The organism is Mesonia phycicola (assembly GCF_900141885.1).
Taxonomy (GTDB): domain Bacteria; phylum Bacteroidota; class Bacteroidia; order Flavobacteriales; family Flavobacteriaceae; genus Mesonia; species Mesonia phycicola.
Genome location: NZ_FQYY01000006.1, coordinates 57,672 through 115,342 on the forward strand (window position 1 = coordinate 57,672; position 57,671 = coordinate 115,342).

A 57,671-nucleotide genomic window follows, 5' to 3' on the forward strand; every position below is an offset into this window, starting at 1 on the left:
ATTATCTACCCCATTTGCGTTGGGTAATATGCTACGTATTTTTGGTAGACAAAAATTTTACTTAAAAAATGCAAATATAATAGAGAAATTAGCAAGTGTAGATACCCTTATTTTTGATAAGACAGGTACTATTACTACCAATAAAAAAAGTACTATTGCTTATGAAGGTTTAAGCCTTTCTGAAGATGAAGAAGCTTTACTTAAAAATACATTGCGCTCATCTAACCACCCATTAAGCCGTGCTTTATACAATTTTTTAGCAGAGCAAGATATTCAAACTTTAGATGATTTTGAAGAGGTTACAGGGAAAGGAATGCACGCCAAAAAAGCAGACAACTCTATAGAGGTTGGTTCTGCTAAATTTGTAGGAAATGATACTGAAACAGACACACTAGCAACTACAGTTCATATAAAAACCAACGATATTTATAAAGGAAAATATATTTTTCACAACCAATATCGTGAAGGAGTAAAAGAATTATTTCAGCAATTAAAAAAAGATTTTCATTTAATTATTCTCTCGGGAGATAATCATGGAGAAAAGAAATTTTTGCAACAACTACTCCCACAGAGAACAGATATGTTGTTTCACCAAAAACCAGAAGACAAACTTAATTACATTAAAACTTTACAGAAGGAAGGACGAAATGTAATGATGGTGGGCGATGGTTTAAATGATGCCGGAGCTTTAGCGCAAAGCAACGTGGGTATTTCTATTGCAGAAAACGTAAATGTATTTTCTCCCGCTTGTGATGCTATTTTAGAAGCTAGTCAATTTCAAAAAATAGCAGCATTTATTAAAGCAGCAAAAAAAACTGTAAGCATTATTAAATGGAGTATTACCTTATCTTTTATCTACAATGTAATAGGTTTATATTTTGCAGTTACAGGGCAGTTATCTCCTATTATAGCAGCTATTTTAATGCCTTTGAGTTCTATTACTGTATTAATTTTTGTGACTGTTCTCACTAATTTAAAAGGGGAAAAACTGTTTAAAAATTCTAGAAATGAAGCAAGAGCATAACCCAATTCAAGAATTTCAAGAATGGTTTTTTGAGGTAGAAAAATCTCACCAAATCTCAGAGGTAAATGCTATGCTACTTACAACCATAGGAGAAGATGCTTGCCCAAAAAGCAGAATGGTTTTACTAAAGCGTTTTACTTGGGAAGGTTTTTTATTTTTCACTAATTATAAAAGTGAAAAGGGAAGAGCAATAGCTAAAAACCCCAAAGTTAGTTTGCAGTTTAATTGGCAAGCAGCCGGGAAAGAAATATTTATTCAAGGTACAGCAGAAAAACTACCAAGATCAATTTCAGAAAATTATTTTGAACAACGTCCTGCAGGTAGTAAAATAGGAGCCTGGGCTTCACCACAAGGAGAAAAATTAACTTCTCGAGCATCTTTAGAAAAAAGTCTTCATTATTTTGAAGAAAAATTTAAAGGAAAAACAATTCCTATGCCTAAAAATTGGGGTGGCTATTTAGTAAAACCTCAACACCTAGATTTTATACAATATTCTTCTGTAGGTATAATAAAAAGTATGCGTTACAATTTAAAGAAAGACTTTTCTTGGAGTAAAAAAGTATGGCATTACTTTGATTTATCTATCTAATTCTATTTAGAATCTGTCTTAATATGTGTTTTTATAGATAAAATGCATTTAAAGTGCTGTTTATTAGTAGTTTATTATTGGCAGGTCTCTTCTCTTTCATCTAGCCTAGCATCTAATCTTTAAAACTGACAAATGTCATTTTTTAAGAAAGCCTTCACATCTACTTTTGATATATAATTAGAAGACCTATGAGTGTCATTTACGTTTTATTAGCTATAAGTATCACTGTTGCCATCGTGTTTTTTGTGGCATTTATTCTCTCTGTAAAAAGTGGGCAATATGATGATATGTATACCCCATCTGTAAGAATGCTTTTTGAAGATGAGCTAGTAAAAAAATCTACCAACAAGAATAATCAAGAACAAGTAATAACTAAAGACAAACAATCATAAAAATGGAAATGGATCAGTTTTATTACGACAATAAGATCGTAAAAAAATTCTTGTACGCTACAATTTTTTGGGGAATTATAGGAATGTCCGTCGGGCTCCTACTAGCGTTTATGTTTTTGTTTCCCAACGTAACAGATGGGATATCTTGGCTAAGTTTTGGAAGGTTAAGACCTTTGCACACCAATGCCGTAATTTTTGCCTTTGTAGGTAACGCTATCTTTGCAGGAGTGTATTACTCTTTACAGCGTTTGTTGAAAACCAGAATGGCGAGCGATGCGTTAAGTAACTTTAATTTTTGGGGTTGGCAACTTATTATTGTAGCTGCAGCAATTACTCTTCCGTTAGGTTATACTTCTTCTAAAGAGTATGCAGAATTAGAGTGGCCAATAGATATAGCAATTGCTATTGTTTGGGTGGCATTTGGTGTTAATATGATTTGGACAATCTTTAAAAGAAGACAACGCCATTTATATGTAGCAATTTGGTTTTACTTAGCAACGTTCGTTACCGTAGCAGTACTTCATATTTTTAATAATATAGAATTACCGGTAAGTGCTTTAAAAAGTTATTCTGTATATGCGGGGGTGCAAGATGCATTGGTACAATGGTGGTACGGGCATAATGCGGTGGCATTCTTTTTAACAACTCCATTTTTAGGTTTAATGTATTATTTTGTACCTAAAGCTGCTAACCGTCCAGTTTATTCTTACAGACTTTCTATTGTTCACTTTTGGTCGTTAATATTTATTTATATCTGGGCAGGTCCACACCATTTATTGTATTCTGCATTACCAGAATGGGCACAAAATTTAGGAGTAGCTTTTTCAATTATGTTACTAGCTCCATCTTGGGGAGGTATGATTAATGGGTTATTAACCTTACGTGGTGCTTGGGATAAAGTAAGAACAGATCCTGTTCTTAAATTTATGGTAGTAGCAATTACAGGTTACGGGATGGCAACTTTTGAAGGTCCAATGCTTTCTCTAAAAAATATAAATGCTATTGCTCACTTTAGTGATTGGATTATAGCGCATGTTCACGTAGGAGCATTAGCTTGGAACGGTTTCTTAACCTTCGGAATGATTTATTGGTTAATACCACGATTAGTAAAAACTAATTTATGGTCTACCAAGTTAGCAAATGTTCACTTTTGGGTAGGTACTTTAGGTATTATCATGTACACTTTACCTATGTATGTAGCCGGATTTACACAAGCTTCTATGTGGAAGCAATTTAATCCTGACGGAAGTTTAGTATACGGTAACTTTTTAGAAACGGTACAAGAAATTATACCAATGTATTGGATGCGTGCTATTGGTGGTAGTTTATACATTGTTGGAGCAATAGTAATGCTTTATAATGTGGTAAGAACTATAAAAGCAGGAAGCGCAGTAACAGATGAGTTAGCACAAGCAGCTCCGTTAACAAAAGTTTCTAGCAAACGTGTAGCAGGAGAGGGTTACCATACTTGGTTAGAAAGAAAACCAGTAAAACTTACCATTTATGCAACGATAGCTATTTTAATTGGTGGCGCAGTACAAATTGTACCAACTTTAATGATAGAGTCTAACATCCCAACTATATCTAGTGTTAAACCATATACGCCATTAGAGTTAGAAGGTAGAGATTTATACATCCGTGAGAGTTGTGTTTCTTGTCACTCACAAATGATTAGACCTTTCCGTAGTGAAGTAGAGCGTTATGGAGAATATTCTAAAGCAGGAGAATATGTGTACGATCATCCATTTTTATGGGGAAGCAAACGTACCGGTCCAGATTTATTTAGAGTAGGAGGTAAGTACTCAGACAATTGGCACTTTAATCACTTCTACGATCCACAAACCACTTCTTCTGGTTCTATTATGCCAAGTTACAAATGGTTAATTAAAAATGAACACGACCGTTCACAAACAGAAGATAAAATGCGAGCTATGGTAACCTTGGGGGTTCCTTATACCGATGAAGAAATTGCTAACGCTCAAAAATGGATGGAAGAGCAAGCAGCGCAAATAGAGCAAAACTTGTACTCAGACCCTGACTTTGCAGAAAGCTATGAAGCCGATAAAAAATATGCAAAAGAAAACGGACTTGATTTTGTAGAAATGAAAGATAGAGAAGTAATTGCACTTATCGCTTACATACAACGATTAGGAACCGATATTAAAATTAAAGATGCTAACCAAGAAGTAAGTTCTAAATAAAAACCAGAAACCATGTTGAAATTTATAAAAGGACATATGGAAACCATAGATGGGGTAGAAGTATACCCACTAATTTCTTTACTCATATTCTTTCTCTTTTTTGTTGCCTTGTTTTGGTGGGTATTTACCTCAAAAAAAGAATACATACAAGAAGTAAGTAATATTCCATTAGAAACCGAAAAAGACGCTGCCTTATGAAGAATATAGTATCATACATTAGAGTATTCCTTTTCTTACTAATTGGGTACTTATTAATAGAATATACGGTAGAGGTAAAAGATGGTTCGGTGTTTACTACTTACCCATTAGCTTGGTTAGTTTTAGGGATTGCAGGGTTATTTGCAGTAGCGGTAGAACTTTGTGTAGGAGCGTTGCAAAGTGTACTTTATAAATCGCTAGATGAAGAGGCTAAACAACGTTATTTAGCGGCAGAGAAAGAAAGTGAAGCTAAACGTTATGTATGGTTTAAAAAAACTTACAAAAAACTGGTAGATACCAAACCAATAGAACAAGAGGGAGAAATTATACTAGATCACGATTACGATGGTATTAGAGAATTAGATAATAACTTACCACCTTGGTGGATATATGGATTCTATGCTTCTATTGTATTTGCTGCGGTTTATTTATTACGTTTTCATGTGTTTAATGACTATAATCAGATTCAAGAATATGAAGCAGAAGTTGTAGAAGCTAAAATTGCAATTGCAGAATATAAAAAAACAGCTAAAAATCTAGTAGATATTAACACGGTAGAGTTACTTACAGAACCAGGAGATTTAGCAGCAGGTAAAAATATTTTCCAAACCAATTGCGCGGCTTGCCATAAAGCTGATGGAGGTGGTGGTATTGGTCCTAACCTAACAGATAAATATTGGCTTTTAGGTGGCGGTATTAAAAATGTATTTAGAACCGTAACCGAAGGTGGTCGTTCTGGTAAAGGAATGGTTGCTTGGGAGCAAACTCTAAAACCTGTAGAAAGAGCACAAGTAGCAAGTTATGTGCTATCTCTACAAGGTACCACACCAGCAGAACCTAAAGAACCGCAAGGAGAACTTTGGGTAGAAGAGGGTGACGCTCCAGAAGCTGAAAATACAGAAAGAGCAGAAAACACAACTTCTGTAGATACTATTCAAGTTACAGATGAAATATAATTAAGTAACCTCAAGCGGAGTCGAAAGGTCTCAACTCCGCTTTTTTTAAATTTTTTTCAATCCTTGCTTTGGTAAGAAGCAATTTCAAATTTTAGTCATGCTAAACTTGATTAACTACGTTGAATCTATGATTTCAGCATCTCATCCTGATTGATTTTGCTAACAGCAAGAAAAATTTTTCAAAATAAATTTAAAACAATAACCTAATACCTAAAAAACGTGGAAGCTCCAGGCAACGAGAAATTTAGAGATTCTATAGGGACTGTTAATCAAGAAGGGAAACGTTCTTGGGTATATCCTAAGAAACCTGAAGGTAAATTTTACAAATACAGAACTTGGGTAAGTTACGGTTTGTTGCTGTTTCTTTTTGCCGCACCTTTTATAAAAATAAATGGCAATCAGTTTTTAATGTTTAATGTCTTAGAGCGTCGTTTTAATATATTCGGGTTTCCGTTTTGGCCACAAGATTTTCACCTGTTTGTAATTTCAATGATTATAGGGGTGGTATTTATTATTCTGTTTACTGTTGCTTTTGGTAGAATTTTCTGCGGATGGATTTGCCCACAAACTATTTTTTTAGAAATGGTTTTTCGCAGAATAGAATATTGGATTGATGGAGATAGAGGTAAACAAATACGTTTAGCAAAACAAGTCTGGAATGCCGAAAAAATTAGAAAAAGAGCTTTAAAATGGATTATATTTTTCATGATAAGTTTTCTTATTGCTAACATTTTTCTAGCTTATTTAATAGGAAGCGATGAGCTGTTAAGATATATTACAGAAGGCCCCAAAACTCACACAAGCACACTTATATCTCTTTTGATATTTACCGGGGTCTTCTATTTTATTTTTGCTTGGTTTAGAGAGCAGGTATGCATTATTGCTTGTCCTTACGGGCGTTTACAAGGAGCTTTATTAGATAAAAAATCTATAGTGGTTGCTTACGATTATAAGCGAGGAGAAAAAGAAGCAGGAAGAGCAAAATTCAGAAAAAATGAAGACAGAGAAACAACTGGTAAAGGAGACTGTATAGATTGTGCGCAATGTGTACAAGTATGCCCAACCAATATTGATATTAGAAATGGCACGCAGTTAGAGTGTGTAAACTGTACCGCTTGCATTGATGCCTGTGATGCCATGATGAAAAAAGTGAATTTACCAACAGGTTTAATACGTTATGCTAGCGAAGAAAATATTGCCGAAAAGAAAAAATTCACATTCAATCCACGTTTAAAAGCATATAGTGCAGTACTATTTATTTTGATGGGTGTTTTAGTAGGTATGCTTTTTTTACGTAATGATGTAGAAGCTACCGTGTTGAGGTTACCAGGACAACTGTATGAAAAGAAAGCAGATAATGTAATAAGAAATGTTTATACGTTTAAACTAGTAAATAAAACAGTAGAACCTATTGAAGATGTTCATTTTAAATTGATTTCGCATAGCGGAAAAATTGAATTGGTAACACACGAAAATTTTGAAGTTCCTAAGCAAGGTTTATCTGAAGGGACGTTATTTATAGATATTAATCAAGCTGCTTTAGAAAGTGACAAAGAACGATTGAAAATAGGTGTGTATAGTGGAGATAAATTAATAGAAACTACGGTAGCATCATTTTTAGGGCCACGTAGTTTTAGGTAGAATGCGTCATTTTATGCTGGATATGTAATTTCTTCTTGAATTTAAAAACAGAAATAGGAAAGAGGAAACCCTGAAATTGAAGGTTTAACCCAGTAAAATAAGTTTGGGTTGACAATAGACATATAATAATTATTTAAACATATAAATATGAAAAAAATAAATTGGGGAGTAGGTATTGTAATAGCTATAGCATGTTTTATGAGCTTTATAATTTTTTTAGGGGTAAAAATGAGTACCGATAAAAAATTTGATCACGATCTGGTAACCGAAGAGTATTATCAACAAGAATTAGCTTACCAAGGAGAGTTAGATGCACAACAAAATTCTGCAAGTTTAACTAAAAATATACAAGTAGAACTTTCTGCGGAAGGAATTCAAATTGTATTTCCTTCAGAAAAGAGAAACATAGAAGGAGAAGTTAATTTATACAGACCTTCTAACAAAAAGTTAGATATAGAAGTTCCAATTTCTTTAGAAAATCAACAAATGTTTATTCCTTCAGAAAAATTAGTAGAAGGGAAATACAAACTTTCTATTAATTGGAAATCTAACGGAACCACTTATTTGTACAAAAAAGATTTACAGATTAGAAATTAAATATTTTGTTTCATTGCAGACTTAATCTGACATGGATAAGAAGTGTCATTCCGGACTTGATCCGGAATCACATTCTAAAAAAAAATATTAGAGATGAGACCCTGAATCGAGTTCAGGCTGACGCAAAATCTAAGTGAATTTGTACCTCGAGTAAAGTCAAAAGTTTTTGAGCTTTTGTAGAGTTTCAAGATCTCGACTCCGCTCGATCTGACATGGATAAGGAGCGTCATTCTGTACTTGATCCGAAATCACATTCTAAACGAAAGATTTGGGTGATGAGACCCTGAATCGAGTTCAGGGTGACGATACTCGAAATAATTTATAAAAACGTTCAAAAGTTAATGAATTTGTCCCCTCGAGTAAAGTCGAAAGTTTTTGAGCTTTTGTAGAGTTTCAAGATCTCGACTCCGCTCGATCTGACATGGATAAGAAGCGTCATTCCGGACTTGATCCGGAATCACATTCTAAACGAAAGATTTGGGCGATGAGACCCTGAATCGAGTTCAGGGTGACGCAAAATCTAAGTGAATTTGTACCTCGAGTAAAGTCGAAAATTTTTGAGCTTTTGCAGAGTCTCAAGATCTCGACTCCGCTCGATCTGACATGGATAAGAAGCGTCATTCCAGACTTGATCCGGAATCACATAAGAGTAAGTAATTTAATAAGTTTTAACCATAAATAGAATTATGCTTTATTCAGCTTTTATATTAGGTTTACTGGGGAGTTTTCACTGCGTGGGAATGTGTGGGCCAATTGCATTTATGCTACCGCTGGATCGTAAAAGCAAGTTTAAAAAAATATTACAGTTAAGTCTTTACCATTTTGGTAGGTTAACTACATACAGCTTTATTGGTTTTTTATTTGGTCTTTTAGGTAAAGGCTTATTTCTGTTTGGTATTCAGCAGAAAATATCTATTGCAATAGGTGGGCTTATGATTTTGGTGGTAATTATTCCGCATGAAACTTTTAGCAAGTATAATTTTTCACGTCCTATTTATAAACTTATTTCTAAAGTGAAATCTGCTTTAGGTAAAGAGTTACAAAAGAAAACACCAGATACGTTTTTAACCATTGGCTTTTTAAATGGGTTTTTACCTTGTGGACTTTTATATATGGCCATTTTTGGATCTTTTGCTTACGAAAGTATAGCGATGAGTTCTTTATATATGATTGTTTTTGGTTTGGGAACTATCCCATTAATGACAATAATGGTATTGGCTGGTAACTTTTTAAGTACCGCATTTAGACAAAAAATACAAAAAGCCATTCCGGTTTTTGTGGTTATTGTAGGTTTATTATTTGTACTAAGAGGTTTAGGTTTAGGTATTCCGTATGTATCTCCCAAAGCAATTTATACTACAGAAAAAGTTTCTTCTCAAATAGACTGTCACGTTCCGCGCAAGGGATAGTAGTGGCATCCTTTTTTGCTTTTGAAGACTTCTCAACTCTGCTCGAAGTGACCAGCAAAAAAGATATAACGAATAGCCCGACCCTTGTGGTTGCGCCCAATAAATTTTAATGGAAACTTATTTTTTATAGAAGTATGCCAAATGTCATATTTTAAACTAGGTAGAGGTAATAGTTTTGTAAGAGAAATAGAAAATAAGAACACTTATGTTAACTTTTATATCAGAAGAAGAGGCGGTATCTAATGTACAATCTGGCAATCGAGTATTTTTTCAAGGTGCAGCAATGACGCCCAAAGTAATTATTAAAGCTTTATGTGAACGCTACCAAGAATTAAAAGATGTAGAGTTGGTGCAAATGCATACAGAAGGAGATGCTTTATATGCGCAAGAGCCTTACAACCAAAGTTTTCATGTAAATAGTTGTTTTGTGGGAGGTAATGTGCGTAGAACGGTAAACTCTGAACACGGAGATTATATTCCTATTTTTTTAAGCGAAATGCACTTATTGTTTAAACGTGGTATTTTACCTCTTGATGTTGCATTTATACAAGTTTCACCTCCCGACAAACACGGGTATTGCTCATTAGGAACCTCTATAGATGTAACTTTAACAGCAATACAATGTGCAAAAAAAGTAATTGCTCAAGTAAATCCGCAAGTGCCAAGAACACACGGAGATGGTATTATACATATGAATAAAATTGATGCGGCGGTAATGGTAAATGAGCCTATACATGAAGTATTTACCGTAGAACCCTCTGAGGTTGAAAAGCAAATTGGTTATCATGTGGCGCAATTAGTAGAAGATGGAGCAACTTTACAAATGGGAATAGGCGGAATACCTAACGTGGTTTTAAATAACTTACACAACCATAAAAACTTAGGAATACATACCGAAATGTTTTCTGATGGAGTGCTGCCTTTGATTGAAAAAGGAATTATTACCGGAGAAAATAAAATGGTGAAAAACGGAAAAATAGTAACTTGTTTTGCTATTGGCTCTCCTAAATTATATGATTTTTTAGATGACAACCCGTTAGTACATTTTAAAGAAGCAGCTTATACCAATGATACTTCTATTATTAGGCGAAACCCAAAAGTAACTGCAATTAATAGCGCTATTGAAATTGATTTAACCGGACAGGTTTGCGCAGATACTATTGGGAAAATGCAATACTCTGGAGTGGGAGGACAAATGGATTTTATACGTGGAGCCTCACTTTCTGAAGGAGGAAAAGCAATTATTGCAATGCCTTCTATAACTGCTAAAGGAATTTCTAAAATTGTACCTTGTTTAAAAGAAGGTGCAGGAGTAACTACTACTCGTGCGCACGTACATTATATTGCTACAGAAAATGGCGTGGTAAATTTATACGGAAAAAGTTTAAAGCAGCGTGCTAATGCTCTAATATCTATAGCGCATCCTAATCATCAAGAGAGTTTAGAGAAAGCGATGTACGAACGTTTTAAATAAAATGAATGTCACCTTGAGCGGAGTCGAAAGGTTTTTAACATCAATTTTTAGTATGAATTGAGTTCTCGACTCCGCTCGAACTGACCAAACAAAAAAAATCCCTAGCTAAAAAACTAGGGTTTTTTTATTGATCTATTTTTCGTCATTCTGGACTTGATCCGGAATCTCATCTGGATGAGTAGAAGAGTTTGATGTGATTCTGAAATAAATTCAGAATGACGAAAAGTTATATTTTAAAAACTTATTTTCTATTTCCTAAAATACGTAGTAAGAATAAGAAAAGATTGATAAAGTCTAAGTATAAAGTTAAGGCTCCAATAATAGAAAGTTTTTGACCAGTTTCTGAGTTTTCGTTTCCTTCTACCGCAATTCTTTTTAATTTTTGGGTATCCCAAGCAGTTAAACCTACAAAAATTAATACTCCTGCATAGGTAACAATCCAATATAGTATTTCATTCTGAAGAAAAATATTTACGATAGAGGCTATTACAATACCAATAAGTGCCATAAAACATAAATTACCTATTTTGGTTAAATCTTGTTTAGTAAAATAACCATAAGCACTCATTGCGGCAAAAGTTGCAGCAGTAACAAAAAATGTAGAGGCAATAGAACCAGATGTGTATGCTAAAAACACAAAAGATAACGTTAAACCGTTAAAAGCAGCATAGGCAATAAATAATGCAATAGCGGTACTTGCAGACATATTTTTAATGGCAGAGGTTAAATAAGCAACCAAAGCAAATTCTCCAATAATAAGTCCGAAGAAAATAATTTTATTTCCAAACACTGCATTTAAAAGAGAAGGGGTAGAGACGGTAATAATTGCTACCAAACCAGTAATTACTAATGCTAAAGTCATCCAGCTATAGACTTTGGTAATAAAGCCAGCTTGCGCTTTTTTAATTTCGTCTTGTGTTAATACAGGAGCTTCATAAGTAGAAGCCTCAGAAAAATTAGAATTCATGAAAATTGGTTTTTAAGTAAAAATATAAGTTTTATTTAAAAATGAATTAATTAAGTTGTAAATTATTTAAATTAATCCTTTGTGTAAGGTAAATCGTATCGAAATAGGGTTTAAAATAATGAAATTTAAACTATAGTATAAGGTTAAAAATTTATATTTTTTGACCTAACAAAATGGTATTAGTACCTTTTACGTGTTCTATCTTTTTAAATAAAAATATTTTTTTAGTTTGCTGAAGAAGGTTTTCAATTTCTTTGATGTGTTGCTGCCCAATACCAGCATTAAAAATAACAGTAGCTTTTGTAGAAAGAAGCTTTGATAAGTTTTGCCAAAATACTAATTGAAAAAATGCTTCTGGTACTTTAATATCTATAAAAATATCTACAATTACGGTTTCATATTTATGAGGATGTTGCTGAACAAATTGTGAGGCATCTTCACAAATTACTTCTATAGGAGCGTATTGTTGAATGTTAAATTCTGAATTTGCTACTTTAATAATAGCTTTATCTATCTCTACTGCAGTAATTTTTCCGTAAAAATTATATTTTTCTCTTAGAAGCTGTAAAATACTACCGCCACCTAGGCCTAACACCAAAACCTGTCCGCTTCTGTCTGCATTAGTTTTTTCTAGAGCAATATCTAAAATTTCGTGTAAGGCTCCGTATGAGTAATTTGCGTTTTTAGTGTCCAGTATTTTTTTTCCATTAAGCCAAGTCACTTCTAAATCTCCGCTATAATCAGATTTTATTTTTTTAGTAAGTGGCCAAATATAGCTTAAGGTTTTTTTCATATATATTAATAATTTTAGTGAAATAGGTTTTGTGAAAACAAATCTAAATATATTAATTATTGGCTTGTTCTAATATCCATTGTGTAATATCTTGTAAAACTTGTGGAGCTGTGGTTTGCTCAATATCTCCATATTCTTGTACACTTCCAGTGGTTGCTTCTTGAAACAAATGATTTAAATTAGGATATGTTTTAGTAGTGATTGGGGCGCCAGACTGTTTTACACTTTTTGTAATAGCATCTAAGTTTTCTTTTGCTAATACTTGTATATCTTTTTCTCCATTTAGAGCCAATACAGGGCAGCTCACCTTTGTAAGAAATTGAGTAGGATCTAACCTAATAAACTCTTTCATCCAATTAGAGTTTATTTGATTATTTATTTGCTCAAGTTCTGTATTACTAACCATAGCACCCCAGTGTTTTTTAAAAATATTTAAGGTTTTGGTTTTAGTCTCATTACTAGTTAAAGTAGTATCTAAAATTTCTTGGTATACCTCTTGAAATATAGCTTGACGTTGAGCGGTAGCCAGTGCATTTATACCTTGTATTTCTTCTAATTTTTTACGCTGCTGATTTAAAATTTTATCTCCTCTTAATCCAGGGCCAGCAAGTAAAACTATATAATCTACTTTGTTTTTGCTAGCAAGGGCAGGAGCAATAATACCACCTTCACTATGGCCAATTGCACCAATTTTTTGAGAATTAATTTCTGGTCGGGTTTTTAAGTAATTTACTGCAGCTTGCGCATCATCTATAAAGTTGTAAGTAGTAGCTGTGCTAAAATTTCCTTCAGAAGCAGCAGTACCACGGTCATCATAACGTAAAACAGCAATGCCATTATTGGTTAAGTAATCTGCTAACACCCAAAAAGGCTGATGGCCCAATATTTCTTCATTTCTATTTTGGGGTCCGCTACCAGAAATAAGCACCACTGCAGGAAATTTTTCTTTCCCTTTTGGTAAAGTTAAAGTCCCGTACAGGTTAATGTTATCTATTTTATTTGTGAAATGTACTTCTTCAGAAGAGTATAAAAACGGTGCTTCTGGAGTTTGCGGCCTTTTGGGAGCTTCTGTAACAACTACTTTTTTACTTAAAGTTAACGGGATGCTGTAACCTCTTTGTTTAAAAGTACCTACAAGTGTAGTATCTGGTTGTAATTCTGCTTCATAAATTATCTGAATAGATTTTTGCGTAATAGTTAATTTATTTTGAATAAAAGATACGCTATCTAGCGGAATACCATAAGCATTTTGACTAGGGCTATCCATCGTAGCACTAAAATCAGTATCTATTTTATTTATATGAAATACGGTAGGTAGTTTTGTATTCTGTATGCTTAGCTCACCGTACCAATCTCCTTCTATAGTTTGCGCAATACATAAATTGGTAACCAAAAATAATAGTAGTAGTATCTTTTTCATAATTAATAATTTAATGTGTAAATACTAAGTTTAGAAGAAACTTCAGCAAGAAGAATTGCTATAATAAAAAATACTATAGGTTTAGCTCCTTTTGCATTGGTTGCAATTTTGTATCCTTTAAAAAGTAAATAGAAATAATAAACCAATAGCACTATAGAAAAGAGAGCAAAAATAACGATGTATAAAACATCTATAACACCTATAGAAATTGCTTGTGTGTTTTTTAATGTAATGTTTACTAATTGCTGTGTAATATCTAATAAGTAGTTATTAATGTTACCAAAACTTAGTAAGTAATATGGTAGTCTAGCAAGTATACAAGTTGCTAAAATATCTATAATTCTCGTTTTTTTATAGGTAAGAATGGCTGCTATAAAAAGAAAAATAGTAAGAAAAATAATGTTTATAAAGTTGTCTGTAAACGGAGCGTAAAAATGTAACTCATTTACAAAATGTAGATCTAAAACCCCATCAAACCTAGCATGAAAAGCAAAAGCGATAAGAGAACCTAATAATGTACCTGCTAGCCCAATACTAATTAGTTTGGTTTCAGAATAATTTTCAAAAGGCTGAAAGAATATTTTTTTCATTTTTATTTTGAATTTAGTTGAGCTATAATATCATCTAATTTATTTCTTACAGTAGGGTAGCTCTTTTCTAATTGCGCTGCCATTTTTTTTAAACTTCCGCCAGTTAAAACAAACTGAAGAATAAAATTTTGATCTTCTACAGATAATTGCATTAAAGCTGGTAAAGCATATTTACCAGAAATTACAGTTGCGCAATTATTACAAGAAAGCTGACTTACCTCTAAGGTGTTTTCACAACTAGGGCATTTTACAGGAAGTTGAGCCATTTTTAAATTTATTAAACTTAATTTTAAATAAAATTAAACATAAAATGAATAAAATTAAAATTTTCATAGTTTTTTAGAGATAATTTTTTTTTTTGAAACCTGATAAATGTCATTTTATAAACACTGCTTCGGTAGTAATTTTATACTATAATTTAAAAACAATATAAGATGTCAGTTTATCAAAAATATTACGGAGAGTTTAAAGAAATGTATTACGGTAGTGCTGCTATAGGTATAATTGCTTCTAGTTGTTTAGGTGCTATTGCAGCAATGTTTATTTTAATGACAGGTCACGGATTTTTACAAATGATTCAATTATTTGCAGTAGTAATGATCTCTATGGGCTATAATACGGCAGTACTTTCTAATTTACCGTCTAAACAAGTTTTTAATTCGTTAGTAGCAAGTATATCTGTAAATTTATTATTTATTTTGTACCACGGATTAATGATGTTGTTGTAATAAAATATGAAACAAATAGAAAATAGAGACGATGTACAGTTACTTGTACATCGGTTTTACGATAAAGTAAGAGCCAATCCCGAGATTGGCTCTTTTTTTAATGAAACCATAACAGATTGGAGCCACCACCTAGAAAAGTTGACCGATTTTTGGGAGAGTAATTTACTTTATGCAGGTAGCTATAGAGGCAGACCAGGTAGAGCACACATAGAAGTAGATTATAAATATAACCACCAAATAGAAGCAAAGCATTTTGGAGTTTGGTTAAACCTTTGGGTAAATACCTTAGATGAGTATTTTGAAGGAGAATTGGCAGAAAGAGCAAAATTTAATGCTAGAAATATGGCAACCAATTTTCAAATGAAAATTTTTATGGCAAGACCGAAGTAATAGAGGTTTATCTAAAAAAGAAAAGCATCTCTTTCAGAATTTATTTATAAACTCTAGAGATGCTTTTTCTAACCTACTAACTTAACTCAACCTACTTTCATTTTTACTTTTAAACCGTCATAGAAAATAATCTGGTTTCTGGTTTATTTCGTTGCAGGCGCAAATCAAACGCCATGCATATATTTCTTACAAAAGGTCTCCCTTTTTCTGTTATTTGTAACGTGTTATTGGTAATAGATAGAAGCCCATCATTTTTCATTTCTGTAAGGCGTTCTAATACTTCTGGCAGTTCTGTAAAATGCAAATCATTTTCTTGCCATTCTGTTTGTAAATGGCACATTAAATTTAAAATATGCTTTCTAAGTATTAAATCTTCTTGGTTTAATAAATGTCCTCTAAAAACTGGTAAAATACCATTGTTTACTAGCTCTTGGTATTCTTCAATACTCTTAGTGTTTTGAGCAAAACCATACCAACTATCACTAATAGAAGAAACCCCTAAACCAATCATTAATTTTGTTTTAGAAGCGGTATACCCCATAAAATTTCGGTGTAATTGTTTTGCCTCTAAAGATTGGTAAAGTAAATCTGTTTTTAGCGCAAAATGATCCATACCTATTTCTACATACCCCATTTCTTCTAACAGCTCTTTGCCTAATTGGTATTGTGCTCTTTTGGTTTCTGCAGAAGGTAAATCGGCTTCATGATAACCACGTTGCCCGTTTCCTTTAATCCAAGGTACGTGTGCATAGCTGTAAAAAGCAATGCGGTCTGGCATTAATTCTTTAGTTTTTAAAATAGTATTTTTAACAGCATCAATACTTTGAAAAGGTAAGCCAAATATAATATCATGACTTACAGAAGTATAACCAATCTCGCGAGCCAATTTGGTAGCCTCTTTTACTTTATTAAAAGGCTGTATTCTGTTTATTGCTTTTTGTACCGCTGCATCATAATCTTGCACGCCATAACTTACTCTGGTAAAACCTACTTCTTGCAAAGCTTCTAAATGTGCTTTGGTAGTATTATTTGGATGACCTTCAAAACTAAATTGATATGCTTCTGCCAAATTTACTTTTCTTAGAAGTTCTTTAATTAAGAACTTTAAATTCTCAGGAGAAAAAAAAGTTGGTGTGCCGCCACCTAAATGAATTTCTTTTACTTTCACCTTTTTAGGTAAAATATCTAAGTAAAGCTCCCATTCTTTTAAAACCGAAGTTAAATACGGTAACTCTACCTCGTGGCGCTTAGTAATACGTTTATTACAACCACAAAATGTGCACATACTTTCACAGTATGGTAAATGTATGTAAAGGCTAATGCCTTCTGTTTCATTACTTTCTGTGAAAGAAGTGGTTACCGATTGTTTCCAATCTTTTAAAGAAAAGCTAGAATTATCCCAATAAGGTACGGTTGGGTAACTGGTATATCTAGGACCAGGAATATTATATTTTTGAACAAGTGGTTGGCACATATAGTTTGTAAATTATTCGTGTAAAACTAAAAACGGAATCTCTTTATGATAGCTTATTTTTTTTGCCAAAGGGTGAAACAAAATGTGCTGAAAAAAGTTTAAATTTTTAGCCATCATAGTAATCATTTGTGTTTCGTGAGAAGTAACAAAAGACTGTACCGCTTCTTCTAGCGTGTTGTTTTGTGTAAAATGGAAACTATGTTCTAGCTCCATTAATTGCTCTTTCAAGTAGTTTTTATTACTCTCTTGAGATTCAGATAAATCTTCTTCTTTTTTAGATAAATACAAAACACTTAATGCCGACTCATTAAAATGGCAAACCTGTTTTAAGGTATGAATTACTTTGTTTTTATAAGAAATATTAAAATCTGTAGGAAAGGTGATGCGTTTAGGTTCTGTATATCTAGCATCTTCTGGTATTACTAAAACCGGGCATTTAACTCTAGTAATAACATCTGTAGAGTGACTACCTACCGTTGCTTCTTTGTAACCACTAGCACCTTGCGTACCCATTACAATAAAATCTACCTCTTTATTTGTAACCTGCTCGCGTATAGCTTCTATAAAATTACCAGACTCTGTAGCCGTAAAAAACTGGTGTTTGTTATTTTTTTTCTCTTTAGCCAAACGTGTTAATAAAACCTGAAAAGACTGCTGGGTGTTGGTAGCAGTGCTTTGTGCAACCTTAACATCTGTCTCTTCCCAATCATTAGTTTCAATATTTAAAAAATAAAAATTGGTATATACATTCTGAAAAAACGATAACGCATAGCTAATAGCATTCCAAGAATTTTCAGAAAAATCTGTAGGCATTAAAATATTCATCTTCCTCTACTTTTATGATAAAGCAAATGTAGAAGAAGAGAAGAGGGTGAAAAATGATAAAAATCAGTTTTCTATAAATTAGTAAAATAATATGGGCGTTACCTTTTAGGTCGGGCTATGCGTTACAATTCCTCACAAGTTTGCACTCACGTTACAACTTGCTGCGGGATTTTCACTACTATCCCTAACGCAAAAAATGAAGTGATAGCATTACTCCATTACTTCTAACCCTTCTACATCAAGAATTTTAATATTTCTTCCTTCAATTTCTATAAGTCCATCTTTTTTAAAAGCAGAGAGTGTTCTTATTAAGCTTTCTGTAGCAATACCTGCTACACTTGCTAAATCTCCACGAGAAATTTTAATATTTTCAGAAGGATTTTTATCTAATACTTTAACAAACTGCAAAATGGTTTGTGCTGTTTTTCTTTTTACAGAGCTATAAGCCATTTGTAGTAATTGTTGTTTTATTTCAGATAAATTATCTGCAAGCACATTCATTAATTCTAAAGAAACTTTTTTGTTACTCTCTAAAATATCTTTTAATGTTTGTTTAGAAATACCTGCAAGTTCTGTTTTTTCTACTGCAGTAGCAGATTCTTGATAAGGAATGTTATCTTCAAAAGAAGTAAAGCCTAAAAACTCATCAGGTTTAAAAAGAGCGGTAATAAGTTCTTTTCCGTTTTCATCCATTTGGTGTGTTTTTACTACACCTTCTAAAATTAAATATACAAAATTAGAGTGATCTCCTTCTGTATAAATAGATTCTCCTTTTTTGTAAGTAGTTATTTCCCCTTCATCATCAAACAAATTTTTAAGCTCATTTAAATTTCTAACACTATCTTCTTTTTCAACTTCAACAGTAATTGGTTTAATAATATTTTCAGCTAAAATTTTTGCTTTAGCTAACCTACTTTCTATGGCACTAATTAGTTCTTCTTCATCAAAAGGTTTGGTTAAATAATCATCTGCTCCCATATTCATGCCTTTGCGTATTTCTTTATGCTCTGTTTTAGCAGAAAGAAATATAAACGGAATATGTTGTGTAGAAGCATTTTTGGCTAAGGCAGCTAATACACCATAACCATCTACTTCTGGCATCATAATATCACAAACAATAATATCTGGTGTTAGTTGTAAGGCTTTATCTATTCCTATTCTTCCGTTAGGTGCGGTGGTAACTTGGTAATTAGAAAGTTCTAAGAGTTCTGCAGTATTTTCACGTAAAGCAGTATCATCTTCAATAAGAAGAATAGTTTTCATAATAGATTATTGATTTGAAGTTAGCGGAATTGTAACGGTAAATGTACTTCCTTTGTTAATTTCACTGGTAAAATTAATACTTCCGTTAAGGTTTTCCAAATGGCTTTTAATAATGTTTAAACCAATACCAGTACCTTGGTTTAGCAGTGCGTTTTCTGCTCTAAAGTACCTTTTAAATATAAATTTTTGTTCTTTTTCAGGAATACCAATACCTTCATCTTTTATAGTGATATAAAGAAGGTTATTTTTAGTAAATGCTTCAATATCTATGGTAGTATTTTCTAGAGAATATTTTATAGCATTATTAATTAAATTGGTAAGTACCAGCTCTAAAATCTTTTCATCAAAATCTAAATATATATCATCAATATTTGTAGGGTAGCTAATTTTTTGCCCTTCTTTTAAAAGCATATTAGCATCATAAATCACTTCGTTAGTTACTTTACTTAGCGGAAAATGGCTAAACTTATAACTTACTTTACCTGTTTCTAATCTTTCTACAGAAAGAAAATCATCTAAAATATTATTTAAGTATTTTACCTTACTTTTTATTGTTTTAAGGTGCTTGTCTCTTTTTTCTTGTTGTTCTGTTTGTGTGTATTTACCTATAAGAGTGGTAGAGGTTAAAATACCGCTAAGGGGAGTTTTAAACTCGTGAGAAACTAGAGAAAGAAATTTGGTTTTAAGTTCATTAAGTTCTCGTTCTTTACGTAGCGATTCTTTTATCTTATTTTCTGCCTCTTTACGTTTTGTAATCTCATCTTCTAGTTCTAATACAGTTTGGTGCAGCTCTTCTGTTCTTACTTCAATTTTGTGTTCTAGTTGGTTATTTAGTTCTAATATTTGTTTTTCTTGTGTTTTACGAATACTAATATCTATAACCATTGCCATCACGTAATGATGACCTTCTAGTTCAAAAGGGTTTAATCCTGCTTCAACAGGAAATTGATGTCCGTCTTTTTTTAATCCGTACAAGTCTCTGCCGCTACCCATTTGGCGGTGGCTACTATGCTTCATAAAGCCATCTACTTGGCTTTGGTGGTTGTGTACATATTTTTGAGGAATTAAAACGTCTAAATGTTGCCCTTTTAATTCATCTTGTTTGTAACCAAACATTTGGTTGGCAGAATTATTACTGGCTACTATAATTTGGTTGCTATTAACAACAATAATTCCTTCAGAAACAGATTCAAATAAAATTCCGAAGTTGTGTTTATTAAGTTCCTCAAAGTTTTTCATAACTCAAAAATAGTAATTTTGAAGGTAGTATTTATTTTAGAAAATAGGATTGTTAAAGAATGAAAGCTTATTTTTAAAGTATTATTAAATAGAAATAAAATGAAAAGTAGTTTTAAAGAAATTATTAGTCAAGATAAATTAGTTTTGGTAGATTTTTTTGCAGATTGGTGTGGCCCTTGTAAAACATTAGCTCCAATTTTAAAGGAAGTGAAAGTAGAGATAGGAGAGCAATTAAAAATTGTGAAAATAGATGTAGATAAAAATCAAAATTTAGCTAGTAAATATCAAGTTAGGGGTGTGCCTACCATGATTTTATTTAAAGAAGGTAAGCAAGTGTGGCGTGAGTCTGGAGTTTTGTCAAAACAAAATTTAATATCTATTATTAATGAAAAAGGTAATAAATAGTTTTAACAAAATAAATTTATAGTTACTCTCCATAATATAATTAATGAGCATATTTACCTATCATTTAATAAAAACCTCTTACTTATCTGCTTTTAAGGGAATAATTTTTAATCCTCTTTCAAAAAATATAAAAGGGTTAATTCACGCAGAATATATGACAGGAATGACGTTAGGATCTCCAGTTTTTTCAACTAAAAGAGTGTTGGTTAGACAGGTAGCAATTTTTGCTCAGTGGGAAAATGAACAGGCAATAGAAGATTTTTTAGCTAACGATAAATTTGGAAAAAAGCTAGCTAAAGGTTGGTACACTAAACTAAATTTTATTAGACAATGGGGAAAATTTGAAAAATTTAAAATACCTGATAATAAAGAATATTTACCTCAAGATTTGCCTGTTGTAGCAGTTACTATTGCAAGAATGAAATTTTTAGAAATACCAAGATTTATAAAGTGGGGAAGACCTGTAGAGAAATTGGTAAGAGATCATCCTGCAACTTTGTTATCTCTAGCTACAATTAGGTTACCAAAAACCGTTTCTACCTTTTCTATTTGGGAGTCTGAAAAAAAAATGAGAGATATGGTACATGGTCATAGTTCTGTACCTTACCCTAAAAGACATTTTCAGGCCATGGAAGAGAGAGAACGTAAAAATTTTCATTTTGAATTTACCACGTTACGCTTTTATCCAATTTCTGAGTTTGGAGAGTGGGAAGGAAAGAAAAATATTATTTCTAATTTTATTAAAAGCTAATTTAACATGGCATTTGCCTATCCCGTACAACGTTTGCAAGATTGGTTAACCCAGCAATGGGTAATTAGTTTTGGAAAAAAAATAAATATAAATAAACACTCTTGGTTAATAGGGCCATTTGGGAGTTTAAATATTACAGGAGAAGGTTTTATTAATCAACTTGCAGAAAAAGAAAATTTAGTTTTAGAGAGAGAATTGCCAAATTGTGGTTTAATTAGAAATATAGAGCAGTTGAATTTACCTGAAGAGCAGGTAGAAAAACTATCTAAAAAAGTTATTGATTTTTATGTGAATACTTCTAATTATAATTTAGGTTTAAAAGTTACTTGGAATCCGTTTTTTAAAATATTTGGTTTTTTACTGCAATTTTTATTTAGCAATCGTTTAAAGCAATTAAATATTCCTACAAAAACTATTAAAGATACAGATTCTTTAAAAAGTGAAATTATTAATCTTGTAAACCCAATTACTAAACGTATTAAGTATACTTTTTGGTATAGAACATTTAAAACTAGTGGAGAGGTTATTTATTCTGGTATTTATGGTACTTGTACTATCCCTTCAGGAAAAACTTGTATAAAGGCAATTTTTCCGCTTCCTAATGGTAATGCTACCGTAATTTTAGAGCCTTATGTAGGAGAAAAAGGTGAGTTAATTTTAAAATCGTCTGGTAAAAAAGTTGGAGATAGTGGTTTTTACTTTCTATTAAAAGATGTAAATAATACTTTATGGTTAAAGTATATTAAGTCTTTTAAAGATCAATTAATTGTGAGTGAAATAGAAGGGGAGCTCATAGTAGAGCAAAAATTGACTCTTTGGGGAATTAATGTATTGAAATTTAATTATTTAATACAAAAAAAGCAATCTTGTTAGAGATTGCTTTTTTTGTAATTTTAAAATTAAAATTTAAATCTGTTCAAAATATTGTGTTTCGTTAGTACCAGATTTTCTAACGTTTATAACTGTACCATTTTCATCTATAACAAATGCAACAAATTCTATATTTTCACTGTTACTTACATTCTCAGGAATTGAGAAGGTGTAATTTGTTGTATAAATGTTGTCTTCATCAAAGTTAGAAATATTTATAGTATCTCCAGTAAGATTAGTGATAGAAGATCTTAATACGTGGTTGTGCTCAAACCCTTCAATTGGGTTTTCTCCATCAAAATATTGAGTATAGTTTTTTTGCTCGTAAATAAGTCCGTTTTCTAAAACATATACTACTAATTTTAGTTCTGTAAAAGTTTTAGCAATTTTTACATTTATATCAAGACTAACGCTATTATTTTCTATAGTATTAGTTAGAGCAAGACCTAATTTAGGGTTTTCTCCTTGTGTAAGATCTAAAACTTGACTAACGTGTTCTGGTTCTGGACTTTCCCATAATATATTTCTATTTAAATAACCTTTAGGGTAGCCAACAGCTTCTAAATCTTCTTCAATAGAAGAGGTGTCATAGTTGTAAGGATCATATGTAGCATCGTTAGGGTTAGAGCTGTCTCTATGTATACCTACTAAAACAGCATTAGAAGTATTTTCTAATACCTGCTCTACTGCATAAGCAACTCGTGCACAATACCCACACCAAGTACCTGTATAGTCTTCAATTAAAACTCTTTTTTTAAAGTTTACCTCTGTACCGTTATGGTATTCAATTACTAAAGTTTCAGAAGTAATTTCTTGATAAGTTGCTGTTACAGAAAATTCTCCAACTTCGTTAGAATTATAGGTGTTACCATCTATAGGCTCGCCGTTTACTTGAAAAATAGCTTCATCTGTAATATCTTCTCCATCTTGTGTAGCTTTTAAAATAACAGGGTTACCAATTATACTTAATGTATTATCTGAAGAGATAAGTACTGGGTTAATGGAAGGTATTATTTCGTAATTTTCACTACAACTTTGAATGGTAAGAATAGTAAATAATAAAAGTAAAACAGATAATCTTTTATTTTTTAGCATTTTTATTTAATTATTTTTTGACTATCTTTTTAGCTGCTCTATATCCTTTTTCTGTAACAAATTCTATAATATAAATACCGCTGCTCAATTTTGAAGTAGAAACTACTTGTTCTCCATTATTGAAGTTTCTTTCATATACTTTTTTACCTGTAAGGCTATATATTTTTAAAGTAGTAGATTCTTCTGTGTTAAATTTAAATTGATCACTAACCATCGAAGAGTAAACAGTGATACCAATATTCTCTAAATTGTATTTTTTAGTACTTAGGGTTTTGTCGTAAGTGTAAGAAAAAGAAACAATATCCCCTAATTCATTACCTGAAGCATCTACTTCATAAAATCTAAATTCATACACTACAGGCTGGCTTGGGTCATTACCATCATAATTATTAAAGAAATGATCATAATCACCATTACTTTCACCAGGAGCTAATGTTAATGGTGTAGTAAGTGGGTAAGATGTAGCAGAAGTAATTGTTGCGTAACAAACCTCTGCAAGACAAAATTGTAAATTACTACCAGAGGCGTTAGACATGCTAACAACTTCACCTAGTATATATGCATCTGAGCTGCCATTATTGGTGATTTTAATTCCTACTTCAGCAAAAAGCTGTCCTAATTCTGAAAATTTAAATTCTTGACCATTAGTTATTGCGTTACCGCTATGATCAGTAATACTAATCTGTGCAATTGCAGGAATAGTTAAAATAGTAGTGAATAAAAGTAATAGTATCTTTTTCATATTTTTCTTTTTAAAATAGAAGAAAGAGAATTTTATAAAATCTCTTTCTTCTTAGGTTTATTTATTCTTTAATTAATTTTATTGTTTTTTGTGTATTTTCAGATTTTAAATTTACGAAATAAACTCCTGTTTCTAAACTTTCGATGTTAATTGGAGTATTATTTTTTAAATTTTTAGCAGTTAATACAGATACACCTCTAACGTCGGCAATACTAATGTCAAAATTATCTAAGTTACTTACAAATAACTTACCAGTCGATGGGTTAGGATAAATAGTTATAGCTTTTAAATCATTTTGATCTACAGCAAGTGTTGAGTTAGCTCTAAATGCTCCTGCAATTTCTAATTCTGATCCAAAGTTACTACCGTCAATAGTGTACAATAAATTACTTCCAGAATATATATCAAATCCAGCCGTAGGAACAGTGCTATCCCAAAAAGCCCAACCATCACCGTAAGAATCTAATAGTTTTACCGTATAACAATCTGCTTGTGGTAAAGTAACTGAGTGTGATTTGGTTGTAAATGCGTCTTGACCGCCACCAGAACCATTTGTATTACCAACGTATGGACCTCCGCTAGCAACTAAAGTTTCTGCACTGTCGTATATCTCCCAAGTCATTTCACCAGGAAAATAATCTGTACGTACCTCTACTGTAATATTTCTAGTACCTTCTAAAGAAGTATTAAAAGAAATAGAGTTAGTATTATTGCTTGTATCTTCATCAGTTGGGATAGAAATATTTACGATATTTGATTGTTGAATGCTTGCTACCTGTTCAGGTAAAGTAATAGTCTCATTTTGAGCAAGAACTAAGTTACCTGTCCAAGTATAAGAATAGGTAGTGCCGTTATTGATATTATAATCAATAATTAATGAAGTTAGAGGGGTATTACCTAAGTTAGAAATGGTAATTTCTGGTGTAATATGACCATCACAAGAATCTTCAATTTCACTTACACTAAAAAGAGAAATTTCATTGTTGTAGCTTGAGCTATAAGTTACATCTGTACCATGGCCATTAATAATTTCTTGGTTACCTTCGGTTACAAAAGCAACAACTTCTAATTCACTTAATTCTACACCTATATCATTATAATCTTTTGGTATTGTATAAGTGTAAGTTTTAGAAATAAAAGATCCTTGAGAGGTAGTAGTAATATCTTCTCCCCATTGCCCTGTAATTAAATGTACCAGTCTATGTTGATGAACATAGTTATCTCCCATATTACCGCCAGTTTGTGGTCCTTCGGTATTATTTTGTAGTAAAGCTAAATTTAGTTTGTTTGTAGAGTTGCCATTAGCAGTAAAATAAGCTTCTACTAAAACTGTAATTTCTCTAGTAGCCACATCTACATTAGCTTGGGTGGCTACATTTACATAAGAACTTTGTGTTAATATTTGATTAGCTGCAGATTGCCAATTGCCTCTACTCATCGCTGTACCTCCAGAAGTCATTTCTAGACCAGAGAATACGTGTCTATTAACTGTTCCAGAAGGGTATCCCGTTAAGTTAGATTGACTAGCTAGAGCAGATCCAAAACTTGTAGTAAAATCTGGTTGTTCAGCAGAAGGAATTGCATAACCACCAGTATGTACATTGATTAAAAAAACATCGTTAGGGTTAGAACTTCTAATACTTTCTGCAATTGCATGACCTGAAGGGCAATAGACACAGTTTATACCAGTAAATTCTTCTAGAATAACATTTTTGTTTTCTGGAGTTGTAGACACAATTGTTTGTGACTGGATAGCTAAGCTACTAATTAAAGCAAATGCAGAAGTAAGTAGTAATTTTTTCTTCATCTCTATATGATTTGTGGTTAATTGTAACAAATATAAATTATTTTATGATTAATTAATAATTAAGAGTATTTAATATTTATAGGATTGTTAATGCCTTAAAAATATATATATTTGATGCATATTAACTAAATTTTAATAAATAATGAAGAATATATTTGTTTTCTTAATTTGCTTAACCCCTTTGTTTATAAACGCTCAATCTCAAATGCCAAATGTTAGGCTGAAAAATCTAGATAATGATTATAAAAATGTTTATGAAGATTACAACAAGAAAGATAAAGTATATGTATTTTCATTTTGGGCTACTTGGTGTGCACCATGTTTAAGTGAATTAGAATCTATCTCAGAGAATATTGAAGAATGGAAAGAAGAAGTAGATTTTGATGTAATAGCAGTATCTGTAGATGATGCTAGAACAGTAAAAAGAGTGAAACCTTTAATTAATGGTAAAGATTGGGATTATGAAGTTCTGTTAGATACAAATCAAGAATTAAAGAGAACACTGCAGATTTCTAACGTGCCTCATGTAATTGTAGTAAAAAACAAAAAAGTTGTTTATGTACATAATGGTTATGTAGAAGGGGCAGAAGAAGAATTATTTGAAGAAATAAAATCACTTTAATGAGAAAAATATTACTCTTTGTAATTGTTTTGGTAGCTACTTTTACTTCTAATGCTCAAGATTCAATTCAGAAAAAAGAAAAAATTAAAGGTCGTTTTTTTGGTGGTGTTGAAAGTAATTCTCAATACTATATAGATGATAGTAAGTTAGGTGATTTTAATTACGATAATCATTTTAGATCTAATAGTTACATTAACGCCAATTATAATTATGGTAAGTTTACAGCGGGAGTTCAAGTTGAGGCTTATGAGCCCAATGCACTTCTAAACTACAACCCTAAGTTTGAGGGGACTAATTTAGCTACTTACTACCTAAACTATAAATCTGATAAAATAGATGCTACTGCTGGTTATTTTTACGAACAATTTGGTAGCGGGTTATTACTTAGGTTTTGGGAAGATAGAGCACTAGGTATAAATAATGCATTGCGCGGAGGTAAAATAATTTACAGACCTACAAATGAAATTACTCTAAAAGCAATCTATGGTCAACAACGTACCGGGTTTGACGTAGCAAATAGTGATATTTTTGGATTTGACTCTGAATTTTACCTAACAGATTGGTTAAATTTTGAAACATCAGATTTATCTGTGGGAGCTTCTTATGTGGGGAGATATGAAAAAATAGACGAAGCAGATTTAGAAAACCCAGATTTTAATGAGTTAACTAACGCCTTTGGTGTAAGAGTTAATTATTCTCAAAATTCTTTTTATTTAAATGGAGAAGCTAACTTTAAATCTAAAGATGCTGCTTTAAGTTTACAAAATACTATTAGTAATGAGTTAGTAAAATCTGGTAGTGCATATCTATTAAACTTTGGTTATACCAAAAGTGGTTTAGGCGTAGACGTTATGCTTAGAAGATTAGAAAATATGACTTTTTTGTCTGAACGTGAGCCAGAAAGAATAGATGCTAATAACACAAGTTTAAACTACAATGATAAAATTTTAAATTATGTACCTGGTTTAACCAAACAACATCATTCTAACCTAGCTAACATCTATGTATATCAAGCTCAATATCAAGTAAGTTATTTAGGAGAAGATAAAATGAAATCTGGAGAAACAGGTGGGCAAATAGATGTTTATTATAGATTTAAAAAAGGTACTTCATTAGGAGGTAAATATGGTACTCGTGTAGCGGTAAATTTAGCAAGTTGGTATAATTTACCAGGTAAGTATAGATATTTTCCGAGAGAATATGATACAGAATTTTTTGGGGTAGGTCAACGATATTTCTCAGATTACAATATTGAAATAAAAAAGAGAATTAAAAAGAACTGGAGAACTGGTTTTTACTATATCCACCAATATTATGATAAAAGTTTAATTGAAGGTGGAGATGTTGTAAATGCAGATATATTATCTTTAGAAAGTACGTGGTCTTTTCAAAATTCAAAATCTATTAGAGTAGAAATGGAGCATATGTGGGCAGATGCAGATAGAGGAAATTGGGCAGGAGGTACTGTAGAGTATAATTTTAATAATAGCCTTTCTATGTATGTTTGGGATATTTATAATTACGGGGCACATTACGAAACAGATAAAAACCATTACTATAATATTGGTGGAGCTTACCGTTTTGGGGCATCTAGATTGGCTGTGAATTTTGGTAGACAAAGAGGTGGTTTAGTATGCGTAGGAGGTGTATGTAGGTATGTACCGCAAAATACTGGCTTTACATTAAATTTTTCTACTTCGTTCTAATAAACAAAATAATAAAAAATAAAAAAGCGGTCTTTTTAGATCGCTTTTTTTATTTTTTTAAATTTATATCTACTAAATAATATATAATGAACGCACACGAAATAGATTACGAAGTTTTTGGAGAAGAAATGCAATATGTAGAAATAGAATTAGATCCCAATGAAGGTGTAGTAGCAGAAGCTGGAGCTTTAATGATGATGGATGAGGGAATTAAAATGGATACTATTTTAGGAGATGGGTCTTCTAAAGACAATAGTTTTATGGGTAAAATTTTTGGAGCAGGAAAAAGATTAATTACTGGAGAGAGTTTATTTATGACGGCTTTTTACAACACTGTTCCTGGTAAGAAAAAATTAAGTTTTGCTTCTCCATATCCCGGTAAGATAATACCTATAGATTTAAATTATTTTAAAGGGAAATTTATTTGTCAAAAAGATGCCTTTCTATGTGCTGCTAAAGGAGTTTCAATAGGTATTGAATTTTCTCGTAAACTAGGAAGAGGTTTTTTTGGTGGTGAAGGGTTTATCATGCAGAAGTTAGAAGGAGACGGGATGGCTTTTGTTCATGCAGGAGGTACAACGGCAGTAAGATATTTAAATGCAGGGGAGCGTCTAAAAGTAGATACTGGTTGTATTATTGGTTTTGAGTCTACTGTAGATTATAATATAGAATTTGTAGGTGGAATTAAAAATACACTTTTTGGAGGAGAGGGACTCTATTTTGCAACCTTAACAGGCCCTGGTACTGTTTATATTCAGTCATTACCGTTTAGTAGATTGGCTAGTCGTGTTTTTGCTGCAGCTCCACAGAGCGGAAACAAACAAAGAGGAGAAGGTAGTATTTTGGGTGGATTAGGAAATTTATTAGACGGAGATAACAGTTTTTAATAAAACTATTTTCTAAAAAAAAGCCCTGATACAATCAGGGCTTTTTTGTGAATTTAAATAAGGTTATTTTTTATTTTTTAACTTAAAAAAACCAATACCTGCACCTATTAATACAGCCAAGGGTATTAACCCTGTAATGGGTGCGCCAGGGTTATCTATAACATCTCCATCATCAGTAGGTAGTCCTTGACTATAACTTTGTTGGAAAAAACACATTAATGCAATAATTAATAGGTTTTTTGATCTTTTCTTAAATCTTTTCATAGTTTAAAAAAATTATATTTTTATTTTATAATTAATTTTTGTGTATAAGTTTCATCTTCAACGTTTAATTTAATTAAGTAAACACCGCTGCTGATGGATTGATTAAATTCAATTTTTAGTGCTTTATTATCAAAACGATGATCTTCTTTATAAACTTGCTTACCTAATATAGAGTAGATAGCTACATTTACATCTTTACCAGATAATTTAGAAGATTCAATAGTGAAATAATTTTCTGTAATTGGGTTTGGATGAACAACAAAATTTAGAAAATCTTCATTAGTGTTGCTTAAAGTTTCATTAGTTACTATTAATTCAAATCTATTAGAGTTAGAAGAATCATCATTTAAATCAATATTAAATTCGTATAAATTTACTTCGTCATTTAAATTGATAATTTTATTTAAATAATTATCTTTTATAGCAAAATTTAATCCGTTTTGATCTCTAATAATAACTTCAAATTTATAATTTGAATTTCTGTAGTTAATTAAACTAAAAGGATAAACTTTACTGTCATTAGGAGCTGGTTCACTTACAATGGCAAAATCTTCACTGTTATTAACTAGTGCAAAGGTTTCATCAAAGTTTTCAGATTTGTAAATATCTCCGTTGTCTTTATTAAATGAAAAATTATTACTTAAGTTCAGTTTAACCCCATCAATTAATTCAGTTGAATTTTTGTATAGATTTATTCTAATAGAATTATCTATGTTTGAAGCAGAAGGTCTAAAAATAACATCATTTGTAGAGGTATTAGTTTTATGACTTTCTTTAAATGTTACTTTTGCGATTCCACCATCAGAATCTGTAAATATAAATGCTGCTTGACCAGGCTGTAAATATTGGTCTACAGAAGAAGGAGGTACAGAGCTCCCATCGGTTACATCTACAATTACATATGCTCCATTTGTATTTAAGTGTGGATTATATACTTGGTAGCTTGTGGTGTTTACATTTTCACTTTCTGTATCATTAAGAACTAAATTCATATCAACAGGAGACTGGTACGGGTTTCCAATAAAATTATAATTATTTGCTACAGGACTTAAACTTGTAGGATTAAATACAAAATCACAAATATTTAAATGTCCACTTGCTCTTAATATGGTATTGGTAGGTGTTGGATTGTTAATTTCTGTATTAATAGATCTATCACCTCTTACCATTAATAAATATGCGCTACCAGGTGTTATTGTGGTAGTTACCGTACTAGTAACCGATACCCAACTTTGGGAAATGTTATTATATGTAAATAACGAGGGGTTTGTAGTTGCAGTAACATCAAACCCTGTTGTTGCAATGTTGCTACCTGTTATATGAGTACCATAACCTGGATTTGGGTTTTGGTTATTACTATAACTACTAGTTAAATTTTGAGCACCTTCTTGCCAATTATTTTTTATAGGGTTAATACAATTAACGGGAGCAGTTAATCCTCTAAAAGCTCTTTTAGCTTTGATAAATCTTTCTACAGTAACTCGCCCTGCAGAGCCTGCTAAACCTAAATAATTGATAGTGGTATTAGTACAATCTGCAACTTCTCCAAAAATAGCTGTTTTGTTTAAAGAACTTTTAAATACAAGATTAGCACCATTATTTAAATTTAAATCTCCACTAGTTATAGTAAAATTATCTATAATGTTTATTTCATTATAGGCATCTAATTCCGTATCTACATCTTTATTAACCTCTATAATATTTAAAGTATTATCAACAAAATCATTACCATCTAAAACTTGTGTAGCTTCACCTAATAATGTTACAGATCCTTCTTTTGCATCTATAGAGTGATCATTTGTAGCGTCAATAGAACCGTAAAGGTCAATATTGTCATTATTTTTTAATTCTATTACTACACCTGAGTTAATAAATAAACTATCTACAGCTATTCCTCCTCCATCTATATCTGAGGTATAATCACCAGTAACTAAAACATCATCAGATCCATTTGTATTTGGGCCAGTTGTATTATTCCAAGCAGAACCATTCCAAGTTACAAAATCTGTTGTAAAACTTTCAACTTCTCCATATATATTATAAGTTGTGCCTGAGCTAATTGTAGAATAAGCTCTAAAGTAATAAGTTTCATGAGCGTTTAAGCCAGTTAAGTCGTTACTAAAACTTCCACTAGCTAAATTTGTAACAGGAATTTGAGTGCCACTTCCTGGTTCAAAATTTGGATCTGTACTATATTCAAAACCATAAGAAGTAACACAATCTATATTGATCATATCAGCATTTAAAGTAGCACCATCTGTATGAATTGCTGTTGCTGCTTGGGTGGTTAATTCTGTTGGGTTTTTAGAGACATCATATAACCTTAAACTAGAAGTAAGAGATACATTTGCTAATGATGACATTCTGATAGTAATTCTATCAATAGCACTTGTTGGAGTATAAGGAATAGAAATTATGCCGTTAGATTGAAATAAACCAAGTAAATCTAAATCTAATAAACTTGAAAGTGAAGTTGAATCTACTAAGGTAGAACCGTTATAACCTATAATATCAACATTATTAATTAAGTTTAAACTTACAACGTCTGCAGTACTAGCAAGATTTATTTGATAGTTAGAGCTAGAAGCTCCATCAAAATAAACAGTTTGTTCTACACTACCAGCAACAGAAAGTGTCGGTAAACTCAATTTAGAATATGTAGTAAGGTCATTATCTATAACATTTTCAGGATTGTCAACTCCACCAGATCCAAGAAGAGAAACACTTAATAATCCTCCATTTGCAGACCAAGACGTATACTCTGCTCCTCCACAAGATGTAGAAGAGGTAGTATAAAACGCACCATATAGGTATATTTCTGTTTCATCTAGTAAACCAACAGTACCTGTTAAATCATGGTGTATTTGAATATATTTATAATCTAGTGGCGGGGTAAAAGCTAAAAAATACTCACCTGCAGCATTAGATACTACTCTCGCTTCTTCACTATCTATATCATTAGAACTTTTAACTAAAACTGGATTCTGAGATGCGTCATACGCAGAGAATGTAACAGTTTGAAATCCAAATAAAACATTTTCTAATAAAGCTCCTACGTCAGAGCTACCTAATAAATTATTTAGTAAAGTTGTATTACCTCCTAATTTAAAATATGTAGTTGTTCCTCCAGGAACAATAGTTGGGTATTCTAAGGCTTGTAAACCGTCATAAGCTCCAATACCTAAGGCTAATCCAGAGTTTGCTTTAATTGTTGAATATGTAGAGAGATTTCCTCGCGGATCTACAAAATCTAAGTCTATTGCATTAGTAGAGTTATCTACATTTATAGCTGTGTGAACACTTGTTGCCCTTTGATAAGTTTGAGCGTGAACGCTCATGGTAAATAGGTAGCAAAATACCCCTATAAAGATGGATGTAGTAGTAGATGTTTTCATAACAATTGTAGTTTTTTAACACATATAACGAGTTTGTTGAGTACTCAAAATTAGTTTATTTTAAATCAAAAAACACACTTAATCGGAAATATTTTACGCTTAATCGTTTAAGCATGTGTTTTATCTATAAATATTTTATGTTTTTTTTATAAATATTATTACTCTATAGAGTGGTTTATTCTAGTTTAGAATTGTGGCGATATGTTATAATATTGCTAATGTTAAAGTGAAGATTTTACGTTTTACAGAATATTTCCGATATTACCATAATGATGATTTTATGACTTAAATCATCTTTTTTACTCAATTCTATAAATCAAATCATTCAAATGAAAATCAAAAAAGTTCTTGTTGCCAATAGAGGTGAAATTGCTATTAGAATATTTAGAGCATGTACAGAAATGGGGTTACGTACGGTAGGTATTTATACTTATGAAGATCGTTATTCTTTGCATAGATATAAAGCAGATGAAGCTTATCAAATAGGAGATGATAGTGAGCCTTTAAAACCTTACTTAGATATAGATAAAATTATAGAAATTGCTAAAGAGAATGATATTGATGCTATTCACCCTGGGTATGGTTTTCTTTCAGAGAATTCTAGTTTTGCTCAAGCCTGTGAAGATAATGGTATCACTTTTATTGGTCCTAAAGTTTCTGTATTAAAATCTTTAGGAGATAAAGTTACTGCTAAAGAAGTAGCAGTAAAAAATAATGTACCAGTAATAGAGAGTAATAAAGAAGCGCTTACTAGTATAGATATAGCTTTAAAAGAAGCTAAAAATATTGGTTACCCTATTATGTTAAAAGCAGCTTCTGGAGGTGGAGGCCGTGGGATGAGGGTAATTAGAACAGAAGACGAACTTAAAAAAGCATTTCCAGAATCTAAACGTGAAGCAGGTAATGCTTTTGGAGACGATACGGTTTTTATTGAAAAATTTGTAGAAAATCCAAAACATATAGAGATTCAGATTTTGGCAGATAACCACGGAAATATGGTACATCTGTTTGAGAGAGATTGCTCTGTGCAACGTCGCTACCAAAAGGTAATAGAAATAGCTCCATCTTTAGGGTTAAATGAAGAAACCAAAAATAAACTCTATCAATACGCATTATCAATTTGCCAAGCAGTAAATTATAACAATGCTGGTACAGTAGAATTTCTGGTAGACGATGATGGTAGTATTTATTTTATAGAAGTAAACCCAAGAATACAAGTAGAACATACAGTTACAGAAGTTGTAACTGGTATAGATGTTGTGAAATCTCAAATATATATTGCAGAAGGTCACCAATTATCTGACGAAGAAATAAATATAGAAAGTCAAGAAAAATTATCTACAGAAGGTTTTGCTGTACAATGTAGAATTACTACAGAAGACCCTACTAATGATTTTAAACCAGATTACGGTACAATTTCTACCTATAGAAGTGCCTCTGGATTCGGAATTCGTTTAGATGCGGGGAGTGTTTATCAAGGAGTGAGTATTTCTCCATTTTTTGACTCTATGTTGGTAAAAGTTACCGCTAATAGCGGTACTTTAGAAGGTGCTTGTAGAAAAATGCGTAGAGCTTTAGCAGAGTTTAGAGTTCGTGGTGTAAAAACCAATATGGCTTTTCTAGATAATATATTAAAAGATGAAACTTTTAGAGAAGGTAAGGTTACTGTAAATTACATTAAAAATACTCCTAAGTTATTTGAAATTCAGCAACCTCGTAACAGAGCTACCAAAATGGTGAATTTTTTAGGAGATGTAACTGTAAATGGAAATGTAGATGTAAAATACACAGACCCAACCAAAAAATTAATCACCCCAACAGTACCAAAGTTTGATACTAAGAGTCCTTACCAAAAAGGAACAAAAGACTTATTAACAGATTTAGGTCCAGAAGATTTTTCTAAATGGTTAAGTGAAGAGAAAAAAATTCACTTTACAGATACCACATTAAGAGATGCGCACCAAAGTTTATTAGCAACTAGAATGCGTACTTATGATATGATGAAAGTAGCAGAAGGTTTTGCTAAAAATCATCCAGAAGTATTTAGTATGGAAGTTTGGGGAGGAGCCACTTTTGATGTTTGTATGAGGTTTTTAAAAGAAAACCCTTGGGAGCGTTTACAAAAACTTAGAAAAGCAATTCCTAACATACTGTTTCAAATGTTGCTTAGAGGTTCTAATGGTGTGGGGTATACTGCTTACCCAGATAATTTAATTGAAAAATTTGTAGAACAAGCTTGGGAAAATGGAGTAGATATTTTTAGAATATTTGATTCTCAAAACTGGATGCAATCTATTGCACCTTGTATAGAATATGTAAGAAAAAATACAAAAGGTCTTGCAGAAGCTTCTATGTGTTACACGGGAGATATTCTTCAAACTAAAAACAATAAGTATAGCTTAGATTACTACCTGCAATTAGCTAAAGATTTAGAAAACGCTGGGGCACATATTTTAGCAATTAAAGATATGGCTGGCTTGTTAAAGCCTTATGCCGCGTCAGAATTAGTTTCTGCATTAAAAAGTGAAATTTCTATTCCAATTCACTTACATACGCATGATACTTCTTCTATACAATCTGCAACCTACATTAAAGCAATAGAAGCAGGAGTAGATGTGGTAGATGTTTCTTTAGCAGGGATGTCTGGATTAACATCACAACCAAACTTCAATTCATTAGTAGAGGCAATGAATTATCACGAACGTGAAAATAAAATGAATGTTCAAAAATTAAATGAATATTCTAATTATTGGACTACCGTGAGAGATTATTACTATCCGTTTGAGTCGGGCTTAAAAGCAGGTACAGGAGAAGTGTATAAGCATGAAATTCCAGGAGGTCAATATTCAAATTTAGTGCCTCAAGCAGAGTCACTAGGGCTAAAAGATCGTTTTCATGAAATTACAGATATGTACGGAAAAGTAAATGAACTTTTTGGAGATGTAATAAAAGTAACCCCTAGTAGTAAAGTGGTAGGAGATATGGCTCAGTTTTTAGTGAGCAACGATTTAACAATTGATGATTTTTATAAAAAAGGTAATACCCTTTCTTTTCCAGAGTCTGTAAAAAGTTTCTTTAGAGGAGATTTAGGTCAGCCAGTTGGTGGTTTTCCTAAAGAGGTTCAAAAAATAATTTTAAGAGACGAAAAACCTTATACAGATAGACCAAATGCTCACTTAGAGCCGGTAGATTTTGATAAAGAATTTGCAGAGTTTAAAAAAGAGTTTTCAGAAGGATTAGATAGAGAATTGTTAATTACAGATTTTCTTTCCTATAAACTTTATCCAAAAGTGTTTACAGATTTATATGAGCACTATAAAAAGTATGGTAAGGTGATGAATATACCTACCAAAGATTTTTTCTACGGAATGGAGATTGGAGAAGAAATTATTGTTGAGCTTGATAGAGGTAAAACTTTATTAATTACCTTAATTTCTACTACGGCACCAGATGAAGCTGGTATGGTTACTGTTTTCTTTAAAGTAAACGGACAAACTAGAAACATTCAGGTGAAAGACAAATCTGTTAAAGTTGAAAAAGTAGAACACGTAAAAGCAGATAAATCTAACGAGAAACACGTGGCTGCTCCGTTACAAGGCTCACTTTCAGAAATGATGGTAAAAGAGGGTGATACGGTAACTAAAAATCAACCTTTATTTGTGATTGAAGCCATGAAAATGGGAACTACCATTACTTCTAATGGAGAAGGTACAGTTAAAAAAATCTATCTAAAACCAGGTACTATGGTGTTTAGTGAAGATTTAGTAGTTGAGTTGAAGTAAATGTTACCTCGAGCGGGATAGAGAGATTAAAACTCATGTCACCTCAAGAGTTTTAGAGGTTTAATGAGAATCAAAATAAAGTTCAGCATCTTTTTACTCCGCCCGATCTAATAAATAACCAAAAAGAACCTTTCAGTATTTGGAAGGTTCTTTTATATTCAATATTAAAAAAGAAAAATTTTGTTTAAGCACACGCATCCTTATGCTCCATATATTCCTAAAGAAACAAAAAAGTTAATAGTTGGTACATTGCCACCACCTAGGTTTACAACGGGAGAATTAAAAGATGGCGATGTAGATTTTTGCTACGGAAGCCGTGACGGACAGTTATGGATTATTTTAGATAGAATTTTTAATCTAAATCTTCAATTTGAAACGACTCAAGAAGCAATTCAGCAAAGAAAAAATTTTTTAAAGAACAACCATATTGGTATTTGTGATATGGTAGATTATGCATTGCGAGAAAAAATAGATGCTTCAGATTTAGGAATGAAAGAAGTGAAACTACGGAATATGATACAGATCTTAAAAGAAAACCCATCTGTAGAAACATTACTCTTCACCGGTGGAAACAGCAAAAACGGTCCGGAGTATTTTTTTAGAAAACATATTCGTGACCATAAAGAAATTCAACTTAAAAAAGTGAGTGATGAGGTACCTAGAATACATCAATTTAATTTAGATAATCGAGTGATTACCACTGTGTCTCTAACAGCGCCGTCTGGAGCTGCAAATAGAGCAGTTGGCGGGATGCAGTATTACAAATATTTAAAACAGAAAAACCCAGAAATGAGTACGTTAGATTTTAGAGTGTTACAGTATCAACCTTATTTTAAATAATTAAATGTTATCCAACAAAAAAAGGCTACCAATAGGTAGCCTTTTTTATATTAGTTGAGGGTGATTACTTCTGTTCAGAAGCTTTTTTCATTCCGTCTTCAATCATACTGTAAAATTGATCTAACTTAGGTAGAACCACAATTCTAGTTCTACGGTTAGCAGCTTTACCAGCAGCAGTATCGTTAGATTCTAATGGAATATATTCACTTCTACCAGCAGCAGTCATTCTTGCAGGATCTACACCAAAATCATTTTGTAGAATTCTAACAATAGAAGTTGCTCTTTTAGTACTTAAATCCCAGTTATCTTGAATACATTCTGTTTTAATTGGGTCGGCATCTGTATGTCCTTCAACCATAAATTCAAATTCTGGTTTGTTTTTCACAACAGTTGCAACTTTACCTAACACTTCTCTTGCACGGTTAGATACTTGGTAACTACCACTTCTAAACAAAAGTTTGTCAGAGATAGAAACAAATACTACTCCTTTTTCAACATTAATTTCAATATCTTCATCGTTAATATTACCTAGAGCGCCTTTTAAGCTAGTAACTAAAGCTAGAGTAACAGAATCTTTTTTATTGATTGCGTCACGCATTGTTTTAATTTGTAAATCTTTCTCTTTAATACTTTCTAAAGATCTTTCTAAATTTTCAGCACCTTTTTTAGATAAGGTAGCTAAATCACCTTGATTAGTTAATAAGGCATTGTTTGTTTTCTTTAATGTGTTTACTTGATCTTGTAAATAAGAAACCTTGGTTTCTTTATCTTCTAAACAAGAGTTAAGCTTTACGGTTGCTGTGTTTAGCAAATCCTGAGTCTCCTTTTGTTTATCTTCAAGCTCAGTATATTTCTTTTTAGATACACAAGAAGTGAACATTAGTACTGATAGTACAGAAAATAAAAAAACTCTATTCATCATAGTTATTTTTAAAATTAATTATGGGTTCAAAGCTATTAAAAATGCAAGATGGTATTTAAGGATTAACAATTATTTAGCTTACATTTTTTAATTGACTAAATTTTGTTTTCTTCTTAATAAAATAAAGCCATACAATAGATTTTAACGAGGTAAAATTTTCTTTATTGTTATAGCTAGACTTTCTTTTTTTTATCATTTTAGGTAAATGAATGTAAAAACTAAAATGAGCTTTTAAAATTGCGAGAAAATGTTTTGGCTTTAATTCTATTAAAAACTTACCTCCAGCAAGTGCGTCTAAAATCATTCTAGTAAAAACACTAAAAAAAACATTTCTTTTTTTGTTTTTCACAAGATTAAAAAGACTATTTCTAAAATTTAAAAATGTTTTTTTTGGGTGCATTGCGTGTAAAGTACCTCCGCCTAAGTGATAAACCGTAGAGGTTGGAATTGCCCAGATTTCGTAATTTAAATGGTGTACGCGCCAACATAAATCTATTTCTTCTTGGTGCGCAAAATAATCTTCATCTAGTTGTCCTGCTTCAAAAAACACCTCTTTTTTAATTGCTAGACAAGCACCACTTGCCCAACTAATTTTGCACGCATTATTGTACTGTTCTGTATCTTTTTCTAAAGTTTGAAAAATTCTTCCTCTACAAAAAGGGTAACCTAAACTATCTATAAAACCACCACTGCCACCAGCATAATCAAACGTAGATTTTTGCTGATGGTTTAAAATTTTAGGTTGTACAATTGCGGTATTTGTATGTTTTTCAAAATGAGAAATAATAGGAATTAACCAATTAGGAGTTACTTCTACATCACTATTTAAAAGAATAAAAATGTCTTCATTTAAATATTGCAACGCATCATTGTAGCCTTTGGCATAGCCTCCGTTAGTTTTATTTTGAATGATATTAACCTGCGGAAAAGTTTTTTTAACATAAGCTACAGAGTCATCTTCTGAAGCATTATCTGCTACATAAATTCTAGCTTCTTTAGAGTAATTTACCACAGACGGTAAAAAAGTTTCCAGAAGTTTTCTTCCGTTCCAGTTTAGTATAACAATGGCTATTTTCACAATTGCAAATTAAAGGGAATAAGCTGAGATTTCTCGTAAAAAATGATATTTTTCTAACTCATAATCTAGTTGGCAATAATAATGAGATAAACCATTGGTTACCATTAATTGCTCTGCTTGTAAAGAAAGGTTATATCTCGCAATTTGATCAAAAGTCTCTTGTGTAATTTTTACAGAAGGTGCTTTACATTCTACAATTAAATTAATACTACCGTTTGGGTTGTAGCCAACAATATCGTAACGTCTGGTTAACTTATTCACTTTAAGTTGTTTTTCTGCGTTAAGTAATTGTTTAGGGTAGTTTTTCTCGTGAATTAAATATTGAATAGTGTGTTGTCGTACCCATTCTTCTGGAGTAAGAATGACAAATTTTTTTCTTAGTACATCAAATATAGCCGTTTTATTTTCGCTATTTTTGAAGCGAAATTGATAAGGCGGAAAGTTAAGTTTTACCATTGGTTAAAATTACATCATTCAGATTAAAAACCCTTCATGGAGCAAGTAAAGAAAATTGTAGCAGATATAAAAAAAGGAGAAGTAAAACCTATTTATTTTTTAATGGGAGAAGAGCCTTACTATATAGATGTTATTTCTAAATATTTTGAAGAACATTTGCTAACAGAAGAAGAAAAAGGGTTTAACCAATCTGTTTTGTACGGTAGAGACGTGAGTGTAGAAGATATTATTTCTTCTGCAAAGCGTTTTCCTATGATGGCTCAATACCAGTTAGTAATTGTAAAAGAAGCACAAGATTTATCTCGTACTATAGAAAAGCTAGCCAAATATGCAGAAAATCCGCAGCCATCTACAATTTTGGTATTCTGTTATAAATATAAAAAGTTAGACAAACGTAAAGCTCTTTACAAAACTCTAAACAAAGTAGGTGTTGTTTTTGAAAGCAAACCTTTGTATGAAAACCAAATACCAGATTGGATAAGTAAAGTGTTACAGGGAAAAAACTATAGTATTACCCCTAAAGCATCTTTATTATTAGTTGAGTTTTTGGGTACAGATTTAGGTAAAATTAATAATGAATTACAAAAGTTACAGTTAATTTTACCTGAAGGCTCTCAAATTACACCAGAACTTATTGAAGAGAATATAGGGATTAGTAAAGACTTCAATAATTTTGAGTTACAAAAGGCATTGGGAGGTAAAGATTTTAAAAAAGCATTCCGTATCATAGATTATTTCTCACAAAACCCTAGAGAGCATCCTGTTTTATTAACTACAGGTATTCTATTTAACTTTTTCACTAAAATTTTAAAATACCATAGTTTAGCTAACCACGATAAAGCAAATGTGGCTAAGACCTTGGGGGTAAATCCGTTTTTTGTAAAAGATTATGCTATTGCTGCTAAAAATTATAAAATGAAAGAAGTAAGTGGTATTGTAGAAAAACTAAGAGAAGTAGATGCTAAAGGAAAAGGAGTAGGGGCTAATAGCGCAAATACGGCAGACTTATTTAAAGAGATATTAATAAAAGCATCAATAGGAAGATAATGGGAGTTAAATTTAAAACTTGGGTAGCAGCAGCAAGATTACGAACATTGCCATTATCTGTCGCAGGAATAATCACTGGTACAGCACTTGCTATAGAATACCAGGCTTTCTCTTGGCAAATATTTGTATTTGCTATACTTACTACATTAGGTTTACAAGTACTTTCAAACTTTGCCAACGATTATGGCGATGGGGTAAAAGGCACAGATAATGAAGAAAGAGTAGGGCCAATGCGTGCTTTACAGAGCGGAATTATTACCGATAAAGAAATGAAAAAAGCAATGGTAATTACCTCTGTAATAACTATGATTTTTGCTTTGATTTTAATCTATTTAGCTTTTGGAAAAGAAAATTTTTTATACTCGGTTTTATTTTTTGTTTTAGGGCTAGCCTCTATTGGAGCAGCCATAAAATATACAGTTGGCAAAAGTGCTTATGGTTACAGAGGTTTAGGTGATGTATTTGTCTTTTTATTTTTTGGTTTATTAAGCGTTTTAGGTAGCTTCTTTTTGTATCGTCAAAATTTATCTTTATTACTAGTTTTACCAGCCATAAGCGTAGGTTTATTAAGTACCGCGGTACTCAATTTAAATAATATGAGAGACCGTATTAGTGATAAAAACTCAGGGAAAAATACCCTAGTAGTTATGCTAGGTAAAGACAAGGCTAAAATTTATCACTATTCTCTTATTTTGGTGAGTTTATTAGCGCAATTAATTTATATTTTTTCAACAAAATATTATATGCTTAGTCTTACGTTTGTTGCGTTTATTCCTTTACTTATTCATTTAAAAAAGGTAGCAGGTAACCAAGTACCAAAAGAGTTAGATCCAGAATTAAAAAAAGTAGCTTTAAGTACTTTTTTATTTTCGATTCTCTTTTTAATAGCGGTGCATCTATAATTAAAAATATTCTTTTATTTAGATATGTTATTAAAGTGTGAATAAGAATAAAAAAACAGACTAAATTTTATTAATTTACACAGAAAAAATTAAATCAATTTGTTATGAAAATTACATTTTACGGTCAAAATTCATTAGCCTTAGAAGTAGCTGGTAAACATATAATTATAGATCCTTTTATTACAGGAAGCGATCTAGCAAAAGATAAAGTAGATATTAAAAAGCTAAAAGCAGATTATATCTTTTTAACGCATGCGCACCAAGACCATACGCTAGATGCAGAAGCAATAGCCAAAAACACCGGCGCTAAAATTGTAAGTAATTTTGAAATAGCGAACCATTACGAAGAAAAAGGCATAGAAGTTCACCCAATGAATCACGGCGGAAGCTGGCAATTTGAGTTTGGAACAGTAAAATATGTAAATGCAATACACACCAGTTCTTTTCCAGACGGAAGCTATGGCGGGCAACCAGGTGGTTTTGTTTTTGAAACGGAAGAAGGTAATATTTATGTAGCGGGAGATACAGCTTTAACAATGGATATGAAACTTATCCCGATGAGAACTAAATTAGATCTAGCGGTATTACCAATTGGAGATAACTTTACCATGGGAGTAGATGATGCTGTAATTGCTAGTGATTTTGTAGAATGTGATACTATTTTGGGCTGTCATTACGATACGTTTGGTTATATTGAAATTGATCACGATTTAGCCAAAGAAAAATTTAAAATGAAAGAAAAAACACTTCATTTATTAGCAATTGGTGAGAGTATAGAAATTTAATGAAAGCAACATACAAAAAGTACATTTTAAACTTTAAACGCCCTAGCGGAACCTCAAGAGGTGTACTGAGAACCAAAGAAACTTGGTTTCTAATTTTACAAGAAGGAGAAAAAATAGGCGTTGGAGAATGCGGGATTTTAAGAACCTTAAGTATTGACGATCGTCCAGATTATGAAGAAAAAATACAATGGGTTTGTGAAAATATACATTTACCTCTAGAAGATTTACTAGCGCAGCTTGTAGAATTTCCCTCTATTCAATTTGGGGTAGAGATGGCTTTAAAATCTTTTGAAGCTCAAGATCCTTTTCAGTTATTTCCTTCAGCATTTACAGAAGGAAAAAAAGGCATAAAAATTAATGGTTTAATTTGGATGGGAGAAGAGGCTTTTATGCTAGAGCAAATTCAGCAGAAATTAGAACAAGGGTTTTCGTGCATTAAATTGAAAATTGGAGCCATTGATTTTGAAAAAGAAATAGCTTTACTTCAATCTATAAGAAAAAAATATTCAGCCTTAGAAATAGAATTACGTGTAGATGCTAATGGAGCATTTTCTACCAAAGAAGCTTTACAAAAACTTAAACTCTTAAGCGAGTTAGACTTACATAGTATAGAGCAACCAATAAAACAAGGTCAAATTACAGAAATGGCGCAACTTTGTGCCACAACTCCATTGCCTATTGCCTTAGATGAAGAATTAATAGGTGTTTTTTCTGCTTCAGATAAAGACAAGTTACTTGCAAGCATTCTGCCTCAATATATTATTTTAAAACCAAGCTTAATTGGTGGATTTAAAGGTACACAAGAGTGGATAGATTTAGCAGAAAAGCATAAAATAGGTTGGTGGGTAACTAGTGCTTTAGAAAGTAATATAGGTCTTAATGCTATTAGCCAATATACTTTTATGCAAGACAGCCATATGCCACAAGGTTTAGGTACTGGTAGTTTGTACACCAATAATATAGAAAGCCCACTACAGATAAAAGGAGAAACTATTACTTATAATCCCAAAGAAAATTGGGACATTAATTCAATTTTATAAATATGTTTATAGCGCAAGCATTTAAGTATTATCACCAATTTTGGAGATATTTAATAGGTTCTTTAATAATTATTGTAGCCTCTGTAATTGGCCAGTTGCCATTTACATTTGCCATATTATATAAAAAAGGATTTGGTATTTTAGGAGCTACAGAAGCAGATTTAATGCAGGTATTAGATTCTAATTTAAACCTGTTTCTATTACTATTGTCTTTTGTATTTGCTATGGGCGGAATAGTTTTAGTTACTAAATTTTTACACCATCAACCTTTTGTAAAACTTACTACTAGTAGAGAAAAAATTGATTGGAAACGAATAGCATTTGGTTTTACATTAATCGCACTTTTTACCATTATAAGTACATATTGGGATTACAGTAATAATCCAGAACATTATGTACTAAACTTTAAACCAGTATCTTTTGCAATACTATGTGTCATAGCTATTTTAATGGTACCTATACAAACTAGTGTAGAAGAATATGTGTTTAGAGGCTACTTAATGCAAGGTTTCGGGATTTTAGCCAAGAATAGATGGTTTCCTTTATTGCTTACTTCTGTGATTTTTGGAGGGTTACATTTTTTTAATCCTGAAGTAGATAAACTAGGTAATATTATCATGATTTATTACATAGGTACTGGTTTGTTATTAGGAATTATGACACTTATGGATGAGGGTATGGAGCTTGCGCTAGGTTTTCATGCGGGTAATAATCTGGTTGGAGTGTTATTAGTAACTGCAGATTGGACTGCTTTTCAAACAGAATCTATTTTAAAAGATGTTTCTACTCCTACAGCAGGATTTCAGGTGATTTTACCAGTAATCATTATCTATCCTATTTTTCTGTTAATTATGGCAAAAGTATACAAATGGAAAAATTGGAAAGAAAAATTAATAGGTACTATTGAGTTGCCAGAAAATACAGAAGACTCAGTATTAAACGAAATTTAAAAGTAACTTCATCTTTTAGTAACGCTAATTTATAATTGAAAATGCATATTTGGTAATGACAGAAATTAATAACTATTACTCACCGAGATTGCACGAAGATTTTCAATTTAATAAGAATCAATTAAATGAAGCTGGATTAATTCAGCTAGCTAATTTATATATTAATGAAGGAGAACCTTATGAAGAGCAAATAGGGGAGTTTATTTTAGATTGGCTTGATGAAAAAGATTATGTAGAAGTAAAAACTTCTGGTTCTACTGGTACTCCCAAAATAATTAAAGTTAGTAAAGAGCATATGGTAAATAGTGCCAAAGCCACAGGTAAGTTTTTTAAACTACCAGAGCAAACTACGGCATTGTTATGTTTACCAGCTTCTTATATTGCAGGTAAAATGATGTTGGTGCGTGCTATGGTTTTAGGTTGGCATATAGATAGTGTGCAGCCAAAATCAAATCCGTTAGATCAGGTGTATAAACGTTATGATTTTTGTGCTATGACTCCTTTTCAATTAGATAATTCTTTAGGGAGACTTCATTTAATACAAAAATTAATTGTTGGTGGTGGCGCAGTGTCGGTTCATTTAAAAAGATTAGTGCAAGGTATACCTACTAAAATTTACGAAACTTACGGAATGACAGAGACGGTTACTCATATTGCAGCACGCCGTATAAATTCTAAAAAAAGTCGAAAAAAACAACTTCCATTTAAGGTGCTTAACAATGTAACTATAGCACAAGATGATAGAAATTGTTTATTGATAAAAGCACCAGCAGTAGCAGATGAGGTTGTGGTTACTAATGATGTGGTAGAGTTAATTACCTATAAAAAATTCTTTTGGAAAGGAAGAGTAGACCACGTAATTAATAGTGGAGGCGTAAAAATACATCCAGAAGAAGTAGAGAAAAAATTACAGAAAATTATTTTACAACGCTTTTTTGTCACTTCTCTTCCAGATGATGCTTTGGGAGAAAAATTAGTTTTGTTTATAGAAGCAGAATTTAATGAAGAAGAATTGAAGCATCTTCAAAAAGAAATTCAACATTCTAAAGAATTAGATAAATTTGAAAGACCTAAGAAAATTTATTTTGTAGAAAAGTTTGAAGAAACGCACACTGGTAAAATAAATCGAATAAATACATTAAAGGCACGTTTAGCTTAATTTTTTCATTGTAAAGTAAGTGATTAAGGCTTATTTTATTTCTGCCAAATTAGTAGTGATGTAAAACTTTTTTAAATTTATTTCAAAATCTTTTTTAGCAATTTTCTTACTTAATTTTTGCCAAGTATTGTTAGGGTAAATTCTTGTATTTTGGTTATTAGTAACTAAATCTACCGGCATATTGAAATTATTTTGATTGGCTTGCCAACGATAATAAATCTGGTTGCTTTCTTTTTTAAACTGAAGTTTTGGTATTTGCGCATAACGTAAATATTCATTAAAAAAAGCTGTTAACTCTATACCTGTTTCTTTTTCAAAAAACTGAATAACATTTGAGGTATCTGTAGTGGTGTGTTTAAACTGCGTGGTAAATTTCTTTAATATATTCCACCATTTTTCATCATCGTTAATAATAAAGCGTAAGGTGTTAATCATATTAGCACCTTTAAAATACATATCTCCAGAACCTTCGCTATTTACACCATAATCTCCAATAATAGAAGAGTGGTTAGTTACCATTGTTTGTTTAGTACCATTTAAGTATGTTAAAGCATCTTCTAAACCCCAACGACACTCAATATAAATAGCTTCTGTGTAAGAAGTAAAAGACTCGTGAATCCACATATCTGCAATGTCTTTTGCAGTTATGCTATTGCCAAACCACTCGTGTCCAGATTCGTGAATAATAATATAATCCCATTTTAAACCTACCCCAGTGGCAGATAAATCTCTACCCATATAACCTTTGGTGTAAAAATTACCATAGGCTACAGCGCTTTGATGCTCCATACCTAAAAAAGGAGTTTCTACTAATTTATAAGAGTCTTCTGGGAAAGGGTAAGGACCTATTTTATCGTAAAAACAATCCATCATTGGGATTACTTCTTTAAAAGATTTTTTAGCTTTTTCTAGGTTATAAGAGAGAACGTAATAATCTAGATCTAAATCTTTATATTGATCAGAAAAGTTTACATAATCTCCAATATTCAAAATGATGTTGTAGTTGTTAATAGGGTTGGTCACTTTCCAGTTCCATACGGTGTAATTATCATCTATTTTTTCTTTACCTAAAAACCTTCCGTTAGAAACATTCATTAAACCATTTGGTGCTGCTACGTGAATTTCTACTTCATCCGGTTCATCACTTAAATGATCTTTATTTGGGTACCATAAACTTGCTCCTGTACCCTGTACTGCTACACTTACCCAATCTTTACCATTTTGGTCTTTTGTGAAAATAAAACCACCATCCCAAGGTGGGTTATTTGCTACAATTGGTTTTCCTGAGAAATAAAAATCTATGGTATGCTCTTTATTTTTTTGGATAGATTCTTCAAAAGTGATGAAAACTGCATTAAACTCTCTAGTATATTTTAAGTTTTTTCCGCGGTATTTAATAGAGTCTATTTGCATATTTTCAAATAAATCTAGTTGCATTTTCTTAAGGTTATTTACCGTACGGAAAGAAATTTTATTTACTCCAGAAATAAATTTATTGTCAATATCAACTTTTACATATAGGTTGTATTTTAATACATCATAATTGGTTCTTTCTGGTCTTAAAGAGCCTCGAAGACTATCTGCTCTAGTGTATACACCGTTTTTGTGGCTTAGTACTTGCGCAAAATTTGTTTGAGTTACAAGTAAAAATAATAGTAAGAAAAAAAACCTCATAAAAAATTTTATTGTCAATAGTAATAATAAAATGTAGAAACAGAGTTACAATACAACTCCTTCTATTTGTTTTGCTTTTTTAGGCATATTTGGGTCTCCCATCATTTCTTTTAAATTACCTTCTATTGTAATACTTATAGCGGTTAATGGAGTATCGTCCATTCTATTTTCAAAAGGATCTTCTGTACGTTCTCCAATTTGATCTAAGGCTAAAAATATAAAGTTAATAATTAATGATAACGGAATGTTTAACCAACCTAACTCTTCTATAAAAGCAAAGGGAACTAATGTACCGTGTAAATACACAAAAACTCTAGAAAAGAAACTGTATGGTCTAGGTAGGGGAGTGTTTTTTATACGTTCACTCATCCCTTGGTGGTTATTAAATTGCGTTAAGGTTTCGTCTAGTTTTACAAATCTATAGTCTGAAAGCCATCCTCTTTTATATGCATACTTTAAATCTTCTGTTTGCAGCAATAATAAATAATTAGGCGGATTTTCTTTTTTTATAAAATCTAAATATTCTTCTTTAGACACAAAATCATCTATATCTTCATATCTGTTAGAGTCTTCAATAATTTCTGAAGAGATTTTATTATAAGCGTGTCTAATTCTTAAAAATACTCTCAGCGCATGTACAAAAGCTATGTGTCTATAAATTACTTTCTTTTTCCAGGCTTTTAATTCGGGTTCTTCTTCTTTATTGGTAGTAATGGCAAAATTTAAAACTTCACGACCCCACGCTCTGCTATAATTTACCAGTAAGCCCCATATTTTTCTAGCTTCCCACCAACGATCATAAGCACTATTATTTTTAAAACCTAAGTAAATGGCTAGAGCAGTACTAAGTGTGGCTACCGCATTAAACGGAATACTTAAAAACTCATACCCAAACTCTACGTGAAGAATGTACACACAAATAGATAAACAAAGAAAGTAAAGTAAGCTCTTCCAAGTATAAAATAATACGTGTTTCCATTTTAAATTCTTTGTTACAATCATATAAAAATATTTTCTTCGAAAAATAACAAATAAACTTGAACTTTAAAGCTAACAAGAATTACTTTATGTAATATTTATGAGTAATTATATGGGGGAATAAATTTTTTTAATTACGAAATTTTTTGATATATGTTTAAATCGTAGGTAAGAAGATGATTGGGCTAATTTTTTTTCTTACTATATATTTTAAAAGCTATATAAACGGTAGCAACTAAAAGGCTATCTAAAAATAACTTCTGTTATCTTTGTTCTGAAAAAAAAACAATTAATAATTGAAAGCACAACAGTTACCTACCCGTTTATACATTTTATTTTTTATCATTTCTTTTTTTATTTATAACCCAGCATTTTCACAAGATAATTTTGAAGATACTAAAATTGTTAAAAATGTATTTAAAGCTTTTAAAAAGAAGAAAGAAAAGATAATTTTAAAGAGCTTGTCTAATAAAAAAGATGTTAACTACATTATTCTGTTAGCTAAAGCTAAAAAACCTGAAGAAAAAATTCCTTCTGCAGATACAATTATAGCTGATTTTAAAAGGGATTTAAGTGTAAATTTTAAAAAGATAATTAAAAAGGGAGAGTCTTTTGGTGTAGCTTGGGAAAATATGGTTCTAACAAAGATAAGTTACGCTTCTAACCCAGATCGTTATATAGATGTTGAGAGAGGAGATATTACTTTAGAATGCGAAAGTGATAATAAGAAATTTCTTATAATATTAAAAAAGTCATATAAAATACGTGGTAGTTGGCGGTTAATGAATAATATAAAGTTTTCTCTATTGTAATTAAAGTAAATGAAGATTTACAATAACTTAAATACACTTTTAATAAAGTTTTAGAAATTCTACTTTATACTAATTGAGAGAAATAATAATTGGATAAAAAAATGAATTTTAAAATGCCCAGAATGGGAGTCGAACCCACACGCCCTAATGGACACATGGCCCTCAACCATGCCTGTCTACCAATTCCAGCACCTGGGCTTAATGAGGGGTTCTAATTAATAAGAAGATAAATTAGAAAAGTGATCTGGCTGGGGCTCGAACCCAGGACCCTCTCCTTAAAAGGGAGATGCTCTACCAACTGAGCTACCAGATCATAATGTGTAAAGAACAATAAAAAAGTGATCTGGCTGGGGCTCGAACCCAGGACCCTCTCCTTAAAAGGGAGATGCTCTACCAACTGAGCTACCAGATCAATAATATTCGTTTTGCTAACGCGGGTGCAAATATAAGTAGTTTTCTCAATTTATCAAGACATTTTTGAGTTTATTTTGAAATTTCTAAAAAAAAGTTGACTTTTGGATAAATTGGAAATTATGAAAATTGCGTTGTGTGGGTATATGGGTTGTGGTAAAAGTACTGTAAGCCAGTTAATAGCAAGTAAAAAAGGTTTAAATTTTGTAGAAACAGATCTTAAAATAGAAAAACAAGAAAATTTGTCTATTTCTGAAATATTTACTCAAAAAGGGGAGATATACTTTAGAAAACAAGAAAATTTAATCTTGAAAAACTTATTAGATAACTTAGATGAATCTGTTCTTTCTTTAGGAGGAGGTACTCCTTGTTATGCAAATAATTTGCAAATGCTAAAAGAAACACAAGATTTGAAATTGGTTTACTTAAAACTTACCGCAGCAAATTTAACCAATCGATTATGGAGTGAAACTCATCAGCGTCCACTAATAAGTCATCTTTCTAGTAAAGAATTGCTAGATGAGTATGTAAGAAAGCATCTTTTTGAGAGACAATACTATTACTTACAAAGTGATTATATTATAGACGCTAATGATAAAAGTGCTGAAGAATTAAGTGATGAAATTATCAACTTATTCTACTAAAACAGCTTTATTGGTCTTGCCAAAACTAACTTTAACCATTTCATTTAAAGAAGTAGATAGAGAAATACCTTTTACATCTGCTTTTACCGGATATTTTTTATGGCTTCTATCAATTAAGACAACTGTCTTAAACTTTTTTAATGGTACTTCTAGAAAATGCTTTACTCCGTAAATTAATGTAGAGCCAGAGTTAAGAACGTCATCTACTAAAATAATAGATTTCTCTTTATATTCTTCTACGGGTAAAGATGTTTTTACACCACTTAACGGGTTTTTTTTATCTAATTTAACTTCACAAAGCTTGATTTTTAAATCTGAAATCTCTAAAAGTTGTTGGTAAAGTTTTTCAGCTAAAATAAATCCGTTTTTTGCTATTCCTGCTAAAATAATTTCAGACTCATGAACATTGCTTTCATAAATTTGAAAAGCCATTCTTTTTATTTTATGTTCAATCTCTTCGTGATTTAAGATTAATGTAGTTTTAGCTGTTGTCATCTTTTTTATTTTGTTCTGTTGTTTCTTGTTTGCTATCTGTGTCTTCTTCAAACCAATCGTCTAATTCTCTTCGGTCTTTTTTAGTAGGCCTTCCTGTTCCTTTTTTTCTATAGTAATCTTGAGAGTATTTTAAAAGATCTAGTTTCTCTAAATTTTCTTTTGGAGTAATATCTACTAAATATATATTAACCAATTTAGCTCCAACTCTAGAAGCAGGTAAATCTAAAACTTCTATTATATAATTAATTTGATTTTTTCTAATTTCAATCTTATCTGTAGGGTAAACATCTCTAGAGGGTTTAACAATATCTCCATTTACTCTAACGTGTCCTTTTTTACAAGCGTTAGTGGCAATACTTCTAGTTTTATAATAGCGTACACACCATAAATATTTATCTACTCGCATATAAAGTACTTTTTATTAGTAGTACAAAAATATAAGAAAAATGTGTTTTGTGAGCTATATTTTATCTAATGCTGCAAAAGGGAGTGAACTGGGTACTCATTTATTTAATATTAAAAAAGCCCTATTGAAAAATCAATAGGGCTTAGAGTTTGTTTATTTTAGGCTTAATCTACACTTTCTCCGTGTTGAGATAAATCTAAACCTTGTAATTCTTTGTCTTCTGCTACTCTAATAGGAGTAATCATATCTACAATTTTATATAAAAGTAAGCTTCCAAAGAAGGTAAAAATACCAACCCCTAAAAGAGCAATTATATGATGAATAAAAGTAGTAGTTTGTCCATAAATTAATCCTACATCTTTAGCAAAAACAGCAGTTAAAATCATTCCAGATACACCTCCAATTCCGTGACAAGGAAAAACATCAAGCGTATCATCTAAACCAGATTTGTTTTTAATTTGTACCGCATACCAACTAATTATAGCAGAAATAAAACCTATAAAAATACTTTGCCCAATGGTTACAAATCCTGCAGCAGGAGTAATTGCAACTAACCCAACTACCGCACCTATACAAGCTCCAGTAGCAGACATTTTTTTCTTGTTAAACATATCAAAGAAAATCCAGGCAGTCATAGCTGCGGCAGAGGCAAAATTAGTATTAGCAAAAGCACTTACAGCATCTAAATTAGCACCTAAAGCAGATCCTGCATTAAAACCAAACCACCCAAACCATAAAAGAGCAGTACCTAAAATTATATAAGGTACTTGAGATGGGTTGTGTATGTTTTTACGTCTTTTACCTAAAAATACAGCTCCGGCTAATGCTGCAAACCCAGCAGACATGTGTACTACTGTACCACCCGCAAAATCTAATACATCCCAATTTCTTAATAACCCGTCAGGGTGCCAAGTCATGTGTGCTAACGGAGTGTAAATAATAAGAACAAAAAACACCATAAAAAGAATATAGCTTCTAAATCTTACTCTCTCTGCAAAACTACCAGTAATTAATGCAGGTGTTATAATAGCAAATTTTAACTGAAATAAAGCGAATAATAAAAACGGTATAGTTTCAGCAAAATCTGGATTTGGAGCTAAAGAAACACCGTTAAAGTTAAAATACGTCATTGGGTTTCCTATAATACCTCCTATACTATCTCCAAAAGCCAAACTAAACCCGACAGTAACCCATAAAATACTTACCACACCTAATGCAACAAAACTTTGAAGCATAGTGGATATAATATTTTTTTTGCTCACCATTCCTCCGTAAAAAAATGCAAGTCCTGGTGTCATTAATAAAACTAATGCAGCAGAAACTAACATCCAAGCAGTATCACCAGTGTCTATATTTGCCGCTTCTTCTGGAGATCCTGGAAGGTGGAACAGATTGATAATCACTAAAATTGTAAGAACAATAAAGTATATCTTCTTTTTCATGGGTTAAGTTTTAATTATTCTGAAATTGTTAAAAAATTAAGAAAGCAATTTAATAATTTATTGTAAGTATTTGAAATATAATTACTCACATAAATTCTAGATTAACGATTTATGAAAATTTGAGGTTTAAAAAATGAATATTTTGATTTTTGGTTAAAAAAAATCAAAATACCATATTAAAAGGTGTTTTTTTGCGGCGTTTTTTGTTGAAAAAATTTTCGCACAATTGCTTCTTTATAATTGGTAATCTTTACATTTTAAAAATAATACCAAAACATTTCCGTTAAAGAAATGTAAAATAATTACTTTTGCCGCTATGCCGAGATTTTGGGTTTATTTACTACTAATATTCACTACTTGCGAAGCTTATTCGCAAATAGGAGGTCAGAGTACCTATCAGTTTCTAAATCTAGTAGCAGGTCCACGTCAAGCTGCATTAGGTGGTAAAAATATTACCATTTACGATTATGACCCAACTTCAGGGATCTACAATCCGTCTACCATTAATTACCAGATGGATAATAATGTCTCTTTAAACTATGTTAATTATATAGGTGATGTTAATTACGGTACAGCATCTTATGCTTATTTAATAGATAGAAGAACTCAAGTAATTCATGCAGGAGTAACTTATGTAAATTATGGTACATTTAATGGTTATGATGAAACTGGGGAAGCAACAGGTGATTTTAGCGGAGGTGAAGCAGCATTATCTGTAGGGTACGCGTACAACATACCTTGGTCAGATTTTTACGTAGGTGCTAATGTAAAGTTAATATCTTCTAAGCTAGAGCAATATAGTTCTTTTGGAGGAGCAATAGATTTAGGAGTTACTTATTTATATGATGACTGGGATTTAGTTGTTTCTGGTGTGGTTAGAAATATAGGTACGCAGTTTACTCCCTATTATGAAACTCATGAAGATTTACCCTTAGAAGTAGATGTTGGGATATCTCAATTAGCAGAAGGTGTGCCTATAAGATGGCATCTTACATTAGAAAATTTACAACAATGGAATATAGCATTTAGTAATAGTGCTAGAGATGAAACAGATTTAGACGGTAATACTATTGCAGACGATCCTGGTTTTTTTAATAATATACTAAGACATACCATTGTAGGAGCAGAGCTTTTTCCTGAAGGAGGCTTTAATATAAGATTAGGGTATAACTTTAGAAGAGGGGAAGAGTTAAGAATTGTAGACCAACGATCTTTTGCTGGTTTAAGCGGTGGCTTTTCTGTGAAATTTAATAAATTAAGGTTGAGTTACACCTATGCTCGCTATAGTAGTGCTGCTAATTCAAGTTTTTTTGGACTTAATTTAGACTTAAATTAATTTTAGAATCTTCATTTCAGTATAAATCATTTCAAATACTACGAGCAGCTTTTCTATGTAACAATAGTAAAAGTTTAACGAGGTAGTTGCTTGGTTTTTTATATTTTCGCAAGGCTAATACTACTTAAAGTAGCACTTTTTAAAGTGTATTTGCATCGTTCTAAAATACAGCCAAAAAAATACAGATGAAAAAAATTATTATTGCCATAGATGGGTATTCTTCTACCGGAAAAAGTACCGTAGCTAAACAATTAGCAAAAACCTTAGGTTATGTGTATGTAGATACTGGGGCAATGTATAGAGCAGTTACTTTATACGCAATGCGTAATAATTTAATAACAGATAATTTTTTTGATAAAACTAAGTTGGTAGAAAGTTTAGTAAACATTCAACTAAAATTTCAATTTAACCCAGAAAAAGGCTTTGCAGAAATTTATTTGAATGGAGAAAATGTAGAAAATGAAATTAGAACTTTAAACGTATCTAACTTTGTAAGTCAGGTAGCAACGGTACCAGAAGTAAGAAAAAAGCAAGTAGAACAACAACATTTACTAGGGCAAGAAAAAGGAATTGTCATGGATGGTCGTGATATTGGCACGGTTGTTTTTCCAGAAGCAGAGCTTAAACTGTTTATGACTGCTTCTGCAGAAACTAGAGCACAACGAAGGTTTGATGAGCTAAAACAAAAAGGAGAAGAAGTTACTTATGAAGATGTTTTTGAAAATGTAAAAAGCAGAGATCATATAGATTCTACCAGAAAAGACTCCCCGTTAATTAAAGCAAAAGACGCTGTAGTGATAGATAATTCTGCGTTAAGCTTGGAAGAGCAATTTGAAAAAATTCTTTCTTTGGCTAAAAATATTATAGACCAATAGAGTAATATAAATGCCGTCACAAAAACTTTCTAATTCTTTATTGTATTTAATGGCTATTGGCGCTGGTTTAGTAGTGGCTAATAATTATTACAATCAACCTCTTTTAAGTTTAATAGCTCAAACATTTAAAGTATCAGAGTCTGCGGTAAGTAATATACCACTATTCACACAGCTAGGTTATGCTTTTGGTTTGTTATTTATTATTCCGCTAGGAGATAAATTCAATAGAAAAAAGCTAATCTTAATAGATTTTATTGCCATTATTGCTTCTTTGTTAGTAGCAGCAATTTCTTCTTCCTTATTTATTCTAACAATTGCTAGTTTCTGTATAGGTTTTTCTTCTGTGGTACCGCAATTATTTGTGCCTATGGCAGCACAATTAGCAGGAAAAAAAGATAAAGGAAGAGCTATAGGTATTGTAATGAGTGGTTTGTTAATAGGTATTTTAGGTAGTAGATCTATTAGTGGTTATGTGGGAGAATATTTAGGATGGCGTGAAATGTACTTTATTGCTAGCGGAATTATGCTACTGTATGCTATTGTATTAATTTTTAAACTTCCCAATCTTACTTCAGATTTTACAGGTAGTTATGGTCAATTAATGAATTCTCTTTGGGATTATTTTAAAACCGAAAGTTCTGTTAGGTTAGCAGCGTTAAGAGGAGGGTTGGGTTTTGCAGGTTTTAGCGCCTTTTGGACCACCTTGGTTTTTCTAATGGAAGATTCTTTTAATTACGGAAGTGGCGTAGCAGGTACCTTTGGGCTCTTAGGTATTGGCGGTGCTTTAGCTGCAACTTGGGCAGGGAAATTAAGTGATAAAATAAATAAAAACCGATTAATTACGATAGCAATTCTGGTTATGATTGTAGCTTGGAGTGTTTTTGAGTTTTCAGGTAACTCTATAGTAGGTTTAGTAATAGGTGTTGTTTTTATAGATATGGGTTTACAATCTCTACATATAACCAATCAAAATATTATTTTTTCTAAAAATCCAGAAGCAAGAAATAGAATAAATACCATTTATATGGTAGGTTATTTTATTGGTGGTGCGGTAGGTACAACTACTGGAGCTTACGCTTGGGAAATTTATAAATGGACGGGAGTAGCTACTTTAGGCTTAATTTATACCTTGCTAATACTAGTGGTTCATCTATTCTTTAAAAAACCAATAGAAGTAGATAGCTAATTGTTTGAAAATCAATATTTAGTTAAAATTTATAAATACAATAATTTCATTAAAATGTATTTGTGTAATTATTTGAATATCAAAAAATAAAATGTATTTTTGCAACCCCTTTTTAATGGCTTTATCGGAAAGAGAAAAGGAAAGATAAAAATAATTTATTAAAACTTCTATGTTTTAGCTAAATAATTCTTCCGAAGAATATAGAATACAAATTTATTTATCAGCAATGGCTGAAGAAAACAAAGATTTAGAAGTAAAGAATGTAGCTGGAATGGCTGCAGACTCTCAACCAAAAACAGAAAACGCTGAAAAGTTTTTAGCAGAATTCAACTGGCACAATTACGAAGAAGGAATTGACCCTATTGATGATGAAAAACTAGAAGAGTTTGAAAAGTTAGTAGCAGAAAACTTTGTAGATACTTTAGATGATGAAGTAGTTATAGGTACAGTAATCAACATTACAGATCGTGATGCAATTATTGATATCAACGCAAAGAGTGAGGGAGTTATTTCTCTTAACGAATTTCGTTACAACCCAGATTTAAAAGTAGGAGATAAAGTAGAAGTACTTATTGATGTGCGTGAAGATGCAACAGGTCAATTAGTTCTTTCTCACCGTAAAGCTCGTGTTATCAAAGCTTGGGATCGTGTTAATGCAGCACATGAAGAAGCTACTATTGTTAACGGATTCGTTAAATGTCGTACTAAAGGTGGTATGATTGTAGACGTATTTGGTATCGAAGCTTTCTTACCAGGTTCTCAAATAGATGTGAAGCCAATTAGAGATTACGATGCTTACGTAGGTAAAACAATGGAATTCAAAGTTGTGAAAATCAACCACGAATTTAAAAACGTTGTTGTATCTCATAAAGCACTTATTGAGGCTGATATTGAAGAGCAGAAAAAAGAAATTATTGGTCAATTAGAAAAAGGTCAAGTATTAGAAGGTACTGTGAAGAATATTACTTCTTACGGTGTGTTTGTTGATCTTGGTGGAGTTGACGGTTTAGTTCACATTACAGATCTTTCTTGGTCTAGAATCAACCATCCAAACGAGATTGTTGAGTTAGATCAGAAATTGAATGTAGTAATCTTAGACTTTGATGAGGCTAAGACAAGAATTCAATTAGGTCTTAAACAATTAAACAAACATCCTTGGGAAGCTTTAGATGAAGACTTAAAAGTTGGAGATAAAGTAAAAGGTAAAGTAGTTGTAATTGCAGATTACGGTGCATTTATTGAAGTAGCAGAAGGTGTAGAAGGGTTAATCCACGTTTCAGAAATGTCTTGGAGTACTCACTTACGTTCAGCTCAAGATTTTGTAAATGTAGGTGATGAGGTAGAAGCGCAAATCTTAACTTTAGATAGAGAAGAGCGTAAAATGTCTCTTGGTATTAAGCAATTAACTCCAGACCCTTGGACAGATATTACTACTAAATACCCAGTTGGTTCTCGTCACACAGGTATCGTGAGAAACTTCACTAACTTTGGTGTGTTTGTAGAATTAGAAGAAGGTATCGACGGTTTAATTTACATCTCAGACCTTTCTTGGACTAAGAAAATTAAGCACCCATCAGAATTCTGTAACGTAGGAGATAAGTTAGAAGTTGTTGTTCTTGAACTTGATGTTGAAGGACGTAAACTAAGCTTAGGTCACAAACAAACAGAAGAAAACCCTTGGGATAAATACGAAACTGAATTTGCTGTAGGTACTAAACATACTGCAACAATTGATGA

Annotated in this window: 54 protein-coding genes and 3 tRNA genes (2 of these 57 cut by a window edge); 32 read left to right on the top strand and 25 right to left on the bottom strand. The window is 31.7% G+C overall.

Translation table 11 applies throughout. The annotated features are described in order from the left end of the window. The 10 genes from BUC03_RS09890 to BUC03_RS09935 all read left to right on the top strand — a co-directional run. A protein-coding gene (locus BUC03_RS09890) for a heavy metal translocating P-type ATPase (RefSeq protein WP_073151164.1) crosses the window boundary here: on the top strand, nt 1-1,024 show its end. Its footprint begins 1,385 nt before the window's first position; the window shows 1,024 of its 2,409 coding nt (coding positions 1,386-2,409); its start codon lies beyond the left edge, outside the window; it ends in the stop codon at nt 1,022-1,024. Then, a complete protein-coding gene (gene pdxH, locus BUC03_RS09895; RefSeq protein WP_073151167.1) occupies nt 1,008-1,613 on the top strand; it encodes a pyridoxamine 5'-phosphate oxidase in 606 nt (201 codons plus the stop codon). Before BUC03_RS09890 ends, pdxH begins: the two co-directional genes overlap by 17 nt. A 188-nt stretch (nt 1,614-1,801) precedes the next feature. Then, a complete protein-coding gene (gene ccoS / locus BUC03_RS09900; RefSeq protein ID WP_073151170.1) occupies nt 1,802-2,005 on the top strand; it encodes a cbb3-type cytochrome oxidase assembly protein CcoS in 204 nt (67 codons plus the stop codon). Between the two features lie 2 nt (nt 2,006-2,007). Then, complete coding sequence (gene ccoN / locus BUC03_RS09905) at nt 2,008-4,206, top strand: cytochrome-c oxidase, cbb3-type subunit I (RefSeq protein WP_073151173.1); 2,199 nt, start codon at nt 2,008-2,010, stop codon at nt 4,204-4,206. 12 nt (nt 4,207-4,218) lie between these two features. After that, the gene (locus BUC03_RS09910; protein WP_073151176.1) at nt 4,219-4,404 is read left to right on the top strand and encodes a CcoQ/FixQ family Cbb3-type cytochrome c oxidase assembly chaperone; all 186 of its coding nucleotides are present in this window, start codon (nt 4,219-4,221) and stop codon (nt 4,402-4,404) included. Further along, entirely contained in the window at nt 4,401-5,360 is a 960-nt protein-coding gene (locus BUC03_RS09915) for a cbb3-type cytochrome c oxidase N-terminal domain-containing protein (RefSeq protein WP_073151178.1), read from the top strand. Before BUC03_RS09910 ends, BUC03_RS09915 begins: the two co-directional genes overlap by 4 nt. A 219-nt stretch (nt 5,361-5,579) precedes the next feature. Next, nucleotides 5,580-7,001 (top strand): cytochrome c oxidase accessory protein CcoG, encoded by a 1,422-nt coding sequence (gene ccoG / locus BUC03_RS09920; protein WP_073151181.1) that lies wholly within the window; start codon nt 5,580-5,582, stop codon nt 6,999-7,001. Between the two features lie 147 nt (nt 7,002-7,148). Then, nucleotides 7,149-7,598, top strand: coding sequence for a FixH family protein (locus BUC03_RS09925; protein WP_073151184.1), 450 nt, complete (start codon nt 7,149-7,151; stop codon nt 7,596-7,598). A gap of 686 nt (nt 7,599-8,284) precedes the next feature. Next, nucleotides 8,285-9,007, top strand: coding sequence for a sulfite exporter TauE/SafE family protein (locus BUC03_RS09930; protein ID WP_073151187.1), 723 nt, complete (start codon nt 8,285-8,287; stop codon nt 9,005-9,007). Between the two features lie 205 nt (nt 9,008-9,212). Beyond that, entirely contained in the window at nt 9,213-10,481 is a 1,269-nt protein-coding gene (locus BUC03_RS09935) for an acetyl-CoA hydrolase/transferase family protein (RefSeq protein ID WP_073151190.1), read from the top strand. A gap of 241 nt (nt 10,482-10,722) precedes the next feature. On the opposite strand, the gene BUC03_RS09940 is transcribed toward BUC03_RS09935, so the two are convergent. The 5 genes from BUC03_RS09940 to BUC03_RS09960 form a co-directional block, all read right to left on the bottom strand. Then, the gene (locus BUC03_RS09940) at nt 10,723-11,448 is read right to left on the bottom strand and encodes a Bax inhibitor-1/YccA family protein (RefSeq protein WP_073151193.1); all 726 of its coding nucleotides are present in this window, start codon (nt 11,446-11,448) and stop codon (nt 10,723-10,725) included. Between the two features lie 151 nt (nt 11,449-11,599). Beyond that, a complete protein-coding gene (locus tag BUC03_RS09945) occupies nt 11,600-12,241 on the bottom strand; it encodes a spermidine synthase (protein ID WP_073151196.1) in 642 nt (213 codons plus the stop codon). Between the two features lie 52 nt (nt 12,242-12,293). Further along, nucleotides 12,294-13,661, bottom strand: a complete 1,368-nt coding sequence (locus BUC03_RS09950; RefSeq protein ID WP_073151199.1) for an alpha/beta hydrolase family protein — start codon at nt 13,659-13,661, stop codon at nt 12,294-12,296. A 2-nt stretch (nt 13,662-13,663) separates the two neighbouring features. Beyond that, nucleotides 13,664-14,251: a hypothetical protein gene (locus tag BUC03_RS09955; RefSeq protein WP_073151202.1), complete on the bottom strand. Its 588-nt coding sequence runs from the start codon at nt 14,249-14,251 to the stop codon at nt 13,664-13,666. 2 nt (nt 14,252-14,253) lie between these two features. Next, the gene (locus tag BUC03_RS09960) at nt 14,254-14,517 is read right to left on the bottom strand and encodes a DUF2089 family protein (protein WP_073151204.1); all 264 of its coding nucleotides are present in this window, start codon (nt 14,515-14,517) and stop codon (nt 14,254-14,256) included. Between the two features lie 168 nt (nt 14,518-14,685). Here BUC03_RS09960 and BUC03_RS09965 point away from each other — a divergent pair, with 168 nt between their 5' ends. Together BUC03_RS09965 and BUC03_RS09970 are read left to right on the top strand one after the other, a co-directional pair. Then, entirely contained in the window at nt 14,686-14,979 is a 294-nt protein-coding gene (locus tag BUC03_RS09965; protein WP_073151207.1) for a hypothetical protein, read from the top strand. 6 nt (nt 14,980-14,985) lie between these two features. Beyond that, complete coding sequence (locus tag BUC03_RS09970) at nt 14,986-15,369, top strand: group III truncated hemoglobin (protein WP_073151210.1); 384 nt, start codon at nt 14,986-14,988, stop codon at nt 15,367-15,369. Between the two features lie 109 nt (nt 15,370-15,478). Here BUC03_RS09970 and hemN read toward each other — a convergent pair whose 3' ends face one another. The 4 genes from hemN to BUC03_RS09990 all read right to left on the bottom strand — a co-directional run bounded on the left by hemN (nt 15,479) and on the right by BUC03_RS09990 (nt 20,170). Then, nucleotides 15,479-16,843 carry an oxygen-independent coproporphyrinogen III oxidase gene (hemN, locus tag BUC03_RS09975; RefSeq protein WP_073151212.1) on the bottom strand — a complete coding sequence of 455 codons (1,365 nt, stop codon included), beginning with the start codon at nt 16,841-16,843 and terminating at the stop codon, nt 15,479-15,481. Nucleotides 16,844-16,855: 12 nt separating this feature from the next. Continuing rightward, nucleotides 16,856-17,668, bottom strand: coding sequence for a universal stress protein (locus BUC03_RS09980; protein WP_073151215.1), 813 nt, complete (start codon nt 17,666-17,668; stop codon nt 16,856-16,858). A gap of 210 nt (nt 17,669-17,878) precedes the next feature. Continuing rightward, nucleotides 17,879-18,931 (bottom strand): response regulator, encoded by a 1,053-nt coding sequence (locus BUC03_RS09985; RefSeq protein ID WP_073151217.1) that lies wholly within the window; start codon nt 18,929-18,931, stop codon nt 17,879-17,881. A 6-nt stretch (nt 18,932-18,937) separates the two neighbouring features. Beyond that, nucleotides 18,938-20,170, bottom strand: a complete 1,233-nt coding sequence (locus BUC03_RS09990; RefSeq protein WP_073151220.1) for a PAS domain-containing sensor histidine kinase — start codon at nt 20,168-20,170, stop codon at nt 18,938-18,940. Between the two features lie 99 nt (nt 20,171-20,269). Here BUC03_RS09990 and trxA point away from each other — a divergent pair, with 99 nt between their 5' ends. From trxA to BUC03_RS10005, 3 genes are read left to right on the top strand one after another with little or no spacing between them, the layout of a single operon-like run. Next, entirely contained in the window at nt 20,270-20,575 is a 306-nt protein-coding gene (trxA, locus tag BUC03_RS09995; RefSeq protein WP_073151223.1) for a thioredoxin, read from the top strand. A gap of 43 nt (nt 20,576-20,618) precedes the next feature. Continuing rightward, a complete protein-coding gene (locus BUC03_RS10000; RefSeq protein WP_073151225.1) occupies nt 20,619-21,326 on the top strand; it encodes a hypothetical protein in 708 nt (235 codons plus the stop codon). A 6-nt stretch (nt 21,327-21,332) separates the two neighbouring features. Beyond that, on the top strand, nt 21,333-22,199 hold the full coding sequence (locus BUC03_RS10005; RefSeq protein WP_073151228.1) for a hypothetical protein: 867 nt from the start codon (nt 21,333-21,335) through the stop codon (nt 22,197-22,199). 33 nt (nt 22,200-22,232) lie between these two features. Here the strand turns inward: BUC03_RS10005 and BUC03_RS10010 are convergent, their stop codons facing one another. The 3 genes from BUC03_RS10010 to BUC03_RS10020 form a co-directional block, all read right to left on the bottom strand. Continuing rightward, on the bottom strand, nt 22,233-23,291 hold the full coding sequence (locus BUC03_RS10010; RefSeq protein WP_073151231.1) for an Omp28-related outer membrane protein: 1,059 nt from the start codon (nt 23,289-23,291) through the stop codon (nt 22,233-22,235). Nucleotides 23,292-23,301: 10 nt separating this feature from the next. Next, nucleotides 23,302-24,033 carry a T9SS type A sorting domain-containing protein gene (locus BUC03_RS10015; RefSeq protein ID WP_073151233.1) on the bottom strand — a complete coding sequence of 244 codons (732 nt, stop codon included), beginning with the start codon at nt 24,031-24,033 and terminating at the stop codon, nt 23,302-23,304. Nucleotides 24,034-24,094: 61 nt separating this feature from the next. After that, a complete protein-coding gene (locus tag BUC03_RS10020; protein ID WP_073151236.1) occupies nt 24,095-25,840 on the bottom strand; it encodes a T9SS type A sorting domain-containing protein in 1,746 nt (581 codons plus the stop codon). A gap of 142 nt (nt 25,841-25,982) precedes the next feature. Here BUC03_RS10020 and BUC03_RS10025 point away from each other — a divergent pair, with 142 nt between their 5' ends. The 3 genes from BUC03_RS10025 to BUC03_RS10035 all read left to right on the top strand — a co-directional run bounded on the left by BUC03_RS10025 (nt 25,983) and on the right by BUC03_RS10035 (nt 29,055). Next, nucleotides 25,983-26,462, top strand: coding sequence for a TlpA family protein disulfide reductase (locus BUC03_RS10025; protein WP_073151239.1), 480 nt, complete (start codon nt 25,983-25,985; stop codon nt 26,460-26,462). After that, nucleotides 26,462-28,168 (top strand): DUF6029 family protein, encoded by a 1,707-nt coding sequence (locus BUC03_RS10030; RefSeq protein ID WP_073151242.1) that lies wholly within the window; start codon nt 26,462-26,464, stop codon nt 28,166-28,168. Before BUC03_RS10025 ends, BUC03_RS10030 begins: the two co-directional genes overlap by 1 nt. An 86-nt stretch (nt 28,169-28,254) precedes the next feature. Continuing rightward, nucleotides 28,255-29,055, top strand: coding sequence for a TIGR00266 family protein (locus tag BUC03_RS10035; protein WP_073151245.1), 801 nt, complete (start codon nt 28,255-28,257; stop codon nt 29,053-29,055). Between the two features lie 63 nt (nt 29,056-29,118). On the opposite strand, the gene BUC03_RS10040 is transcribed toward BUC03_RS10035, so the two are convergent. Both BUC03_RS10040 and BUC03_RS10045 read right to left on the bottom strand, forming a co-directional pair. Then, a complete protein-coding gene (locus BUC03_RS10040; protein ID WP_073151248.1) occupies nt 29,119-29,319 on the bottom strand; it encodes a hypothetical protein in 201 nt (66 codons plus the stop codon). A gap of 20 nt (nt 29,320-29,339) precedes the next feature. Continuing rightward, nucleotides 29,340-32,714, bottom strand: a complete 3,375-nt coding sequence (locus tag BUC03_RS10045) for a T9SS type A sorting domain-containing protein (protein WP_084112895.1) — start codon at nt 32,712-32,714, stop codon at nt 29,340-29,342. A gap of 329 nt (nt 32,715-33,043) precedes the next feature. On the opposite strand from BUC03_RS10045, the gene BUC03_RS10050 reads away from it, so the two are divergent. Next, nucleotides 33,044-36,496 (top strand): pyruvate carboxylase, encoded by a 3,453-nt coding sequence (locus BUC03_RS10050; protein WP_073151254.1) that lies wholly within the window; start codon nt 33,044-33,046, stop codon nt 36,494-36,496. Between the two features lie 180 nt (nt 36,497-36,676). Beyond that, on the top strand, nt 36,677-37,336 hold the full coding sequence (locus BUC03_RS10055) for a uracil-DNA glycosylase family protein (RefSeq protein WP_073151256.1): 660 nt from the start codon (nt 36,677-36,679) through the stop codon (nt 37,334-37,336). A gap of 64 nt (nt 37,337-37,400) precedes the next feature. On the opposite strand, the gene BUC03_RS10060 is transcribed toward BUC03_RS10055, so the two are convergent. From BUC03_RS10060 to BUC03_RS10070, 3 genes are all read right to left on the bottom strand, one after another. After that, a complete protein-coding gene (locus BUC03_RS10060) occupies nt 37,401-38,255 on the bottom strand; it encodes an OmpA/MotB family protein (protein WP_073151259.1) in 855 nt (284 codons plus the stop codon). Nucleotides 38,256-38,331: 76 nt separating this feature from the next. Continuing rightward, a complete protein-coding gene (locus BUC03_RS10065) occupies nt 38,332-39,336 on the bottom strand; it encodes a glycosyltransferase family 2 protein (protein ID WP_073151262.1) in 1,005 nt (334 codons plus the stop codon). Between the two features lie 9 nt (nt 39,337-39,345). After that, nucleotides 39,346-39,792, bottom strand: coding sequence for a type I restriction enzyme HsdR N-terminal domain-containing protein (locus BUC03_RS10070; RefSeq protein WP_073151265.1), 447 nt, complete (start codon nt 39,790-39,792; stop codon nt 39,346-39,348). 36 nt (nt 39,793-39,828) lie between these two features. Here BUC03_RS10070 and holA point away from each other — a divergent pair, with 36 nt between their 5' ends. The 6 genes from holA (at nt 39,829) to BUC03_RS10100 (ending at nt 45,675) form a co-directional block, all read left to right on the top strand. Beyond that, on the top strand, nt 39,829-40,839 hold the full coding sequence (holA, locus tag BUC03_RS10075) for a DNA polymerase III subunit delta (RefSeq protein WP_073151268.1): 1,011 nt from the start codon (nt 39,829-39,831) through the stop codon (nt 40,837-40,839). Beyond that, nucleotides 40,839-41,741 carry a 1,4-dihydroxy-2-naphthoate octaprenyltransferase gene (gene menA / locus BUC03_RS10080; protein WP_073151271.1) on the top strand — a complete coding sequence of 301 codons (903 nt, stop codon included), beginning with the start codon at nt 40,839-40,841 and terminating at the stop codon, nt 41,739-41,741. The genes holA and menA overlap by 1 nt, the downstream gene beginning before the upstream one ends. A 104-nt stretch (nt 41,742-41,845) precedes the next feature. Continuing rightward, nucleotides 41,846-42,526, top strand: coding sequence for a metal-dependent hydrolase (locus BUC03_RS10085; RefSeq protein ID WP_073151274.1), 681 nt, complete (start codon nt 41,846-41,848; stop codon nt 42,524-42,526). Then, on the top strand, nt 42,526-43,566 hold the full coding sequence (locus tag BUC03_RS10090; RefSeq protein ID WP_073151277.1) for an o-succinylbenzoate synthase: 1,041 nt from the start codon (nt 42,526-42,528) through the stop codon (nt 43,564-43,566). The genes BUC03_RS10085 and BUC03_RS10090 overlap by 1 nt, the downstream gene beginning before the upstream one ends. Nucleotides 43,567-43,568: 2 nt before the next feature. Next, on the top strand, nt 43,569-44,516 hold the full coding sequence (locus BUC03_RS10095; RefSeq protein WP_073151280.1) for a CPBP family intramembrane glutamic endopeptidase: 948 nt from the start codon (nt 43,569-43,571) through the stop codon (nt 44,514-44,516). Nucleotides 44,517-44,571: 55 nt separating this feature from the next. Further along, complete coding sequence (locus BUC03_RS10100; RefSeq protein ID WP_073151283.1) at nt 44,572-45,675, top strand: AMP-binding protein; 1,104 nt, start codon at nt 44,572-44,574, stop codon at nt 45,673-45,675. Nucleotides 45,676-45,705: 30 nt separating this feature from the next. Here BUC03_RS10100 and BUC03_RS10105 read toward each other — a convergent pair whose 3' ends face one another. Together BUC03_RS10105 and BUC03_RS10110 are read right to left on the bottom strand one after the other, a co-directional pair. Next, nucleotides 45,706-47,349, bottom strand: coding sequence for a M1 family metallopeptidase (locus tag BUC03_RS10105; RefSeq protein WP_073151286.1), 1,644 nt, complete (start codon nt 47,347-47,349; stop codon nt 45,706-45,708). 45 nt (nt 47,350-47,394) lie between these two features. After that, entirely contained in the window at nt 47,395-48,351 is a 957-nt protein-coding gene (locus BUC03_RS10110) for a bestrophin family protein (RefSeq protein ID WP_073151289.1), read from the bottom strand. A 272-nt stretch (nt 48,352-48,623) separates the two neighbouring features. On the opposite strand from BUC03_RS10110, the gene BUC03_RS10115 reads away from it, so the two are divergent. Further along, nucleotides 48,624-49,139 (top strand): hypothetical protein, encoded by a 516-nt coding sequence (locus BUC03_RS10115; RefSeq protein ID WP_073151292.1) that lies wholly within the window; start codon nt 48,624-48,626, stop codon nt 49,137-49,139. A 114-nt stretch (nt 49,140-49,253) separates the two neighbouring features. Here the strand turns inward: BUC03_RS10115 and BUC03_RS10120 are convergent. The 3 genes from BUC03_RS10120 to BUC03_RS10130 form a co-directional block, all read right to left on the bottom strand. Continuing rightward, nucleotides 49,254-49,337 (bottom strand) — tRNA-Leu (locus BUC03_RS10120). Between the two features lie 42 nt (nt 49,338-49,379). Next, nucleotides 49,380-49,452, bottom strand: a tRNA-Lys gene (locus BUC03_RS10125). A gap of 26 nt (nt 49,453-49,478) precedes the next feature. Next, nucleotides 49,479-49,551: transfer RNA gene (locus BUC03_RS10130), tRNA-Lys, on the bottom strand. 121 nt (nt 49,552-49,672) lie between these two features. Here BUC03_RS10130 and BUC03_RS10135 point away from each other — a divergent pair. Beyond that, nucleotides 49,673-50,194: a shikimate kinase gene (locus BUC03_RS10135; protein ID WP_073151295.1), complete on the top strand. Its 522-nt coding sequence runs from the start codon at nt 49,673-49,675 to the stop codon at nt 50,192-50,194. Here BUC03_RS10135 and BUC03_RS10140 read toward each other — a convergent pair. The 3 genes from BUC03_RS10140 to BUC03_RS10150 all read right to left on the bottom strand — a co-directional run bounded on the left by BUC03_RS10140 (nt 50,183) and on the right by BUC03_RS10150 (nt 52,537). Then, nucleotides 50,183-50,689 (bottom strand): phosphoribosyltransferase family protein, encoded by a 507-nt coding sequence (locus BUC03_RS10140; RefSeq protein ID WP_073151298.1) that lies wholly within the window; start codon nt 50,687-50,689, stop codon nt 50,183-50,185. The genes BUC03_RS10135 and BUC03_RS10140 overlap by 12 nt on opposite strands. Further along, nucleotides 50,676-51,095 carry an RNA-binding S4 domain-containing protein gene (locus tag BUC03_RS10145; RefSeq protein ID WP_073151300.1) on the bottom strand — a complete coding sequence of 140 codons (420 nt, stop codon included), beginning with the start codon at nt 51,093-51,095 and terminating at the stop codon, nt 50,676-50,678. Before BUC03_RS10145 ends, BUC03_RS10140 begins: the two co-directional genes overlap by 14 nt. Nucleotides 51,096-51,259: 164 nt before the next feature. Next, nucleotides 51,260-52,537 (bottom strand): ammonium transporter, encoded by a 1,278-nt coding sequence (locus BUC03_RS10150; RefSeq protein WP_073151303.1) that lies wholly within the window; start codon nt 52,535-52,537, stop codon nt 51,260-51,262. A gap of 316 nt (nt 52,538-52,853) precedes the next feature. Here BUC03_RS10150 and porQ point away from each other — a divergent pair, with 316 nt between their 5' ends. The 4 genes from porQ to rpsA all read left to right on the top strand — a co-directional run. After that, on the top strand, nt 52,854-53,873 hold the full coding sequence (porQ, locus tag BUC03_RS10155; protein WP_073151306.1) for a type IX secretion system protein PorQ: 1,020 nt from the start codon (nt 52,854-52,856) through the stop codon (nt 53,871-53,873). 185 nt (nt 53,874-54,058) lie between these two features. After that, nucleotides 54,059-54,748, top strand: a complete 690-nt coding sequence (cmk, locus tag BUC03_RS10160) for a (d)CMP kinase (protein WP_073151309.1) — start codon at nt 54,059-54,061, stop codon at nt 54,746-54,748. Nucleotides 54,749-54,758: 10 nt separating this feature from the next. Then, entirely contained in the window at nt 54,759-55,934 is a 1,176-nt protein-coding gene (locus BUC03_RS10165) for an MFS transporter (RefSeq protein ID WP_073151311.1), read from the top strand. A gap of 226 nt (nt 55,935-56,160) precedes the next feature. After that, nucleotides 56,161-57,671, top strand: partial view of a 30S ribosomal protein S1 gene (rpsA, locus tag BUC03_RS10170; protein ID WP_073151314.1) — the 5' portion only. Its footprint extends 301 nt past the window's final position; only the first 1,511 of its 1,812 coding nucleotides appear in the window; it begins with the start codon at nt 56,161-56,163; the stop codon falls past the right edge of the window.

Coding starts and splice junctions, on each gene's coding strand:
- porQ (WP_073151306.1), top strand. CDS start 52,854: ATGCCGAGATTTTGGGTTTATTTACTACTAATATTCACTACTTGCGAA.
- pdxH (WP_073151167.1), top strand. CDS start 1,008: ATGAAGCAAGAGCATAACCCAATTCAAGAATTTCAAGAATGGTTTTTT.
- BUC03_RS09930 (WP_073151187.1), top strand. CDS start 8,285: ATGCTTTATTCAGCTTTTATATTAGGTTTACTGGGGAGTTTTCACTGC.
- hemN (WP_073151212.1), bottom strand. CDS start 16,843: ATGTGCCAACCACTTGTTCAAAAATATAATATTCCTGGTCCTAGATAT.
- BUC03_RS09965 (WP_073151207.1), top strand. CDS start 14,686: ATGTCAGTTTATCAAAAATATTACGGAGAGTTTAAAGAAATGTATTAC.
- BUC03_RS09990 (WP_073151220.1), bottom strand. CDS start 20,170: ATGAAAAACTTTGAGGAACTTAATAAACACAACTTCGGAATTTTATTT.
- holA (WP_073151268.1), top strand. CDS start 39,829: ATGGAGCAAGTAAAGAAAATTGTAGCAGATATAAAAAAAGGAGAAGTA.
- BUC03_RS10035 (WP_073151245.1), top strand. CDS start 28,255: ATGAACGCACACGAAATAGATTACGAAGTTTTTGGAGAAGAAATGCAA.
- BUC03_RS09985 (WP_073151217.1), bottom strand. CDS start 18,931: ATGAAAACTATTCTTCTTATTGAAGATGATACTGCTTTACGTGAAAAT.
- BUC03_RS10060 (WP_073151259.1), bottom strand. CDS start 38,255: ATGAATAGAGTTTTTTTATTTTCTGTACTATCAGTACTAATGTTCACT.
- BUC03_RS09940 (WP_073151193.1), bottom strand. CDS start 11,448: ATGAATTCTAATTTTTCTGAGGCTTCTACTTATGAAGCTCCTGTATTA.
- BUC03_RS10045 (WP_084112895.1), bottom strand. CDS start 32,714: ATGAAAACATCTACTACTACATCCATCTTTATAGGGGTATTTTGCTAC.
- BUC03_RS09960 (WP_073151204.1), bottom strand. CDS start 14,517: ATGGCTCAACTTCCTGTAAAATGCCCTAGTTGTGAAAACACCTTAGAG.
- BUC03_RS10050 (WP_073151254.1), top strand. CDS start 33,044: ATGAAAATCAAAAAAGTTCTTGTTGCCAATAGAGGTGAAATTGCTATT.
- BUC03_RS10135 (WP_073151295.1), top strand. CDS start 49,673: ATGAAAATTGCGTTGTGTGGGTATATGGGTTGTGGTAAAAGTACTGTA.
- trxA (WP_073151223.1), top strand. CDS start 20,270: ATGAAAAGTAGTTTTAAAGAAATTATTAGTCAAGATAAATTAGTTTTG.
- BUC03_RS10025 (WP_073151239.1), top strand. CDS start 25,983: ATGAAGAATATATTTGTTTTCTTAATTTGCTTAACCCCTTTGTTTATA.
- BUC03_RS10015 (WP_073151233.1), bottom strand. CDS start 24,033: ATGAAAAAGATACTATTACTTTTATTCACTACTATTTTAACTATTCCT.
- BUC03_RS10165 (WP_073151311.1), top strand. CDS start 54,759: ATGCCGTCACAAAAACTTTCTAATTCTTTATTGTATTTAATGGCTATT.
- BUC03_RS09950 (WP_073151199.1), bottom strand. CDS start 13,661: ATGAAAAAGATACTACTACTATTATTTTTGGTTACCAATTTATGTATT.
- BUC03_RS10110 (WP_073151289.1), bottom strand. CDS start 48,351: ATGATTGTAACAAAGAATTTAAAATGGAAACACGTATTATTTTATACT.
- BUC03_RS10030 (WP_073151242.1), top strand. CDS start 26,462: ATGAGAAAAATATTACTCTTTGTAATTGTTTTGGTAGCTACTTTTACT.
- BUC03_RS09925 (WP_073151184.1), top strand. CDS start 7,149: ATGAAAAAAATAAATTGGGGAGTAGGTATTGTAATAGCTATAGCATGT.
- BUC03_RS09915 (WP_073151178.1), top strand. CDS start 4,401: ATGAAGAATATAGTATCATACATTAGAGTATTCCTTTTCTTACTAATT.
- ccoN (WP_073151173.1), top strand. CDS start 2,008: ATGGAAATGGATCAGTTTTATTACGACAATAAGATCGTAAAAAAATTC.
- BUC03_RS09910 (WP_073151176.1), top strand. CDS start 4,219: ATGTTGAAATTTATAAAAGGACATATGGAAACCATAGATGGGGTAGAA.
- menA (WP_073151271.1), top strand. CDS start 40,839: ATGGGAGTTAAATTTAAAACTTGGGTAGCAGCAGCAAGATTACGAACA.
- ccoS (WP_073151170.1), top strand. CDS start 1,802: ATGAGTGTCATTTACGTTTTATTAGCTATAAGTATCACTGTTGCCATC.
- BUC03_RS10020 (WP_073151236.1), bottom strand. CDS start 25,840: ATGAAGAAAAAATTACTACTTACTTCTGCATTTGCTTTAATTAGTAGC.
- BUC03_RS10070 (WP_073151265.1), bottom strand. CDS start 39,792: ATGGTAAAACTTAACTTTCCGCCTTATCAATTTCGCTTCAAAAATAGC.
- BUC03_RS10105 (WP_073151286.1), bottom strand. CDS start 47,349: ATGAGGTTTTTTTTCTTACTATTATTTTTACTTGTAACTCAAACAAAT.
- BUC03_RS10095 (WP_073151280.1), top strand. CDS start 43,569: ATGTTTATAGCGCAAGCATTTAAGTATTATCACCAATTTTGGAGATAT.
- BUC03_RS10040 (WP_073151248.1), bottom strand. CDS start 29,319: ATGAAAAGATTTAAGAAAAGATCAAAAAACCTATTAATTATTGCATTA.
- BUC03_RS09955 (WP_073151202.1), bottom strand. CDS start 14,251: ATGAAAAAAATATTCTTTCAGCCTTTTGAAAATTATTCTGAAACCAAA.
- BUC03_RS10005 (WP_073151228.1), top strand. CDS start 21,333: ATGGCATTTGCCTATCCCGTACAACGTTTGCAAGATTGGTTAACCCAG.
- BUC03_RS09935 (WP_073151190.1), top strand. CDS start 9,213: ATGTTAACTTTTATATCAGAAGAAGAGGCGGTATCTAATGTACAATCT.
- BUC03_RS10150 (WP_073151303.1), bottom strand. CDS start 52,537: ATGAAAAAGAAGATATACTTTATTGTTCTTACAATTTTAGTGATTATC.
- BUC03_RS10090 (WP_073151277.1), top strand. CDS start 42,526: ATGAAAGCAACATACAAAAAGTACATTTTAAACTTTAAACGCCCTAGC.
- BUC03_RS10010 (WP_073151231.1), bottom strand. CDS start 23,291: ATGCTAAAAAATAAAAGATTATCTGTTTTACTTTTATTATTTACTATT.
- BUC03_RS09980 (WP_073151215.1), bottom strand. CDS start 17,668: ATGAATATTTTAATGCCTACAGATTTTTCTGAAAATTCTTGGAATGCT.
- cmk (WP_073151309.1), top strand. CDS start 54,059: ATGAAAAAAATTATTATTGCCATAGATGGGTATTCTTCTACCGGAAAA.
- BUC03_RS10100 (WP_073151283.1), top strand. CDS start 44,572: ATGACAGAAATTAATAACTATTACTCACCGAGATTGCACGAAGATTTT.
- BUC03_RS10145 (WP_073151300.1), bottom strand. CDS start 51,095: ATGCGAGTAGATAAATATTTATGGTGTGTACGCTATTATAAAACTAGA.
- BUC03_RS10000 (WP_073151225.1), top strand. CDS start 20,619: ATGAGCATATTTACCTATCATTTAATAAAAACCTCTTACTTATCTGCT.
- BUC03_RS09970 (WP_073151210.1), top strand. CDS start 14,986: ATGAAACAAATAGAAAATAGAGACGATGTACAGTTACTTGTACATCGG.
- BUC03_RS10140 (WP_073151298.1), bottom strand. CDS start 50,689: ATGACAACAGCTAAAACTACATTAATCTTAAATCACGAAGAGATTGAA.
- BUC03_RS10085 (WP_073151274.1), top strand. CDS start 41,846: ATGAAAATTACATTTTACGGTCAAAATTCATTAGCCTTAGAAGTAGCT.
- BUC03_RS09945 (WP_073151196.1), bottom strand. CDS start 12,241: ATGAAAAAAACCTTAAGCTATATTTGGCCACTTACTAAAAAAATAAAA.